General features: G+C 71.6%; 53 protein-coding genes and 1 tRNA gene (2 of these 54 running past the window's edge). 34 read left to right on the top strand and 20 right to left on the bottom strand.

What is annotated here, in order from left to right:
• A protein-coding gene (locus AB3M82_RS03800; RefSeq protein WP_412955650.1) for an ABC transporter substrate-binding protein crosses the window boundary here: on the bottom strand, nt 1–861 show its 5' portion. The gene continues 456 nt to the left of window position 1, outside the view; 861 of the gene's 1317 nt are visible here — the first part of the coding sequence; it begins with the start codon at nt 859–861; its stop codon lies beyond the left edge, outside the window.
• A gap of 263 nt (nt 862–1124) precedes the next feature.
• On the opposite strand from AB3M82_RS03800, the gene AB3M82_RS03795 reads away from it, so the two are divergent.
• Genes AB3M82_RS03795 through AB3M82_RS03785 form a run of 3 tightly spaced genes read left to right on the top strand, consistent with a single transcriptional unit; the run spans nt 1125 to nt 4155 of the window.
• The gene (locus AB3M82_RS03795) at nt 1125–2129 is read left to right on the top strand and encodes an SIS domain-containing protein (protein WP_412955649.1); all 1005 of its coding nucleotides are present in this window, start codon (nt 1125–1127) and stop codon (nt 2127–2129) included.
• 6 nt (nt 2130–2135) lie between these two features.
• On the top strand, nt 2136–3038 hold the full coding sequence (locus AB3M82_RS03790) for a PfkB family carbohydrate kinase (RefSeq protein ID WP_412955648.1): 903 nt from the start codon (nt 2136–2138) through the stop codon (nt 3036–3038).
• 28 nt (nt 3039–3066) lie between these two features.
• Entirely contained in the window at nt 3067–4155 is a 1089-nt protein-coding gene (locus tag AB3M82_RS03785) for a LacI family DNA-binding transcriptional regulator (protein ID WP_412955647.1), read from the top strand.
• Between the two features lie 18 nt (nt 4156–4173).
• On the opposite strand, the gene AB3M82_RS03780 is transcribed toward AB3M82_RS03785, so the two are convergent.
• Together AB3M82_RS03780 and AB3M82_RS03775 are read right to left on the bottom strand one after the other, a co-directional pair.
• Nucleotides 4174–5037 carry an Fpg/Nei family DNA glycosylase gene (locus AB3M82_RS03780; RefSeq protein WP_412955646.1) on the bottom strand — a complete coding sequence of 288 codons (864 nt, stop codon included), beginning with the start codon at nt 5035–5037 and terminating at the stop codon, nt 4174–4176.
• A 60-nt stretch (nt 5038–5097) separates the two neighbouring features.
• On the bottom strand, nt 5098–5661 hold the full coding sequence (locus AB3M82_RS03775; RefSeq protein ID WP_412955645.1) for a GNAT family N-acetyltransferase: 564 nt from the start codon (nt 5659–5661) through the stop codon (nt 5098–5100).
• A 74-nt stretch (nt 5662–5735) separates the two neighbouring features.
• On the opposite strand from AB3M82_RS03775, the gene mfd reads away from it, so the two are divergent.
• A complete protein-coding gene (gene mfd, locus AB3M82_RS03770; protein WP_412955644.1) occupies nt 5736–9311 on the top strand; it encodes a transcription-repair coupling factor in 3576 nt (1191 codons plus the stop codon).
• 13 nt (nt 9312–9324) lie between these two features.
• Here the strand turns inward: mfd and AB3M82_RS03765 are convergent, their stop codons facing one another.
• Nucleotides 9325–9693, bottom strand: a complete 369-nt coding sequence (locus AB3M82_RS03765; protein ID WP_412955643.1) for a VOC family protein — start codon at nt 9691–9693, stop codon at nt 9325–9327.
• A 110-nt stretch (nt 9694–9803) separates the two neighbouring features.
• Here AB3M82_RS03765 and AB3M82_RS03760 point away from each other — a divergent pair, with 110 nt between their 5' ends.
• From AB3M82_RS03760 to AB3M82_RS03745, 4 genes are all read left to right on the top strand, one after another.
• Nucleotides 9804–9965, top strand: a complete 162-nt coding sequence (locus AB3M82_RS03760; RefSeq protein WP_412955642.1) for a hypothetical protein — start codon at nt 9804–9806, stop codon at nt 9963–9965.
• 41 nt (nt 9966–10006) lie between these two features.
• Entirely contained in the window at nt 10007–10624 is a 618-nt protein-coding gene (locus AB3M82_RS03755; RefSeq protein WP_412955641.1) for a gamma carbonic anhydrase family protein, read from the top strand.
• The gene (locus tag AB3M82_RS03750) at nt 10611–13565 is read left to right on the top strand and encodes an aminotransferase (RefSeq protein ID WP_412955640.1); all 2955 of its coding nucleotides are present in this window, start codon (nt 10611–10613) and stop codon (nt 13563–13565) included. The genes AB3M82_RS03755 and AB3M82_RS03750 overlap by 14 nt, the downstream gene beginning before the upstream one ends.
• Before the next feature lie 154 nt (nt 13566–13719).
• Complete coding sequence (locus AB3M82_RS03745) at nt 13720–15147, top strand: APC family permease (RefSeq protein WP_412955639.1); 1428 nt, start codon at nt 13720–13722, stop codon at nt 15145–15147.
• A 64-nt stretch (nt 15148–15211) separates the two neighbouring features.
• On the opposite strand, the gene gdhA is transcribed toward AB3M82_RS03745, so the two are convergent.
• Entirely contained in the window at nt 15212–16582 is a 1371-nt protein-coding gene (gene gdhA / locus AB3M82_RS03740) for an NADP-specific glutamate dehydrogenase (protein ID WP_412955638.1), read from the bottom strand.
• Nucleotides 16583–16730: 148 nt separating this feature from the next.
• A complete protein-coding gene (locus tag AB3M82_RS03735) occupies nt 16731–19334 on the bottom strand; it encodes a phosphoenolpyruvate carboxylase (RefSeq protein WP_412957999.1) in 2604 nt (867 codons plus the stop codon).
• A gap of 194 nt (nt 19335–19528) precedes the next feature.
• Here AB3M82_RS03735 and AB3M82_RS03730 point away from each other — a divergent pair, with 194 nt between their 5' ends.
• The 4 genes from AB3M82_RS03730 to AB3M82_RS03715 all read left to right on the top strand — a co-directional run bounded on the left by AB3M82_RS03730 (nt 19529) and on the right by AB3M82_RS03715 (nt 23627).
• Complete coding sequence (locus AB3M82_RS03730; RefSeq protein ID WP_412955637.1) at nt 19529–20734, top strand: Na+/H+ antiporter NhaA; 1206 nt, start codon at nt 19529–19531, stop codon at nt 20732–20734.
• Nucleotides 20731–21417 (top strand): nucleoside triphosphate pyrophosphohydrolase, encoded by a 687-nt coding sequence (locus AB3M82_RS03725; RefSeq protein ID WP_412955636.1) that lies wholly within the window; start codon nt 20731–20733, stop codon nt 21415–21417. The genes AB3M82_RS03730 and AB3M82_RS03725 overlap by 4 nt, the downstream gene beginning before the upstream one ends.
• A gap of 66 nt (nt 21418–21483) precedes the next feature.
• Nucleotides 21484–22749: a histidine--tRNA ligase gene (locus tag AB3M82_RS03720; RefSeq protein ID WP_412957998.1), complete on the top strand. Its 1266-nt coding sequence runs from the start codon at nt 21484–21486 to the stop codon at nt 22747–22749.
• Nucleotides 22750–22823: 74 nt separating this feature from the next.
• On the top strand, nt 22824–23627 hold the full coding sequence (locus AB3M82_RS03715) for an SGNH/GDSL hydrolase family protein (RefSeq protein WP_412955635.1): 804 nt from the start codon (nt 22824–22826) through the stop codon (nt 23625–23627).
• Here the strand turns inward: AB3M82_RS03715 and AB3M82_RS03710 are convergent.
• Entirely contained in the window at nt 23599–24120 is a 522-nt protein-coding gene (locus AB3M82_RS03710) for a VOC family protein (protein ID WP_412955634.1), read from the bottom strand. The genes AB3M82_RS03715 and AB3M82_RS03710 overlap by 29 nt on opposite strands.
• Nucleotides 24121–24219: 99 nt before the next feature.
• Here AB3M82_RS03710 and AB3M82_RS03705 point away from each other — a divergent pair, with 99 nt between their 5' ends.
• The gene (locus tag AB3M82_RS03705; RefSeq protein WP_412955633.1) at nt 24220–24999 is read left to right on the top strand and encodes an AraC family transcriptional regulator; all 780 of its coding nucleotides are present in this window, start codon (nt 24220–24222) and stop codon (nt 24997–24999) included.
• Here the strand turns inward: AB3M82_RS03705 and AB3M82_RS03700 are convergent.
• The gene (locus AB3M82_RS03700) at nt 24975–26237 is read right to left on the bottom strand and encodes an APC family permease (RefSeq protein WP_412955632.1); all 1263 of its coding nucleotides are present in this window, start codon (nt 26235–26237) and stop codon (nt 24975–24977) included. The two genes, AB3M82_RS03705 and AB3M82_RS03700, sit on opposite strands and share 25 nt — an antisense overlap.
• Before the next feature lie 124 nt (nt 26238–26361).
• On the opposite strand from AB3M82_RS03700, the gene AB3M82_RS03695 reads away from it, so the two are divergent.
• The 9 genes from AB3M82_RS03695 to AB3M82_RS03655 all read left to right on the top strand — a co-directional run bounded on the left by AB3M82_RS03695 (nt 26362) and on the right by AB3M82_RS03655 (nt 34902).
• Nucleotides 26362–26712, top strand: coding sequence for a GntR family transcriptional regulator (locus AB3M82_RS03695; protein WP_412955631.1), 351 nt, complete (start codon nt 26362–26364; stop codon nt 26710–26712).
• Nucleotides 26709–27776: a hypothetical protein gene (locus AB3M82_RS03690; protein ID WP_412955630.1), complete on the top strand. Its 1068-nt coding sequence runs from the start codon at nt 26709–26711 to the stop codon at nt 27774–27776. Before AB3M82_RS03695 ends, AB3M82_RS03690 begins: the two co-directional genes overlap by 4 nt.
• A gap of 32 nt (nt 27777–27808) precedes the next feature.
• Nucleotides 27809–28468 carry an O-methyltransferase gene (locus tag AB3M82_RS03685; protein ID WP_412955629.1) on the top strand — a complete coding sequence of 220 codons (660 nt, stop codon included), beginning with the start codon at nt 27809–27811 and terminating at the stop codon, nt 28466–28468.
• Between the two features lie 106 nt (nt 28469–28574).
• Nucleotides 28575–29855, top strand: a complete 1281-nt coding sequence (gene eno, locus AB3M82_RS03680) for a phosphopyruvate hydratase (RefSeq protein WP_412955628.1) — start codon at nt 28575–28577, stop codon at nt 29853–29855.
• 31 nt (nt 29856–29886) lie between these two features.
• Nucleotides 29887–30429, top strand: coding sequence for an FtsB family cell division protein (locus AB3M82_RS03675; protein ID WP_412955627.1), 543 nt, complete (start codon nt 29887–29889; stop codon nt 30427–30429).
• 36 nt (nt 30430–30465) lie between these two features.
• A complete protein-coding gene (locus AB3M82_RS03670) occupies nt 30466–31008 on the top strand; it encodes a DUF501 domain-containing protein (protein WP_412955626.1) in 543 nt (180 codons plus the stop codon).
• A gap of 273 nt (nt 31009–31281) precedes the next feature.
• The gene (locus tag AB3M82_RS03665; protein ID WP_412955625.1) at nt 31282–32259 is read left to right on the top strand and encodes a S8 family serine peptidase; all 978 of its coding nucleotides are present in this window, start codon (nt 31282–31284) and stop codon (nt 32257–32259) included.
• Nucleotides 32260–32297: 38 nt separating this feature from the next.
• Nucleotides 32298–33830 carry an NAD(P)/FAD-dependent oxidoreductase gene (locus tag AB3M82_RS03660; protein WP_412955624.1) on the top strand — a complete coding sequence of 511 codons (1533 nt, stop codon included), beginning with the start codon at nt 32298–32300 and terminating at the stop codon, nt 33828–33830.
• A 286-nt stretch (nt 33831–34116) separates the two neighbouring features.
• Entirely contained in the window at nt 34117–34902 is a 786-nt protein-coding gene (locus AB3M82_RS03655; protein ID WP_412955623.1) for a cation-transporting ATPase, read from the top strand.
• A 25-nt stretch (nt 34903–34927) separates the two neighbouring features.
• On the opposite strand, the gene AB3M82_RS03650 is transcribed toward AB3M82_RS03655, so the two are convergent.
• Nucleotides 34928–35000 (bottom strand) — tRNA-Leu (locus AB3M82_RS03650).
• A gap of 85 nt (nt 35001–35085) precedes the next feature.
• Between AB3M82_RS03650 and AB3M82_RS03645 the strand changes: the two genes are divergently transcribed.
• The 3 genes from AB3M82_RS03645 (at nt 35086) to AB3M82_RS03635 (ending at nt 38296) form a co-directional block, all read left to right on the top strand.
• Nucleotides 35086–36330: an alanine racemase gene (locus AB3M82_RS03645; protein ID WP_412955622.1), complete on the top strand. Its 1245-nt coding sequence runs from the start codon at nt 35086–35088 to the stop codon at nt 36328–36330.
• A complete protein-coding gene (locus AB3M82_RS03640) occupies nt 36327–37640 on the top strand; it encodes a D-arabinono-1,4-lactone oxidase (protein ID WP_412955621.1) in 1314 nt (437 codons plus the stop codon). Before AB3M82_RS03645 ends, AB3M82_RS03640 begins: the two co-directional genes overlap by 4 nt.
• Nucleotides 37641–37729: 89 nt before the next feature.
• Nucleotides 37730–38296, top strand: a complete 567-nt coding sequence (locus AB3M82_RS03635) for a LemA family protein (protein ID WP_412955620.1) — start codon at nt 37730–37732, stop codon at nt 38294–38296.
• Between the two features lie 48 nt (nt 38297–38344).
• Here the strand turns inward: AB3M82_RS03635 and AB3M82_RS03630 are convergent, their stop codons facing one another.
• Together AB3M82_RS03630 and AB3M82_RS03625 are read right to left on the bottom strand one after the other, a co-directional pair.
• Nucleotides 38345–39247: a hypothetical protein gene (locus tag AB3M82_RS03630; protein WP_412955619.1), complete on the bottom strand. Its 903-nt coding sequence runs from the start codon at nt 39245–39247 to the stop codon at nt 38345–38347.
• Complete coding sequence (locus AB3M82_RS03625) at nt 39244–40518, bottom strand: winged helix-turn-helix domain-containing protein (protein WP_412955618.1); 1275 nt, start codon at nt 40516–40518, stop codon at nt 39244–39246. The genes AB3M82_RS03630 and AB3M82_RS03625 overlap by 4 nt, the downstream gene beginning before the upstream one ends.
• A gap of 70 nt (nt 40519–40588) precedes the next feature.
• Between AB3M82_RS03625 and AB3M82_RS03620 the strand changes: the two genes are divergently transcribed.
• Together AB3M82_RS03620 and ilvA are read left to right on the top strand one after the other, a co-directional pair.
• Nucleotides 40589–41785, top strand: coding sequence for an AI-2E family transporter (locus AB3M82_RS03620; protein ID WP_412955617.1), 1197 nt, complete (start codon nt 40589–40591; stop codon nt 41783–41785).
• On the top strand, nt 41782–43011 hold the full coding sequence (gene ilvA, locus AB3M82_RS03615; protein WP_412955616.1) for a threonine ammonia-lyase: 1230 nt from the start codon (nt 41782–41784) through the stop codon (nt 43009–43011). The genes AB3M82_RS03620 and ilvA overlap by 4 nt, the downstream gene beginning before the upstream one ends.
• A gap of 67 nt (nt 43012–43078) precedes the next feature.
• Here ilvA and greA read toward each other — a convergent pair whose 3' ends face one another.
• Both greA and AB3M82_RS03605 read right to left on the bottom strand, forming a co-directional pair.
• The gene (gene greA, locus AB3M82_RS03610) at nt 43079–43567 is read right to left on the bottom strand and encodes a transcription elongation factor GreA (RefSeq protein WP_412955615.1); all 489 of its coding nucleotides are present in this window, start codon (nt 43565–43567) and stop codon (nt 43079–43081) included.
• A gap of 96 nt (nt 43568–43663) precedes the next feature.
• The gene (locus AB3M82_RS03605; protein ID WP_412955614.1) at nt 43664–44062 is read right to left on the bottom strand and encodes a DUF4307 domain-containing protein; all 399 of its coding nucleotides are present in this window, start codon (nt 44060–44062) and stop codon (nt 43664–43666) included.
• 56 nt (nt 44063–44118) lie between these two features.
• Here AB3M82_RS03605 and AB3M82_RS03600 point away from each other — a divergent pair, with 56 nt between their 5' ends.
• Nucleotides 44119–44403 carry a hypothetical protein gene (locus AB3M82_RS03600; RefSeq protein ID WP_412955613.1) on the top strand — a complete coding sequence of 95 codons (285 nt, stop codon included), beginning with the start codon at nt 44119–44121 and terminating at the stop codon, nt 44401–44403.
• A gap of 19 nt (nt 44404–44422) precedes the next feature.
• Here the strand turns inward: AB3M82_RS03600 and trhA are convergent, their stop codons facing one another.
• Nucleotides 44423–45154 (bottom strand): PAQR family membrane homeostasis protein TrhA, encoded by a 732-nt coding sequence (gene trhA, locus AB3M82_RS03595; protein WP_412955612.1) that lies wholly within the window; start codon nt 45152–45154, stop codon nt 44423–44425.
• Between the two features lie 96 nt (nt 45155–45250).
• Between trhA and AB3M82_RS03590 the strand changes: the two genes are divergently transcribed.
• Together AB3M82_RS03590 and phoH2 are read left to right on the top strand one after the other, a co-directional pair.
• Complete coding sequence (locus AB3M82_RS03590) at nt 45251–46030, top strand: isoprenyl transferase (protein ID WP_412957997.1); 780 nt, start codon at nt 45251–45253, stop codon at nt 46028–46030.
• A gap of 228 nt (nt 46031–46258) precedes the next feature.
• Nucleotides 46259–47623: an RNA 5'-3' helicase PhoH2 gene (phoH2, locus tag AB3M82_RS03585; RefSeq protein ID WP_412955611.1), complete on the top strand. Its 1365-nt coding sequence runs from the start codon at nt 46259–46261 to the stop codon at nt 47621–47623.
• Between the two features lie 280 nt (nt 47624–47903).
• Here the strand turns inward: phoH2 and AB3M82_RS03580 are convergent, their stop codons facing one another.
• The 5 genes from AB3M82_RS03580 to xseA are packed head-to-tail and all read right to left on the bottom strand — an operon-like array spanning nt 47904 to nt 52150.
• Entirely contained in the window at nt 47904–49298 is a 1395-nt protein-coding gene (locus tag AB3M82_RS03580; protein ID WP_412955610.1) for a class II fumarate hydratase, read from the bottom strand.
• On the bottom strand, nt 49295–49954 hold the full coding sequence (locus AB3M82_RS03575; RefSeq protein ID WP_412955609.1) for a carbonic anhydrase: 660 nt from the start codon (nt 49952–49954) through the stop codon (nt 49295–49297). Before AB3M82_RS03575 ends, AB3M82_RS03580 begins: the two co-directional genes overlap by 4 nt.
• Nucleotides 49951–50595 (bottom strand): DUF4245 family protein, encoded by a 645-nt coding sequence (locus AB3M82_RS03570; protein ID WP_412955608.1) that lies wholly within the window; start codon nt 50593–50595, stop codon nt 49951–49953. The genes AB3M82_RS03575 and AB3M82_RS03570 overlap by 4 nt, the downstream gene beginning before the upstream one ends.
• A complete protein-coding gene (locus AB3M82_RS03565; RefSeq protein ID WP_412955607.1) occupies nt 50592–50822 on the bottom strand; it encodes an exodeoxyribonuclease VII small subunit in 231 nt (76 codons plus the stop codon). Before AB3M82_RS03565 ends, AB3M82_RS03570 begins: the two co-directional genes overlap by 4 nt.
• Nucleotides 50823–50872: 50 nt before the next feature.
• Complete coding sequence (gene xseA / locus AB3M82_RS03560; RefSeq protein ID WP_412955606.1) at nt 50873–52150, bottom strand: exodeoxyribonuclease VII large subunit; 1278 nt, start codon at nt 52148–52150, stop codon at nt 50873–50875.
• A 101-nt stretch (nt 52151–52251) separates the two neighbouring features.
• On the opposite strand from xseA, the gene AB3M82_RS03555 reads away from it, so the two are divergent.
• Together AB3M82_RS03555 and AB3M82_RS03550 are read left to right on the top strand one after the other, a co-directional pair.
• Complete coding sequence (locus AB3M82_RS03555) at nt 52252–53304, top strand: 4-hydroxy-3-methylbut-2-enyl diphosphate reductase (protein WP_412957996.1); 1053 nt, start codon at nt 52252–52254, stop codon at nt 53302–53304.
• Nucleotides 53305–53313: 9 nt separating this feature from the next.
• Nucleotides 53314–53847, top strand: a complete 534-nt coding sequence (locus AB3M82_RS03550) for a DUF6264 family protein (protein ID WP_412955605.1) — start codon at nt 53314–53316, stop codon at nt 53845–53847.
• Between the two features lie 85 nt (nt 53848–53932).
• On the opposite strand, the gene fbaA is transcribed toward AB3M82_RS03550, so the two are convergent.
• Nucleotides 53933–54961 carry a class II fructose-bisphosphate aldolase gene (gene fbaA, locus AB3M82_RS03545; RefSeq protein WP_412955604.1) on the bottom strand — a complete coding sequence of 343 codons (1029 nt, stop codon included), beginning with the start codon at nt 54959–54961 and terminating at the stop codon, nt 53933–53935.
• A 184-nt stretch (nt 54962–55145) separates the two neighbouring features.
• On the opposite strand from fbaA, the gene glpX reads away from it, so the two are divergent.
• Together glpX and AB3M82_RS03535 are read left to right on the top strand one after the other, a co-directional pair.
• Nucleotides 55146–56132 (top strand): class II fructose-bisphosphatase, encoded by a 987-nt coding sequence (glpX, locus tag AB3M82_RS03540; RefSeq protein ID WP_412955603.1) that lies wholly within the window; start codon nt 55146–55148, stop codon nt 56130–56132.
• Nucleotides 56133–56312: 180 nt separating this feature from the next.
• Nucleotides 56313–56334: the 5' end (the start) of a hypothetical protein gene (locus AB3M82_RS03535; RefSeq protein ID WP_412955602.1), read on the top strand. The gene runs 269 nt beyond the window's last position; 22 of the gene's 291 nt are visible here — the first part of the coding sequence; it begins with the start codon at nt 56313–56315; the stop codon falls past the right edge of the window.

The following is a 56334-nucleotide window of genomic DNA, read 5'->3' as shown; positions in this document are numbered from 1 at the left end:
CTCGAGGATCTCCTGGTAGTACATCGCCGCGCGTCCGCCCGCCAGGGCCTCCTGCGCCGTGGTGTAGAGCACGCCGTTGGTGCCGTTCCCCGTGTCGGTGCACTCGTCGACGAGCGTCTGCAGCTGCTCGAGCGACTCCACGTAGCCGGGGTCGCTCCACTCGGCGGTGGCCGGGTCGAAGTCCGCCTGGAGCACATCGGCGGGCACGTTGTAGGCGAAGAGCTGCTGCAGGTAGTGCAGGGCGGGCCATCCGTCCTTGTTGCCGAAGGCGATCGGCTCGTAGCCCGCGGTGCGCAGCGGAGCGCACGACTCGATGAGCTCGTCGAAGGAGCTCGGCACCTCGATGCCGGCGGCCGCGAAGGCGCTCTTGCTGTAGCCCATGAACTTGCCGTTGTTGTACAGCGGGATGCCGTAGTACTTGCCGTCGCTCTCGAAGGCCGAGAGCGAGGCCTCGCCGAAGCGGTCGCCCCACTCGGTGCCCGGTGCGATCACCTCGCTGAGGTCGGCGGCGAGGCCTCCGTCGATGAAGTTCTGCGCCCAGTCACCCGTCCAGGTGAAGTAGATGTCGGGCAGGGCTCCCGAGGCGGTGAGGGTCTTCGTCTTGTCCTTCACCGACTGGTCGGTCTCCTGGATGAGCTCGATCTCGACGTCGGGGTGCTCGTCCTCGTACGCCGCGGCCAGCTCCTCGAAGTAGGCCTGGAGGGGCTCGCCTCCGAACTTGGTGAGGATCGACAGCTTCCCCTCGTAGACGGGGTCGGCGGTCACGTCCGCCGCCGGAGCGGGGGCGCCGCCGGCGCAGCCGGCGAGGAGGAGGGCGGATGCCGCGACCGCTGCGGCGATCGGGAGGGGGCGTGTGCGCATGGTCTGCCTCTCTGAAGGGCGGACCCGGTCCGCTTCGCCGCGGGCACCGATCCGCCGTTGGAATGTCGGTGCGTGCCTGTCGTGTGAGTGTAGCGAAAACCTGGTACCGGTACCAGTATGGATTTTCCGAATCGCTCCATGATCGTCCGCGACGCGGAATCTCGCTGGTTGACCGGTGGTCGATCCGTGTGTCAGCATGTGGGCTACCTGATACCGGTACCACATTGCGGTGGGCTGACATGCGGCGCCGCACGAAAGGATCGATGATGCTCAAGTTCGACGAGAACGAGTTCCGCACCCAGATCGCCAGCGCGGTCGCGCTGCGTCCGCAGATCGAGGACCTGGTCGATCGGCTGCTCGCGCAGGGGATCGACAACGTGCTCCTCGTCGGCGCCGGCGGCACCTACAGCCAGATGTGGCCCTACGAGCTCCTGGCGCGCGAGCGCTCCACGCTTCCCGTCCGCGCCGCCATCGCCGCCGAGCTCGTGGTCGCCGGCGACGCGCTGCTCGGCGAGCGCACCGCGGCGGTGTTCACCTCCGTCACCGGCACCACGGAGGACGTGGTGCGCGCCATGGAGTACGTCACGGCCGCCGGTGCGACCACGATCTCGTTCACGGGATACCCCGACTCGCCCATCGCCCAGGGGGCGCACCACTCCCTGACGTCCGAGCCCAAGACCTGGCCCTTCGACATGCAGCTGCTCCTCCTCATCGGGGGGCTGCTCCACAAGCGGGGCGAGTTCGACGGCTACCCCTCCCTCGCCGACGAGCTCGTGCACCTCCCCGACGCGCTCGTCGCGGCGGCCGAGCAGGCAGAGTCCCAGGCGGCCGCCTTCGCCGACGCGCACAAGGACACCGACTACTACTTCCTCATCGGCGGCGGCCCGCTGTGGTCCTTCGCCTACCTCTACTCGATGTGCATCCTCGAGGAGATGCAGTGGCTGCGGACCACCCGCGTGCACAGCGCCGAATTCTTCCACGGGTCGCTCGAGCTCCTCGAGAAGGACACCTCGGTCATGATCTTCCAGGGCGAGGACCGCACGCGTCCGCTCACCGACCGCGCGCAGGCGTTCGCCGAGCGCATCTCCGAGGACGTCACGGTGTTCGACACGCGCGACTACGCCCTCGAGGGCTTCAGCCCCGAGAACCGCGCGCTCATCGCGCCGATCGTGCTCGACACCGTGATGGGCCGGGTCAGCAAGCACCTGGAGCGCGTGCGCGACCACTCGCTCGACCTGCGCCGCTACTACCGCGTCATGGACTACTGAGGCGGGGTGGGCGACCCTGCCATGCGTGTCCTCGGCTTCGGAGACAACATCGTCGACCGGTTCCTCGACCGGGCGGTCGAGTACCCCGGCGGCAATGCGGTCAACGTCGCCGTCTACGCCGCGCGCCTCGGCGCAGACGCCGAGTACCTCGGGGTCTTCGGGGACGACGACCTCGGGCGCTTCCTCCGGACCTCGATCGAAGACGCCGGCGTCCCGACTCCCCGGTGCGTCGTCCGCACGGGGGAGTCGGGGGTGTCCTCCCTGCGCGTCGTCGACGGCGACCGGGTGTTCCTCGGATGGAACGGAGGAGGGGTCACCGTGGAGCATCCGATCGACCTCGCCGACGGCCGTGCCGACTACGCGGCGACCTTCGATCTCGTGCACTCGAGCGTGTACTCCCGCACCGAGGCGCAGCTGCCGGAGCTGCGGTCACGCGAGGTGCTGGTGAGCTTCGACCTGTCCAGCGAGGACGAGTTCCGCGACGGCGCCTATCTCGACAGGGTCGCCCCCTTCGCGGACCTCGTCCTGCTGTCCTGCTCCGGACTGGCGGATGCCGAGGCCTTCGCGCTCCTCGACGAAGCCGTCGGTCGCGGGGCGGGGCTCGCCCTCGGCACGCGAGGGACCGACGGAGCGCTCGTGACCGACGGAGCGGTGCGGCTCTCTGCGCCGGCCGAACGCCTGGAGGACGACGCCATCGTCGACACGATGGGATGCGGCGACGCCTTCGTCGCCGGCTTCCTGGTCGAGCTCCACCGCTCGGGGTGGCGGCGCGATGCTCGCGCCACGGCATCCGCCCTGCAGGACGCCCTGCACGCCGGAGCGCGCGCGGCGCGCGATCAGTGCCTCGTCGAGGGCGCCTTCGGGCGGGGCCGGCCGGCCGGGGAACCGGCCCCGGCTAACATGTGGTGAATCCGTGATGAGAAGGGGGACGAGGGCGATGGCATCCGAGCGCTCCGTCCCACCCACGATCTCGGAGGTCGCCGCGGCCGCCGGTGTCGGGCGGTCGACTGCGGCGCGCACCCTCGGCGGCTACGGCTATGTCAGCCCCGAACTGCGCGAGCGCGTGCTCGCGGCGGCCGAGCACCTCGGCTACCGCACCAACGCCCTCGCGCGCAGCATGTCGACGGGCGTCACGCAGACGCTCGGAGTGATCATCGCCGACATCGCGAACCCCTTCTTCGGCGGGGTGGTGCGCGGCATCTCCGACGCATCGCGGGCGCGGGGCTTCGAGACGCTGGTCCTGAGCACGCACGAGGACCTCGCCGAAGAGGTCGCCGCGACCGACGTGCTGATCGACAAGCGCGTCGACGGCATCATCGTCGCCTCCGCCGCGCTCGACGCCGCCGCGGCCGGGCACATCCAGCAGGCCCGCGACCGAGGGATCCCGGTCGTGCTCGTCGACCGGGCGGTGACGGGACTGGCGCTGGACGCCGTCGTGATCGACAACCGGGACGCCTCCCGTGACGCGGTCGCGCGGCTGATCGCCGCCGGGCATCGGCGCATCGGGTTCGTGTGGGGTCCTCCGGTCGAGGACCGGCCCCGGCGTCGCCGCGACCTCGTCGACGTCGCCTCCCGCAACCTGTGGACCGACGGCGAGCGTCTGCAGGGCTATCTCGACGCGCTCGACGACGCCGGGATGCTGTTCGACCCCGACCTGGTCATGGTGGGGCGGAAGACGGAGGAGAACGCCGAGGCCGAGGTCGCCCGCATGCTCGGCCTCGACGTCCCGCCCACCGCCCTGTTCTGCACCGAGAACGACGCCGTGACGGGCTCGCTGCGCGCGATGCGCGCCGCCGGCCTCCGCGTCGCCGCCGACGTCTCGCTCATCGGCTTCGACGACAGCTCGTGGGCGGCCGTGATGGAGCCGCCGCTGACCATGATCGAACAGCCGACGCTGGCCCTCGGGACCCGGGCCGCCGAGGTGCTGTTCGCGGCGATCGAGGGGGAGGCCGCGGCACCCCGGCTGCACACCCTGCACACCCGGTTCGTCGAGCGCTCCTCGGTGGCCGCGCCGCCCGTCGGCTGAGAGCGCGGTCCCGCCGCCTCACTTGAGCAGACGGGACAGCCTCCGGTCCGCGAGGATCTTGCCGCCGGTCTGACACGTGGGGCAGTACTCCAACGACCGGTCGGCGAAGAACACGCTGCGCACCGTGTCGCCGCAGACGGGGCACGTCTCGCCGCGTCGGGCGTGCACCTGCATCCCGCGGCGCTTGGCGTCCTTCAGATCGGCGGGTGGCTTGCCGGATGCCGCGGCCACGGCCTCTCGGAGCGTGGCGAGCATCGCGTCGTACAGACGGTCGACCTCCTCCGCGTCGAGGGTCGCGGCGATCGCGTAGGGCGACATGCGCGCGGCGTGCAAGATCTCGTCGGAGTAGGCGTTGCCGATGCCGGCGATGACCGCCTGATCGCGCAGCAGGCCTTTGATCTGCATGCGCCGGCCGTCGAGCAGCCCCGCGAACGCCTCGCGCGTGAAGCCCTGGTCGAGCGGATCGGGGCCGAGTCGTTCGATGCCCGGCACCTCCTGGGGATCACGCACGACGTACACCGCGAGCGACTTCTTGGTGCCCGCCTCGGTCAGGTCGAAGCCGCTGTCGTCGTCGAAGGCCACGCGCAGCGCGATGGGCGTCTTCCCCGGCTTGATGAGCGTCGCGGGCAGTGCCTCGTACCAGCGCAGCCACCCGGCCTTGGCGAGGTGGAAGACGAGATGGAGAGCGTCGCCGAAGGACAGCACGACGAACTTGCCCCGTCGTGTCGCACCGGTGACCCGCGCGCCGTGCAACGCGGTGATCGGCGGATCGTAGGTCTTCAGCGCCGCGATCGCGGACACGCTCGCGCGGGTGACGGTCAGGCCGACGGCGCGCTCGCCGAGGAAGTCGACCAGTCCTTGGACCTCCGGCATCTCAGGCATGCGGCCATCCTGCCACCGGCATCCGACTTCGTCACCGGTCTGGACATCGCGGCCGCGATGTCAGAGGATCGGCCAGCCCTGCGGCACGCGATCGTCGGTCGCGAGCAGGCCGCCGACCCATCCGTCGTCCCGACCGCGCGGACTGACCAGCACCTGGCGCTGCAGCCCCTCGTAGCGGAAGCCCAGCGCACGGGCCGCGCGGGCCGAGGGGACGTTCCCCACGACCGCGCGCCAGTCGACGCGCACGAGACCGCGCTCCGCGAACGCCCAGTCGAGCACCGCGCGGCCCGCCTCGACGACGTACCCCCGGCCCCGAGCGGCCCCGGCCACCCAGTAGCCCAGCTCGGCCTGCGCCCCGGAGGGGTGGTCGGTGACATGGTGCAGCCCGATCGATCCGACGACCGCACCGTCGGCGTGCATCGACCAGGTCGCGTGCGAGCCGTCGGCCCACCGCCGCGCCGTCAGCTCGACGAACTCGCGGGCGCTGTCGCGCGTGTAGGGCGAGGGGACGGTCGTCCACCGCGGGATCTCCGGGTCCTGGCACGCTTCCGTGATCTGATCGATGTCCTCGGGGGTCGGCGCAGCGAGCACCAGGCGCTCGGTCTCCAGCCGTACGGGTTCCATTCCGCAACCGTATCCGTCCGAGCGGTCCGGTCGTCCTCGGAGCCGGTGTCGGGGGCGGCGGCTAGGCTTGTCGGGTGACTGTTCCGGGGATCCTGCGCGCCTTGGAAGAGGCGACTCTGTACCGCGACGCCCTCAGCTGGGCACAGACCGACGCCGACCTCGGCATGGTCGACGGGCTCGATGCGCCGACCATCGCCGGGCTGCTCGAGAAGCGCCGGGCGAGCGGCAAGCCCGCTTCGCTGCTCGCCGTCGTCCCCACCGGTCGCCGGGCCGAGAGCCTGGCGCAGGCGCTCGGCGCGTACCTGCCCGAGGCGGAGATCCTCACCTTCCCCGCGTGGGAGACCCTGCCGCACGAGCGCCTGAGCCCGAGCCCCGACACGGTCGGCCAACGACTGCAGACCCTCCGCCGCATCGGGGAGTGGTCCGGGGAGCACCCGCTCGTCGTCGTCTCCTCCGTGCGCGCGGCACTGCAGCCGATCGCCGGGAATCTCGGCGACATCGTGCCCCTCGAGCTCGAGGTCGGCAGCCGCGGCTCCGAGCTCGACGACGTCGCCGCGCAGCTGGTCGAGCGCGCCTACTCGCGCGTCGACATGGTGTCGCGCCGCGGTGAGTTCGCGGTGCGCGGCGGCATCCTCGACGTCTTCCCGCCCACGTCCGAGCACCCGTTCCGCGTCGAGTTCTTCGGCGACGAGATCGACCAGATCCGGGCGTTCTCCGTCGCCGACCAGCGCTCACTGCCGGGCGAGGTCGCCCGGGTCGACCTGCCGCCCAGCCGGGAGCTCCTGCTCACCGCCGACGTGCGCGAACGCGCCCGCGCCCTGGTCGGCGGATTCCCCGCCATTGCCGGGATGCTGGAGAAGATGGCGGAGGGCATCCCGGTGGAGGGCATGGAGTCCCTCCTCCCGGCCGTGTCGGGCCCCCTGAAGTCGCTGGTGGAGTACCTGCCGGAGGCGAGCGCCACCGCGATCATCGATCCGGAGCGCTCGTCGGCCCGCGCGATCACGCTCGGCGAGACCAACCGCGAGTTCCTCGACGCCGCCTGGAGCGCGGCGACGTCGGGAGCCTCCGCGCCGATCGATCTCGGCGCCGGCGACTTCCTCACGATCGCCCGTCTGCGGGAGGTCGTGCGCGATCGCGGCGGCGTGTGGTGGCGGCTCAGCCCGTTCGGCGCGGGGCTCGGCGAAGACGACGGGGAGGCGGCGAACCTCGACGCAGCGGTCATCCCGTCCTTCCACGGCAACGTCGACGGGGCGATCTCGTTCGTGCAGTCCCGGGTCTCCGACGGCTGGCGGGTGGTCGTGATGGCGACCGGCGCCGGCCTCGTCGACCGTGCGCGCGACGTGCTCGCCGACCGGGGCATCGCGGCGCGCGTCGTTCCCTCGCTGACCGACGCGCCCGACGCGGGCGTCGCCACCCTCGTGGTGGGCGCGGTCGAGGCCGGGTTCCAGGTCGCCGAGGCGAAGCTGGCGGTGCTGACCGACAACGAGTTCTACGGCCGCACGATCGGCGGCGACCAGCGCGTGGTCAAGAAGCTCGCCTCGCGGCGCAAGAACGTCGTCGACCCGCTGCAGCTGAAGGCCGGCGACTTCGTGGTCCATGCGACGCACGGCATCGGGCGCTTCGTGGAGATGACCCAGCGCGAGGTCTCGACCGGCGGACGCAACGCCACGAAGTCGGTGCGCGACTACCTCGTGCTGGAGTACGCGCCCTCGAAGCGCGGCTATCCGGGCGACAAGCTCTACGTGCCGACCGATCAGCTCGATCTGCTCTCGAAATACGTCGGCGGCGAGGCGCCCACCCTGTCGAAGATGGGCGGCAGCGACTGGGCCCAGGCCAAGGGCAAGGCCCGCAAGGCGGTGCGCGACATCGCCGTCGAGCTGGTCAAGCTCTACTCGGCGCGCATGAGCGCCAAGGGCCACGCGTTCGGCCCCGACACCCCGTGGCAGCGCGAGCTGGAGGAGGCATTCCCGTTCGCGGAGACGCACGACCAGCTGCAGACGATCGACGAGATCAAGGCCGACATGGAGCGGCCGATCCCGATGGACCGGCTGCTGTCGGGCGACGTCGGCTTCGGTAAGACCGAGGTCGCCGTCCGCGCCGCGTTCAAGGCGATCCAGGACGGCAAGCAGGTCGCGATGCTGGTGCCGACCACACTGCTGGTGAAGCAGCACCTCGAGACCTTCACCGAGCGCTTCGCCGGCTTCCCGGTGAAGGTGCGCCCGCTGTCGCGCTTCCAGACCGACAAGGAGGCGCGGCTCACGCTGCAGGGCCTGCTCGACGGCACCGTCGACATGGTCATCGGCACGCACCGCATCCTCACCGACCAGGTGCTGTTCAAGGACCTGGGCCTGATGATCATCGACGAGGAGCAGCGGTTCGGCGTCGAGCACAAGGACGCGCTCAAGAAGATGAAGACGAACGTCGACATCCTCGCCATGAGCGCCACGCCCATCCCGCGCACGCTCGAGATGGCGGTCACCGGCATCCGCGAGATGTCCACCCTCGCCACTCCGCCGGAGGACCGGCATCCCATCCTGTCGTTCGTCGGCCCGCGCAGCGACAAGCAGATCGCCGCGGCGATCCGGCGCGAGATCCTGCGCGAGGGCCAGGTGTTCTTCGTGCACAACCGCGTGCAGTCGATCCAGCGCGTCGCGGCCCAGCTCGCCGAGCTGGTGCCCGAGGCCCGCATCGCGGTCGCCCACGGGCAGATGGGCGAGCACGCGCTCGAGCAGGTGGTCGACGACTTCTGGGAGCGCAAGTTCGACGTGCTGGTCTCGACCACCATCATCGAGACCGGGCTCGACATCTCCAACGCGAACACGATCATCATCGACCGGGCCGACCGGTACGGGCTCAGCCAGCTGCATCAGCTGCGCGGGCGAGTGGGTCGAGGTCGCGAGCGCGCGTACGCGTACTTCCTGTACGACGAGATGAAGCCGCTGAGCGAGACGGCCGCCGATCGCCTCCAGACCATCGCGGTGAACAACGACCTGGGGTCGGGCATGCAGGTCGCTCTGAAGGACCTCGAGCTGCGCGGCGCCGGCAACCTGCTGGGGGCGGAGCAGGCCGGGCACATCGCCGGGGTCGGCTTCGACCTGTACCTGCGGATGATCGGCGAGGCCGTGGCGACGTTCCGCGGTGAGGAGGTCGAGACGGGCACCGAGCTGCGGCTCGAGCTGCCTCTCGACGCCCGCATCCCCGAGCACTACATCGACAGCGAGCGCCTGCGCCTCGAGGCGTACCAGAAGCTCTCGGCGGCCTCGGCGGCGACGGCGAAGGACGACGCGATCGACCTCGTCATCGACGAGCTCACCGACCGCTACGGCACGCCGCCGGAGGAGGTGGAGGGGCTGTTCGCCATCGCCCGTCTGCGTCGCCGCGCCGCGCGCGCAGGGCTCGCCGACGTCGTGGTGATGGGGTCGAACCTGCGCATCGCCCCGGCCCGGCTGGAGGACTCGATCAAGGTGCGGCTGCAGCGGCTGTACCCGAAGGCGAAGCTCGTCTCGGGCGGCGAGGCGCTCGTCGTGCCCCTGCCGACCGTTCCCGCCGCGGTGGGGGTCGGGCTCGAGCCGCTGCCCGACGCGCAGCTGCTCGAATGGGTGGGTCAGCTGTTCACCGCGATCTTCCCCGAACCGGTCCCGGCCGAGTGAGGGGCGAGGCGGCTCAGCGGTCGTCGGCGGCGGTCGCGAGGTAGAGCAGGTTGCCGTCGGGGTCCCGGACCTGCGCGACGCGCTCGCCCCAGGGCTGGTCCTCGGGTGGATCCACCAGCTCGGCCCCGGAGTCGACCGCGACCGCCGAGACCCGGTCGACGTCGTCGCAGTACAGCCACACGGCGATCGCCTCGCCCCGGGCGACCTCCGGCTCCCAGCCGATGCCGAGAGGGGCGCCGCCGAGGGTGAGCGCGACGTACACGTCCCGCCCCTCGTGCGCGAACCGATACGTCACGGCGGCGTCGAACGCCGTCTCATAGAAGCGGCACAGCCGGGGGAGATCGCTCGTGCGGAGGATCGGGAACACGCTCGTGATCGTCATGCGTGCACGGTAGGTCCGCCCCGGGCGGTCGTCAACGCCATCCGCTACTCCAGAGCGGTCGGGACGTCAACGGGGTGCGGCGTCGGGATGTGCGGGAGGATGCTGTCGGCATGTGGGTACTTCTGATCATCCTCCTCATCGTGTGGGCGGGTCTCGCGGTCTTCGGATTCGTGATCAAGGGTCTGCTGTGGCTCGCCGTCCTCGGCGTCGTGCTCTTCCTGGCGACCCTGGTGATCGGCATGCTGCGACGCGGCGCGGCGACAAAGGAATAGGGCCCCTCCGGTGTGGCGGGCCGCCGCACTACGCTGTCACCATGTTGTACGAGCACGCCGGGGCTCGCCCCCGCATCCATGACACCGCCGTCATCGCTCCCACCGCCGTCATCTCGGGCGACGTGGTGATCGGCCCCGGCTGCCAGGTGCTGCACGGAGCCGTGATCACGGCCGAGGGCGGCCCGATCGTCCTGGGTGAGCACGTCATCGTGATGGAGAATGCGCTTGTGCGGGCCACGGCCGTCGATGCGGTCCACATCGGCGATCACACGCTCGTGGGCACGCTCGCGAGCGTCGCCGGGGCGACGATCGGCCAGGAGGTGTTCCTCGCCTCCGGGGCCCGGGTCTTCAACGGCGCGATCGTCGGTTCGCGCTGCGAGGTGCGGGTCAACGCGATCGTGCACCGCCGCTCCCGTCTGCCCGAGGGCACGGTCGTGCCGATCGGATGGGTCGCCGTCGGCCACCCCGTGCAACTGCTGTCGCCCGATCGCGACGCCGAGATCGCCGCGGCTCAGCCCGACCTCGACTTCCCGGGGCATGTGTTCGGCGTCGACCGCGACACCCCCGACCTGATGGTGCAGCTCACCGAGCGCTACGCGAGCACCCTCGCCCGTCACGCGCACGACGTCCCGATCGGCGGCACGGATGCCGCACGCTGAGCGCCCCGCGGACGGCGTCGGCCTCGTGCGCCCCGACGTGACCGCGGCGGACGCCGCCGAGATCGCGCGCGCGTGCTACGGCCTCGTCGCGACCGCGGAAGAGCTGGGGAGCAACCAGGACCGGAACTTCGTGCTGACCGAGCCCGACGGCAGCCGGAGCGTGCTGCGCATCGACAATCCGGTCTTCGGCGACGACGCGCGGGACGCCCAGCACGCGGCGCTGGAGGCGTACCGGAGTGCAGGCGTGGCGGTGCCCGCGGTCCTGCCGGGACTCGACGGCGCGCTGACGCAGCGGTGGCACGGCTTCGCCGCACGGCGCAGCGAGTTCGCCCCGGGGGAGCCGCTGGTCGACGCCGGCTACCTCGCCCCGGTCGTGCTCCGCGAGTTCGGCGCGCTCGCCGCGGCATCCGTCACGGCACTCGCCGGGCTGCGTCATGCCGGGCTCGATCGCGCGCACATGTGGGACATGAGGGTCGCGTCCGCGGAGGTCGACCGGCTGCTGCCGTCGATCGCCGATGCGGCCCTTCGCGATCGGGTGCGCGCCGCCGCCGCCGAGGCGGAGGAGGCGCTGGCGCCGCTCCGCGCTGCGCTGCCGGTGCAGCCCGTGCACGGCGATCTGACCGACGACAACGTCACCGGCCTCCGCGGGGCGGATTCGCGTCTGCACCCGCACACGCTGCTGGACCTCGGCGACCTCTCGATGGGCTGGCGCGTCGCCGAGCTGGCGGTCTGCGCGTCGTCGATGCTGCATCACGAGCCCAACCGTCCCCTGCGGGTGCTCGAGACGATCGAGGCCTTCCACGAGGCCGCGCCGCTCACCGCCGAGGAGGCCCGCGCCGTGTGGCCCCTCGTCGTGCTCCGCGCGGCGTTGCTGGTGGCGAGCGGATGGCGCCAGCTCGAGATCGACGGTGACAACGCCTATGCCCGCGAGCGCATCGCCGGCGAGCAGGCCATCTTCGACGCCGCGACCGTGCTGCCGCTGCGAGAGGGGATCGAGCACGTCCTGGCCTGCGTGGGCGTGGAGGCCCCCGTCTTCCGTGCCACGACGGAGGGCGCCGCGCTCTCCGCGATCCTGCCCGACCTCGTCGGGGAGGTCACGGTGCTCGACCTCGGGGTGGAATCCGCGGCGCTCGACGAGGGACGCTGGCTGTCCGGTGACGTGGAGCGGTCGCTGGTGGCCGAAGCCCTCGCCGGGGGTGCCGCAGCTGTCCTCCTGCCCTATGGCGTGTACCGCCTCACGCGCACCACCGTGGACGCGGAGGATGCCGCCGCCACCTGGTCCGTCGAGACCGAGGTGCATCTCGCGCCCGGGCCGCGCGTGCGCGTCACCGCGCCTCTCGCGGGCGCGCTCCGCGCCCACGGGGAGTCGCCGCGCATCGTGGGTGACGGCTGGACGCTCGACCTGCGGGGCGCAGAGCTGGATGAGCACCCCGACACGGCCGTGCAGGTCGGCCGGGTCGTGGGCTGGGTCCCGGCATCCGACGAGCCCCGGGTCGTGGTCGTCGGCATCCGTCGGGTCGACGCGCCGCCGCTGCCCGTCCCCGTGTCGGGCGCGGCCCTGGTGCGGCCCGAACGCGCACCCGCATGGCGGCGGTTCACGGCCGATCCGGCCCCGCTGCTCGGTATCCCGTCATCGGCCCAGCACGACGAGTCGCAGCGCGAGCTCGAACGGCGCGAGCGCATCTTCGCGAGGGCGCAGGAGCGCTACTACGAGCGTCCGCCTCAGATCGAACGCGGGTGGCGGCACCACCTCGTCGACACGACGGGGCGGGCGTACGTCGACATGGTGAACAACGTCGCCGGTCTGGGCCACAGTCATCCGAAGGTCGCCGAGGCCGCGAGCCGGCAGCTGCGCACGCTCGGTACGAACTCGCGCTTCCTCTTCCGCGACCTCGCCGAGTACAGCGAACGGCTGCTGGCCCTGATGCCTGCCGAGAGCGGCTTCGACACCGTGCTGCTCGTCAACAGCGGATCCGAGGCCGTCGACCTCGCCCTCCGGCTGGCGCAGGCGGCGACGGGCCGCCGGACCGTGGTGGCCCTGCGCGAGGCCTATCACGGCTGGACGATGGCGAGCGACGCGGTCACGACGAGCGCGTACGACAATCCGTACGCGCTCGAGAGTCGTCCCGACTGGGTGCACGTGGCGGACGTGCCGAACAGGTTCCGGGGGACGTACCGCGGCGACGACACCGCGGGACGCTATCTCGCCGATCTCGACGAAGATTTCGCCCGCCTGGCGGACGAGGGGCGCGACGTCGCGGCGTTCGTGTGCGAGTCGGTGCTCGGCAACGCCGGGGGAGTGCTGCTGCCGGAGGGGTATCTGGCGGGCGCCTACGAGCGGGTCCGCGCGGCCGGCGGGCTGTGCATCGCCGACGAGGTGCAGGTCGGGTTCGGCCGCATGGGCTCCACGTTCTGGGGCTTCGAGCAGGCGGGCGCCACCCCCGACATCGTGACGATCGCGAAGCCGATGGGCAACGGGTTCCCGATCGGCGGCGTGATCACCTCCCAACGGATCGCCGACGCCCTGGCCACGCAGGGGCAGTTCTTCTCGTCCGCGGGCGGCAGCACCCTGAGCTGCCGGGTCGGCATCGCCGTGCTCGACGCCATGGTCGAGGACGACCTGCAGCGCAACGCCGAGCGCATCGGCGCGCGGCTCGCCGCGGGTCTGCGCGGCCTCGCCGACCGGCATCCGCTCGTCGGGGTGGTGCACGGCGCCGGTCTGTACCTCGGCGTGGAGCTGGTGCGCGACCGCACCACGATGGAGCCCGCCGCGGCCGAGGCGGCGGCGATCTGCGAGCGGATGCGCGAGCTCGGCGTCGTGGTGCTCACCACGTCGGAGCGCTCGAACGTGCTGAAGATCAAGCCGCCGCTGTGTCTCACCGCCGACAGCGCCGACCATGTCGTCGCCGTCCTGGATCGGGTGCTCACCGAAGGATGGTGATCGCCTCGCCTTCGGATCCGGTTCCGATCGGCGATGTTACATGCGTATTTCGTACCGATTTTGGGGGTCGCGCAAGGGAATAGCGGTACTCCATACTGATGCACAGCGTCGGACGACCCGAAGTCCGGCCCCTGCTCTTTCTCGAGGAGTACACATGGCCCTGAAGACGAAACCGCTCGCGCAAGGCGGGGGCACCCTCCGACGAAACCTCGGCCTCTGGGCGATCGTCGGACTCGGACTCGGCTACATGACGCCCACCGTCGTGTTCGACACCTTCGGCATGGTGGCGCGCGACACGAACGACGTGGTCCCGGCCGCCTATCTCGTCGCCCTCGTGGTGATGGTGTTCACGGCGATCAGCTACGGCAAGATCGCGAGCGCCATCCCCAGCGCCGGGTCTGCGTACACCTACGTGCGCGAGTCGATCCACCCGAACCTCGGGTTCATGGTCGGCTGGACCTCGCTCATCGACTACGTGCTGCTGCCGATGGTGAACTGCCTCATCATCAAGAGCTACCTCGAGGCGATGTTCCCCGACGTCCCCGCCTGGATCTGGGTCGTGCTCTACTGCCTTCTCGTCACGAGCATCATCTACATGACCATGCGCGGCACCTCGAACATGAACATGATCCTGCTGGTCTTCTCGATCGTCGTCATGGCCGTGTTCGTGGTCCTCGTGGTCGCGCAGCTGCTGCGCGGCGAGGGCGCCGCGACCGTCCTCTCGGTCGGCGCGTTCCTGCACGACGACGTGACCTTCACCGCGGTGCTCACCGGTGCCACGATCGTCTGCTTCTCGTTCATCGGGTTCGATGCGGTGACGATGTACGCGGAAGAGGCGAAGGATCCGAAGATCATGCCGAAGGCGATCCTGCTCACCGTGCTCCTCGGCGGCGGCATCTTCCTCGTCGCGTCCTACGTCTCCCAGCTGCGGTTCCCCGACTGGAACGAGTTCGCGCCGGGCGGCGACATGCAGTTCGTCGAGGACTCGACGCTGCCGATCATCGGCGAGCTCGTCGGCGGCGACGTCCTGATGGCGGTGCTGACGGCGGCGGGCTTCTGCGCCACGCTCGCCTCGGGCCTCGCCTCGCACGCGTCGGTGTCGCGGATGCTGCTCGTGATGGGCCGCAACAACGTGCTGCCGCAGAGGGTGTTCGGCTACATCAACCCGCGCACGCACACGCCGACCTTCAACATCGTGCTCGTGGGGGCGATCTCGCTCCTCGCGATCCCGTTCACGCTGGAGCTGATCGCCGCCTGGATCAACTACGGCGCCCTGATCGCGTTCACGTTCGTGAACGTCTCCGTGATCGCCTGGTTCGCGATCCGCAAGGGCCGCCGCAAGACCCCCACAGACGTCTTCCACTACATCGTGATGCCCGCGATCGGCATGCTGCTGACCGGCCTGCTGTGGGTGAACCTGCACCAGGACGCCCTGGTCGGCGGACTCACGTGGACCGCCCTCGGATTCGTCTACCTGCTCGTGATCACGCGCGGCTTCCGCCGCAAGGTCGCGTCGTTCGACGAGAACCAGGCCGTGACCGGCTTCAACAAGGTCGTGAAGGTGCCGGTCGACGAGACCTGATCCGTGAAACGAAGGGCCGCCACCGGGTGCTCCGGGGCGGCCCTTCGGCGTGCGAAACGGGGGCTCAGATGACGCCCTGCGCGAGCATGGCCGCCGCGACCCGCTCGAAGCCGGCGATGTTGGCGCCCGCGACGTAGTCGCCGGGGACCCCGTAGCGCTCGGCCGCATCGAAGGACGCGCGGTGGATGTCGCCCATGATCTCGCGCAGCTTGCTCTCGCTGTCGCCGAAGGTCCAGCGCTGGCGCGAGGCGTTCTGGCTCATCTCCAGCGCGGAGGTCGCGACGCCGCCGGCGTTCGCGGCCTTGCCCGGCGCGAAGAGCACGCCGGCCTTCTGGAACGCCTCCACCGCCTCGGGGACGCAGGGCATGTTGGCGCCCTCGGAGACGGCGCGCACGCCGTTCCCGATCAGCGTCTCGGCATCGGCGAGGCTCAGCTCGTTCTGCGTGGCCGAGGGCACCGCGATGTCGACGGGCACGTCCCAGACGCTGCCGCCCTCGACGAAGCGGGCGCTCGAGCGACGGTTCGCGTACTCGACGATGCGGGCGCGCTCGACCTCCTTGAGCTGGCGCAGCAGGTCCACGTCGATGCCGGCGTCGTCGACGACGTAGCCGGACGAGTCGGATGCCGTCACCGGTACGGCGCCCAGCTGCGTGGCCTTCTGGATCGCGTAGATCGCGACGTTGCCCGAGCCCGAGACGCCGACGCGCTTGCCGTCGAAGGAGTCGTTCTTCACCGCGAGCATCTCCTGCGCGAAGAACACGGCGCCGTAACCGGTGGCCTCGGTGCGCACCTCGGCGCCGCCCCACCCGGTGCCCTTGCCCGTGAACATGCCCGACTCGTGACGGTTCGTGACCTTGCGGTACTGGCCGAACAGGTAGCCGATCTCGCGTCCGCCGACACCGATGTCGCCGGCCGGGACGTCGGTGTGCTCGCCGAGGTGGCGGTAAAGCTCGTTCATGAACGACTGGCAGAAGCGCATGACCTCGGCATCGGACTTGCCGTGCGGATCGAAGTCGGACCCTCCCTTGCCGCCGCCGATGCCCTGGCCGGTGAGGGCGTTCTTGAAGATCTGCTCGAAGCCGAGGAACTTGATGATCGAGAGGTTCACCGACGGGTGGAAGCGCAGGCCGCCCTTGTACGGACCCAGCACCGAGGAGAACTGGATGCGGTAGCCGCGGTTGACCTGGAGCCTGCCGGAGTCGTCGACCCACGGCACGCGGAACAGGATCTGGCGCTCGGGCTCCACGAGGCGTTCGAGGATGCCGCCGTCGACGTACTCCGGGTGCTCGGCGAGCACAGGGGCGATCGAGTGCAGCACCTCGTGCACGGCCTGGTGGAACTCCGGCTCGTGCGGGCTGCGCGACAGCACGGTGTCGAAGACGGGCTGGACGGAGGCGTCGAGCGGATGGAAGACGGCGGGGGCGGTTGCGGTCACGCGGAAGGCTCTCTCGGTGGGGGATGGGGGTGCGGGGCGATCGTGTCGCGTGAGGGCGGCGCCGGATCGGGCGCGAGTTTTCACTCTAGCCTCCGGTCCGCGGCTCGATTCCCGCACCGGATCCCGGCCCGGGGCGACACGGCTCGACTCACCCGGTGTTCTGCAGGCCCGCGGCCACGCCGCTGACCGAAAGGAGCAGCAGGCGCTGCTGCTCGGCGTCGGCGCCGGAGCCCGTCGCCTCGGCATCCGCCGGCGCGCGCAGCGCCCGCAGGGCGCGGAGCTGCAGCAGCGAGAGGGCGTCGACGTACGGGCTGCGCAGCTGCACGGCCCGCTGCAGCACGGGCTTGTTCTCGAGGAGTCCCTCACCGCCCGTGAGCCGGATGACCCAGTGCCGGGTGAGAGCGAGCTCGTCGAGCACGAGGGCGGCCAGGTCGTCGCGGTCGCCCAGGGCGAGGTACTCGCGGGCGATGCGCTCGTCGGTCTTCGCGAGGCTCATCGCCACGTTGTCGACCATGGTGCGCAGCAGCGGCCACTCGCGGTACGCCTCGACCAGCAGGTCCGCGTCGCCGACCGCCTCGAGCGCGGTGCCGAGTCCGAACCAGCCGGCGAGATTGATGCGGGCCTGGGTCCAGGCGAACACCCACGGGATCGCCCGCAGGTCCTCCAGCGACTCGACCGAGAGGCCGCGGCGCGCGGGGCGGGAGCCGAGGGCCAGCAGCCCGATCTCCTCCATGGGGGTCACGGTCGCGAACCACGGCGCGAAGCCCTCGGCCTTGACCAGCGAGAAGAAACGCTCGCGCGAGGAGCGGTCCATGATCGCGGCGACCTCGGCGTACCGCGCGGCCGCCGCGCTCGTGCGCTGCTCGACCGAGGGCGAGGAGGCCAGCAGCGTCGCCGCGGCAACCTGGTCGATGTGGCGCATGGCGATCGCCGGCTCGCCGTAGCGAGCGAAGATGACCTCGCCCTGCTCGGTGAGCTTGAAGCGGCCGTCGACCGAGTGCGGCGGCTGGGCGAGGATCGCGGAGTTGGCCGGACCGCCGCCGCGCCCGAGCGCGCCGCCGCGACCGTGGAAGAGGGTCAGCTCGATGCCGGCGCCGAGCGCCCACTGGGCGATCTTCTCCTGGGCCTCGTACAGCGCGAGGTTCGCCGCGACGGGCCCGACGTCCTTCGAGGAGTCGGAGTACCCCAGCATCACCTCGAGGCGGTTGCCGGTCGCGGCCATGCGCTCGCGGAACTCCGGGAAGGTCACGGCCTCGGCGAGGATGCCGGGCGCCGCCTGCAGGTCGGCGAACGTCTCGAACAGGGGCACCACGTCGAGCACCGGGGCGGCGTCGCCGAGCGCGTGCCGCGCCAGCCGGTGCACGTTCGCGAGGTCGGACGCGGCCTGCGTGAACGACACCACGTAGCGGCCCGCGGCGCGGAGCCCGCGGTCGCGCTGGATGTCGGCGATCGCGCGGAAGACCTCGAGGACCTCCTCGGTCTGCGCGCTGAGGGGCTGGTCCGATTCGAGCTCGGCCAGCGCCTTCGCGTGCACCTGCGAGTGCTGGCGCACCTCGAGCTCGGTGAGGTGGAAGCCGTACGTCTCGACCTGCCAGATCAGGTGCTGCACCCCGCCGAAGGCGTGGCGCCGTGCTCCGGCGTCGGCCAGCGAAACCTGTACGCGGCGGAGGTCAGCGAGGAGATCCTCGGGGCGGGCGTAGCTCTGCACGGTGTCGCGACGGCGGGTCGCGCCCACACGGTGGGCGAGCAGCAGCAGCACGCGACGGTGCGGCTCGTCGGGGGAGCGGGTCGCGATCTCTTCGGCCGCTTCGGGCTCGGCGGCGGCGAAGTCGTCCCACAGGCGCGAGACCTCCGCGCTCGGGGGAGTGCTCTCGGCATCGAGCGTCAGCGTGCGGCCGATGCGCTCGAGGGCCCGCTCCAGCCCCCGCAGGACGTGGTCGGACGCGATCTGCGACGCCTCCCGCGTGACGGATGCCGTCACGAAAGGGTTCCCGTCGCGGTCCCCGCCCACCCACGAGCCGATCCGCACGAACGCGGGGACGGCCGGGGCGCTCGCGCCGGACTCGTCGCCGCGCAGGGCGTCGTCGATACGGCGGTACACGTGCGGGACCGTCGTGAACAAAGTCTCGTCGAACACGCCCATGACGGTGCGCACCTCATCGGTGGGCGAGGGCTTCTGCGAGCGCAGGGGAGCGGTGCGCCACAAAGTGTCGATCTCCTCCAGCATCCGGCGGCGCGCGCGGTGCTGCTCGGCGCCGCCCGCGCTCGCGGCGTCGTGCTGGGTGAGCAGCTCGGAGAGACGGCGGATGCTCGACGAGACGGCGCGGCGGCGGGCCTCGGTGGGGTGCGCCGTGAAGACGGGGTGGAACCGCAGGCCGGCGAGCCGTCGGCGCGCCTCCTCGTCGCCGACCTCGGAGCGCAGGCGGGCGTACGCGGTGGCGACGGTGTCGGCGGCGTCCTCGCGGCCGGGCTGGCCGGCGCGCTCGCGGAGCACACGGACGCGCTGGTGCTCCTCGGCGAGGTTCACCAGGTGGAAGTAGCAGGTGAACGCGCGGGCGACCTCGTCGGCGCGTGCGATGGTGAAGGACTCGGCGATGGCGGCGGCGCGCTCGAACGCATCGGACGTCTCGTCCTCGTACGCCTGGATAGTGGCGAGCCGGAGGCGCTCGACGTCGTCGAACAGGTCGTCGCCGCCGGCCTCTCGGAGCACCTGGCCGAGCAGGCCGCCCAGCATCCGGACGTCGGCGCGCATGGCCTCCGGAATGCCCTGTCCGGCCTCGAAGCGTCCGATGACGCGAATGGCTTCGGTGTTCGTGGGCTCGGAGAAGCGGGGTTCGGAGGTCACCATCCGAGCGTATCTCGGCCGACGGGGGTGCCCCGAACGCATGACGACGTGCGACGGCATCGGCCCGGCCGGGGCCCGCGGCGCGACCTAGCATGGGAGGGATGCGCATCTCGAAGAACCCCCTCCGCGGTCAGCAGTTCCCGGCCGTCCTGCTGCTGCTGGCGGCGGGCCTCGGGCTGCTGCTGGCGAACCTGCCCTCGCACGACGCGCTCGCCGCGGTGCTCGACCTGCACGTCGCGGTGCCCGGCACCGGGCTCGACCTCTCGCTGGCGCACTGGGTGTCGGACGGTCTGCTGGCGCTGTTCTTCTTCGTGGTCGCGGTCGAGCTGCGGCACGAGCTGACGCACGGCGAGCTGGACTCCGTCCGCAAGGCCGTGCAACCCGCGATCGCGGCGGCGGGCGGCGTCCTGGTGCCGATCGCCGTCTACCTGCTCATCGCCGGCGGCGCGGAGACCTCGGCGGGGTGGCCGATCCCGACGGCGACCGACATCGCTTTCGCGCTCGGCGTGCTGGCCATGTTCGGACGGGGCCTGCCTCCGGCCGTGCGGGTCTTCCTGCTCGCGCTCGCGATCCTCGACGACATCATCGGGATCGTGTTCATCGCGGTCCTCTTCGCGGACGACCTGCAGTGGGGGATGCTCGCCGGGGCGGTCGTGGCCGTCGCCGCGTTCTGGTTCCTGTCCCGCCGGCTCGGCGCGCGCGGGCACGCGGCGATCGCCGTCGCCATGGTCGTCGTCGGTGCGGTGTGCTGGGGCCTGGTCGCCCTTTCCGGCATCCATGCGACGATCGCCGGCGTCGCGCTCGGGCTCGTGATGGCGCCGACGCCGGCCGAGCGGTCGCGGCACGCGCTGGAGCCGCTGGTCAACGGCGGCATCCTCCCGCTCTTCGCGTTCGTCGCCGCGTTCGTCGTGATCCCGGCGACCTCGGCGACCTCGCTGTCGCCCGCGTTCTGGGGGATCGTGGTCGCGCTGCCCGTCGGGAAGATCATCGGCATCTCCCTGTTCGGGTGGGTCGCTCTGCGCATCCGTCCCCGAGGGACGGCCCCGGCACTGCCCTTCGCCGATCTGCTCGCGGCCGGCGCGCTGGGCGGCATCGGGTTCACCGTGTCGCTGCTGCTCGCGAACCTCGCGTTCGCCGACACCCCTGCGCTGCGCGACCAGGCCATCCTGGGCGTGCTCGTCGGATCGCTGCTCTCCCTCGTCGTCGCCGGCGTCGTCGTCTCCCTGCGCGCTCGGGGGTACCGCCGTCGCGGCGGAGGCGGCGTGCCGTCCACCCTGCAGCCCACGACCGCTGAGGAGTCGTCATGACCGCTCGATCCGACCGTGCCGAGCCGGACGGCGGCTCCCGCGCGTCCCGCGACGACGCCCGGACCGACGCGCTGCGCCAGGCCGCCGAGACGATGCGCGCGGTGCGCGAGAGATGCGTGTGGTCGCAGCGCATCACGCACCGCGATCTCGTGCCGTACCTGATCGAGGAGTCGCACGAGGTCATCGAGGCGGTCGAGGACGGGTCGCGCGCCGACCTGCGCGAGGAGCTGGGCGATCTCCTCTGGCAGGTGCTGTTCCACGCCGCGATCGCGGCGCAGGACCCGGAGGACCCGTTCGACATCGACGACGTCGCCCGCACGCTGACCGAGAAGATGGTGCGCCGGCATCCGCACGTGTTCGCCGACGCGGTGGCGACGACGCCCGAGGAGGTGCTCGTGCACTGGAACGCGGCCAAGGCGGCGGAGAAGCGCACCCGGACCAGCGTGCTCGACGGCGTCCCGCGGGGCATGCCCGCGCTGGCGCTCGCGCAGAAGCTCGCCGGACGTGCCGGGGGAGCCGGGGTCGAGGTGCCGGTGGCCGAAGGTCCCCGCACGGAAGCGGAGCTCGGCGAGGCGATCCTGGCCCTGGTCGGACGCGCCCGCGCCGAGGGGTGGGACGCGGAGCGCGCGCTGCGCGAGCGCCTGCGCGCACTGGAGCACGACGTGCGCGCGGTCGAGGGCTGACCGGCACGGGGCGCTCGGCAGACCTGGGAAGATGGACGGGTGGCTACTGTGAACCCGCCGCGCGGCATGCGCGACATCCTCCCCGCCGACAAAGCCCGCCGCGAGCGCGTGCTCTCCGTCATCCGCGAGCGCTACCTGGCGCACGGATTCGACGAGATCGAGACGCCCGTGCTGGAGGAGTACTCGCGTCTGCATGCGGGCATCGGGGGAGACAACGAGAAGCTCGCCTACAACGTGCTGCGCCGCGGACTCGACGCCGAGGCGATCCGCGCGGCGGCTGACGACCCCGCCGCGCTCTCCGACCTGGGACTGCGCTACGACCTCACCGTGCCGCTCGCGCGGTTCTACGCGAGCAACCGCGGGCAGCTCCCCGGGGTGTTCCGCGCGATCCAGATCGGTGCGGTCTGGCGCGCCGAGCGCCCGCAGAAGGGGCGCTACCGCCAGTTCGTCCAGTGCGACATCGACATCATGGGCGACGACTCGGCGCGCGCCGAGGCCGAGCTCCTGGTCGCCTCGCTCGACGCGGTCGACGCGCTGGGGCTGACGGGCGCGACGATCCGCATCAATGACCGGCGGGTGCTGGACTGGATGCTCGACAGCTTCGGCTTCGCGGCCGAGGAGCGGCCGGGCGTGCTCATCACTATCGACAAGCTCGACAAGATCGGCCCCTCGGGGGTCGCGGCCGAGCTCCGGGATCGCGCGGCCACCGCGTCGGCGGTCGACGCGTTCGAGGCGTTCCTCGGGCGTCCGGCGCCGACCGCAGCCGCGTTCGGCGAGGAGCAGATCCGCGCCGCGCTGCCCGAGGGTGCGCCCGCCGACATCGTCGCCCACCTGGTGGGCATCGGCGAAGCGGTGGCCCAGGGTCGCGCGTCCGCCGCGGCATCCGGCGGCGCGGGCATCCCGCTCGTCTTCGACCCCTTCCTCGTGCGTGGCATGGGCTACTACACCGGCACGATCTTCGAGCTGGCGCACCCCTCGGTCGACTACTCGCTCGGCGGCGGCGGCCGCTACGACGGCATGATCGGGCGCTTCCTCGGTCAGCAGGTGCCGGCCGTGGGCTTCTCGCTCGGGTTCGAGCGCCTGGTCGACCTGGTCACCGCCGGAGCGGATGCCGGCGGCGACGCGGTCGTGCTCGTGCATGACGCCGATGTGCCGGTGGCCGAGCTGCTCCGTCACAAGGCGACGATGATCGCGTCCGGGGCGCGGGTGCGTCTCGAACGTCGCCCGAAGAACCTCAAGGCGCTGCTCGAGCGGGCGTCCGCCGACGGTTTCCGCTCGTTCGCGACAGTGTCGGCCGGGGCGACCGAACTGGAGCGCAAGCCGCTGGCCTGACCGGGCGCGGGCGAGCGGCCCACGGGACGGATGCCGTTCACGACCCGTTCACGTGGTCGCGGTCGAATCGCCGCATGGCTCGAACGCGGGTGATCGTCGGCGTCCTGGGGATGGCCGCCCTGACCGTGGCCGGCACGCGGGCGCTGCTGATCCGCCAGGCCGCGGTGGCCCGCCGCCGCATCGGCAAGCCGCTCGGGGAGCAGTCGCTCGACGCCGACCGCATCTGGCGGCGGTCGCTCGACGGAGCGCCGGTCGAGCTCCTGCTGCTCGGCGACTCCCTCGCGGCCGGCCTCGGGGCGGCGCGACGCAAGGACACGCTGGGCGGGCGCCTGGCGAAGGCGCTCGCTGCCGGGCTGCACCGGCCGGTCCGCCTCCACACCGCCGCCGTCGTCGGATCCGAGTCGCCCGACCTCGATGCCCAGCTCGACGGGCTCCCGACCGGGTACCGCCCGGATGTCGCGGTGATCGTCGTGGGCGGCAACGACGTGACCCATCGGCTCCCGGTCGGGGTGTCGATCCGCCATCTGCGCCGGGCCATCGACGTGCTGCGGGCCGAGGGGACGGAGGTCGTCGTGGGCACCTGCCCCGACCTCGGCACCCTGCGGCCGGTGCCGCAGCCCCTGCGTCGCATCGTCTCGGGGCTGTCGCGACGCCTCGCGGCCGCTCAGAGCGAGGCCGCGGCGGAGGGCGGCGCCGTGCCGGTCGACCTCCGGCGCTCGGTCGGTCCGCTCTTCTTCGACGAGCCGGAGCAGATGTTCAGCCTCGACCGCTTCCATCCGAGTGCGCTCGGCTACCGGCGCACGGCCGAGGCGCTGCTGCCCGCCGTCGCCCGGGCCGCGCAGGCAGCGCTCAGCTCGGAGAGTCGCCGTCCCCGGTGAACGACGCCGCCCATTCGGCGACGCGGCGCGCGCTCTCCTCGTCGGAGAGGTCCTCGACCCGGGTCATGACGGACCACCGCACGCCGAAGGGATCGCGGATGCTGGCATAGCGGTCTCCCGAGACGAACAGCGACGGCGCCTCCCGCACGGTGGCTCCGGCCTCGACGGCCCGGTCGACGACCGCGTCGACATCGGCCACGTACAGGCCGATCGAGTAGCAGTCGTCCTCGCCCTCCGGCGCGGGGACCAGGTGGTATTCGGGACTCGGCTCGCCCAGCTGCAGCCGCCCGGCGCCGAAGTCGAGATCGGCGTGCGCCACGACGTCGCCGAACTCCGTGACATCGACGACGCGCGCACCGAACACGTCGCGGTAGAACTCGATCGCCTCGCGCGCCCGGGGGATCGCGAGGAAGGGGGTGAGGGAGGTCGCGCTGTGCGGGCGGCCTGCGGTGGTGTGCGCGCCGGTCGCGCCGGTGGAAGTCGTCTCGTCCATGGCGGCCACGCTACGGCGAGGGGCGTCGATGTCGCTTGAACATCCGCGACAGATGCGCGGGGTGCTGCGGCCGTCCGCCCCCGTCCCTAAGGTGGGCGCATGGTCGATCCCACGCGCGGCGTGCTCTACCCGGCTCGTCTGCCGGAGTTCCACCGTCTCCCCGCGACCGGGTCGGCCGCCGATCTGGTCGCCTGGTTCTGGATCCCGGAGTGGGACCTGGCGCCGGGGCGCTCGTCGCGTCAGCATGTCGCCGGCTACCCGGCGCTGAATCTGGTGGTCGAGGCCGAGGGCGTCGCGATCTCCGGGCCGACGACGCGGGCATCGCACCGCGATCTCCGCGGCCGGGGGTGGGCCGTGGGGGCGCTGCTGCGCCCCGCCGCAGTGCCGGGCCTCGGGGTGGAGCCGCATACGCTGATCGATGCCGAGGCCCCGTTCGCGGCTCCGGATCTGCATGCCGCTGTGTCCGCCGCCATGACGCGCGGCGACGAGCGCCGGGAACGCGCCGTCGAGGCGTTCTCGGCCTGGCTCGAGAGACGCGTGGGCCCGGTCGGTCCTGCCGGGCGTCAGGCGAACGCCCTCTCCGACGTGCTGCTCGGCGCGGGTGCGGCCTCCACCCCGGAGGAGGCGGCGGCCCGGCTCGCCGTGTCGGTGCGCACGCTCCAGCGCCTGGCGCACCGCACGGTGGGCGTGTCCCCGGGGGCCATGATCCGGCGGCGCCGCCTGCAGGACGCTGCCGAGATGCTGCGCCGAGACCCGGGCGTCGACCTCGCCACGGTCGCCGCGGGGGTCGGCTACGCCGATCACGCCCACCTGACCCGTGACTTCCGCGCCGTGCTGGGTACCGCGCCGCGGGTCTACCGTGCCGAGGCCGGCGGCTGAGCGGGGGGACGCGCGCGGCCGAACCTCAGCCGCAGCAGCCGATACACGACGCCGACCAGCAGGGCGGCCGTGCCGACGAGCGACGCGACCAGGGGCAGCGTGGTGACGAGGAGCAGGCACCCGAGCGCGCCGAGCACCTGCAGCGCCCGCGGATAGCGGCGCGCCGGCCCCTCCTGACGGAACGCGGCGGCGTTCGCGATCAGGTAGTACAGGAGCACGCCGAATGAGGAGAACCCGATGGCCTCGCGGAGATCCCCGAGCAGCACGATCGCGATCACGGCGGCGCCGACGACGATCTCGGCGCGTCGCGGCACGTGCCAGCGGGGATCCACCCGGGCGAGCGCGCGCGGCAGATCGCCCTCCCGTGACATCGCCAGCGTGGTCCGGCCGATGCCGGTGAGCAGGGCCAGCAGGGCGCCGAGGGATGCCGCAGCGGCCGCCACGCGGAGCACGGGAGCGGCGGCCTCGAGGTCCGTGAGCGCGAGGACGTCGGCGAGCGGCGCGCTGCTCCCCGCGGCATCCGCTCCCAGCGTCAGCATCACCGTCACCGCGACGATCGTGTAGACCGCCACCGCCCCGCCCAGCGCGCCGACGATCGCGCGCGGGATCGTGCGGGCGGGGGAGACCACTTCCTCGCCCAGCGTGGCGATGCGGGCGTAGCCCGCGAATGCGAAGAACAGGAGGCCGGCCCCCTGCAGCACCCCGTACGCCGTGACCTCGGGAAGGGGCGGCGGGTCCAGGACGGAAGCCGACGAGAGTCCCGCTGAGACGACGACGGCGAGTCCCAGGAGCGCGCAGACGACGAGGATGCGCGTGACCAGGGCCGTGCGCGTCACGCCGAAGCAGTTCACGGCGACGAGCGCGGTCACCGCGGACACGGCCACGGGCGTCTGCCAGCCCTCCGGCGCGGCGTACGCGGCGAAGGTCAGCGCCATGGCGGCGCAGCTCGCCGTCTTGCCGATCACGAAGCTCCAGCCGGCGAGGAATCCCCACCACGGGCCGATCTCGGCCCGGGCGTAGGCGTACGTGCCTCCGGCGACGGGGTGCACGGCGGCCAGCTGGGCCGAGGAGGTCGCGTTGCAGTACGCGACGAGAGCCGCGATGGCGAGGGCGATCAACAGCCCCTGGCCCGCTGCGGAGACGGCCGGTCCCCAGACGGCGAAGACACCGGCGCCGATCATCGAGCCGAGACCCAGGAACACGGCGTCCCGGAGTGTCAGGCGTCGTGCGAGCGGCATCCGGTCATCGTCCCACGCCGCGGTGAACGGCGGGTGTCGTGCGGGCGGCGGCGGACGCCCGGGGCGCGAGGTCCTTGCGACGATTGTTCTATTTTAACTATAATTAACGGCGAAGGAGGTCGGGATGCTGATCACGGTCGACATGGCGAGCCGCGCCCCCCTGTACGAGCAGGTCGCCGGCTCGGTGCGCGCCGACATCGTCGCGGGGCGGCTGGTCCCCGGCGACCGCCTCCCCTCGGCGCGCGAGGTGGCCGAGACCCTCGAGATCAACCTGCACACCGTGCTCCGCGCCTATCAGCAGCTGCGCACCGAGGGTCTGATCGACCTGCGTCGCGGTCGGGGAGCCGTCGTCTCGGCATCCGTCGGTCCGCTCGCCGAGCTCACCCACGATCTGCGCGACCTCGTCGCCCGCGCCGCCCGCCTCGGCGTCACGCCCGCCACCCTCGCCGCCCTCGTGAAGGAGATCACCCCATGACCCCCGACGTCCGTCACGCCCGCACCGCCTTCCTGTGGGTCGGGGTCGTCGTGCCGCTCGCCATCGTCGCGGTATCGGCGATCGTGATCACGCTGTGGCTGCCCGAGATCCCCGATCCCGCGGCCGTCCACTGGAGCGAGTCCGGCCCCGACGGCTTCGGCCCCGGGTGGACGCACCTCGTCCTGCTCGGCGTCATCGCGGTCCTGATCGCCGCCTTCGCCGTGCTCGCCTGGTTCGCGCACCGCCTTCCCGAGAAGGGACGGTCGGCCCGGGCATCGGGGGCCGGCACCCCGCAGTGGTCGGTGACCGCGCGCTTCCTGGGAGCGGTCAACCTCGGGCTGGCGGCGCTGATCTCGCTCGTATCGCTCGCCGGGGTCGGGTCGCAGCGCGGGCTCGCGGATGCTGCGGACGCGCCCGGCATCGGGTATGCGGTGCTGGGCGGCCTGCTGCTCCTCGTGGTCGGCTCGCTCGCCGGGTGGTTCCTGCAGCCGCGGACGCCGGAGCCTCCGGCCCCGCGTACGGAGCCGGCCGCGCCGCTGGACGGCTCCGGTTCGGAGCGCGTCATGTGGGTCGGCACGGCCTCCATCGCCCGCAGCGGACGGGGCGTGTTCGGCGCAACGCTGCTGGTCGTCGCCGCGCTCGCCGCGATCATGGCGGCGACGGGGAGCGGAGGCACCATGGCGGTCGTGATCACCCTCGCCGCGGGCGCCGTCGTGCTGCTCGCCCTGGTCACGACCTTCGCCTTCCGCGTGCGCATCGGCCCGGCGGGGCTGCGGGTGCGCTCGCTCGCGGGGTGGCCGCGGATCGACATCGCCGCCGCCGACATCGCGTCGACGCGCGTGATCGATGTCGACCCGTTCGCCGAGTTCGGCGGTTGGGGAGTGCGATACGCCCTCGACGGGCGCTACGGGGTCGTCCTGCGCCGCGGTGCGGCGGTCGAGGTGACGCGCACGAGCGGGCGGAGGTTCGTCGTCACCGTCGACGACGCCGAGACGGCGGCCGCCGCCCTCGCCACCGCCGCGCAGAGGGCCACGTCGGCGACGAAGACCGCTCCCGGCTCTTGACGCCCCGGTCGACGGGCCGATTGGCTGTGGTCATGGAACCCACACCCGAGTCCTGGTCGAAGGCCGACGACTACCTCGCGGAGACGCTTGTCGGGCACGACCCGGCGCTCGAGGCCGCCCTCGAGGCGCAGCGCGCCGCGGGCATGCCCGACATCGAGGTCGCCCCGGTGGGCGGCAAGCTGCTCCACCTGCTCGCCCGCATCAGCGGCGCCCGGCGCGTGCTCGAGATCGGCACGCTCGGCGGCTACTCCACGATCTGGCTGGCCCGTGCCGTCGGTGAGGGCGGACGCGTCGTCACCATCGAGGCGGAGGCCGACAACGCCGCCATCGCCCGGACGAGCATCGATGCGGCCGGGGTCGGGGAGCGCGTCGACATCCGGATCGGCCGGGGCGAAGACGTGCTGCCGACCCTCGTCGGGGGCTTCGACCTCGTCTTCATCGACGCCGACAAGGAGTCCAACACGCTCTACCTCGACTGGGCGGCGAAACTCGGGCACCCCGGCACCGTCATCGTGCTCGACAACATCGGACGGGACGGCGAGATCGTCGACGACGACACGACCGACTCGAAGGTGATCGGCACCCGCGAGGGGCTGCGGATGCTGGGGGAGGACCCGCGCTTCGACGCCACCGCTCTGCAGACCGTCGGCGCCAAGGGCTGGGACGGCGTCGCGCTCGCCGTGGTCGTCTGAGCCATGCGGCGACCGGTGCGCCCCTGGTCGGAGGGAGCCGGCGGGCTAGACTGGGCGCGGATCGACGACGCTCCACACATCTTCCCCCTGAGCAAGGAGCACATCAGTGGCACTGATCGAGGCTGTAGGCGCACGCGAGATTCTCGACTCGCGCGGTAACCCGACCGTCGAGGTGGAGGTGCTCCTCGACGACGGCATCGTCCAGCGCGCGGCCGTCCCCTCCGGGGCATCCACAGGTGCGTTCGAGGCGTACGAGCTCCGCGACGGCGACAAGGGCCGCTACGGCGGCAAGGGCGTCTTGAAGGCCGTCGAGGCCGTCATCGACGAGCTCGGCCCGGCGATCGAGGGCGTCGAGGCGAGCGAGCAGCGCATCGTCGACGAGATCCTCATCGAGGTCGACGGCACCGACAACAAGAAGCGCGTGGGCGCGAACGCCATCCTCGGCGTCAGCCTCGCGGTCGCCAAGGCCGCCGCCGATTCGGCCGACCTGCCGCTGTTCCGCTACCTGGGCGGCCCGAACGCGCACCTCCTGCCCGTGCCGCTGTTCAACGTCATCAACGGCGGCGAGCACGCCGACAACGGCATCGACATGCAGGAGTTCTTCCTCGCCCCGATCGGTGCCGAGACCTACTCCGAGTCGCTCCGCTGGGGCGTGGAGACCTACCACGTGCTGCGCAGCGAGCTGAAGGCCGCCGGCTACGCCACCGGCCTGGGCGACGAGGGCGGCTTCGCCCCCGACCTCCCCAGCAACCGCGAAGGCCTCGACTTCCTCGTCAAGGCGATCGAGAAGGCGGGCTTCACGCCGGGTCGCGACATCGCGCTCGGCCTCGACGTCGCCGCGACCGAGTTCTTCTCCGACGGCGTCTACCGCCTCGACAACAAGGACTGGGACGCGGAGGCGCTCACCGAGTACTACGTCGGTCTCGTCAACGACTTCCCGATCGTCACGATCGAGGATGCCCTCGCCGAGGACGACTGGGACAACTGGAAGCACCTCACCGAGGCGCTCGGCTCGAAGGTGCAGCTGGTCGGCGACGACCTGTTCGTCACGAACCCGGCCCGCCTGGCCGACGGCATCTCGCGCGGCGTGGCGAACTCGCTCCTGGTGAAGGTCAACCAGATCGGCACGCTCACCGAGACGTTCGACGCGGTCAGCCTGGCGCAGCGCTCGGGCTACACGGCCATGCTGTCGCACCGCTCGGGCGAGACCGAGGACACCACGATCGCCGACCTGGTCGTCGCGACCAACGCGGGCCAGATCAAGGCGGGCGCCCCCGCTCGCAGCGAGCGCGTCGCGAAGTACAATCAGCTTCTGCGCATCGAGGAGGAGCTGGGCGACGCCGCGGTCTTCGCCGGCCGCTCGGCGTTCCCGCGCTACCAGGGCTGACCGCAACCGAGACACCGACGAAGGAGGGGCCGTGGCACGACGACCGGCTCCTCCTTCGGCGTATCCGCGTCCGGCCGCGGACGCGCGACCTCCCGCGGGCGGGGATCGGCGCGCGGCCTCCCGCGCCCGGCGCGCCGAGCAGCGGGTCGACGTGCGGGAGTGGGCCTCCGGCATCCGTCTCTCCGCCTTCTCCGTGATCATGCTGTCGCTGGTCGTGCTGGGCGCATGGGTGCTGGTTCCCACGCTCGGCACGTTCATCGACCAGCGTCAGAAGATCGCGGCGCTGGAGGCCTCGGTGAAGGTGAGCGAGGAGCAGATCCAGGCGCTCGAGAAGGAGCGCGAGCGCTGGCAGGATCCGGCCTACATCACCACGCAGGCGCGGGAACGGCTCTACTACGTCAAGCCCGGCGAGGTCGTGTACCTGATCGACAACGACCTCGACCCCGCGACGCTCCTGCGCGAGCAGGAGCCGGTGAGCGACACGCTCGAGGAGACCTCCTCGGATTGGATGCCGCAGCTCCTGCGCACCCTGACCGGGAGCGGCCTCAGCGACACCGCCGCCGTCGCTCCCTGAGCGTCGGGTCGGAGCCGCCTCCCGTACTCTGGTGGGGTGAGCACGCCGCCCTTCCCCGCCCCCACGCCCGCCGAGCTCGCCGTCGTCTCGACGCAGCTCGGCCGCCCGGTCCGCGGTGTCGTCGGCATCGCGGCGCGCTGCGCCTGCGGCAACCCGACCGTCGTCTCGACCTCTCCGCGCCTGCCCGACGGCACGCCGTTCCCCACCTTCTACTACCTGACCCACCCGGCGGCCACCGCGGCGATGTCGACCCTCGAGGCCACCCAGGTGATGCCGGAGCTCGCGGCGCTCCTCGCCGACGACGAGGACGTCGCCGCGGCCTACCGGGCGGCGCATGAGGCGTACCTCGCCGACCGCGCGCAGTTCGGCGAGGTGCCCGAGATCGACGGCATCTCGGCCGGCGGCATGCCCACGCGGGTCAAGTGCCTGCACGCGCTCGCCGGTCATGCCCTCGCGGCGGGTCCCGGCGTGAACCCCATCGGCGACGCCGCTCTGGCGCGCTCCGCGTGGTCCCCCGAAGTGTGCCGGTGCGAGGACCCCGGTGCCGCCCTGCGCGCAGAGACGGATCCCTCCGCGTGAGCCGCGGACGGATGCTGCGCGGCGCCGTCGCTCTCGCGATGGTCGCGGCATCCGTCCTGCTCCTCGGCGCGACGGCCACCCCCGGACCCGGCACCGCCCCCGTGCCGGACGATCCCACCGATCCCGTGCGGGCGTCGGAGTACTGGCTCGACGGCGCGCGCATCCGCGAGGCCTGGCAGACCACCCGGGGCGACGGCGTCACGATCGCCGTGATCGACACCGGCATCGGCAAGGTCCCCGAGACGTTCGGCGGCGCGGTGGTCGGCGGGACCGATGTCTCGGGCGCCGGGTCGCCGGACGGCCGGACGCGGCGCCGCCGACGGGACGGGCATGATCGGCGTGGCCCCCGAGGCGGATCTCCTCTCGATCTCTGTCGGGTTCGGCGCCGCGGCGGCCGTGCCCTTCAGCGAGCAGGTCGCGAAGGGGATGCGCTGGGCCGTGGACCACGGCGCCGACGTCATCAACCTGTCCTTCACCACGAACACCCTGGACTGGGACCAGAGCTGGGACGAGGCCTTCCTCTACGCCTTCGAGCACGACGTGGTCGTCGTGGTCGCGGCGGGCAACCGGGGGAGCGGCACGAGCATCATCGGCGCCCCCGCGACGATCCCCGGGGTGCTGACCGTGGGCGGCGTCGACCAGACGGGCACCGCGAGCGTCGAGGCGTCGACCCAGGGCATCACGATCGGCATCTCCGCGCCGAGCGAGGGGCTCCTGGGAGTCTCGGCCGACGGGAAGCTCGCCTCGTGGAGCGGCACGAGCGGAGCGGCGCCGATCGTGGCGGGCATCGCGGCGCTGATTCGCTCGGCGCATCCCGATCTGCCGGCCATCGACGTCATCAACCGCATCATCAAGACGGCTATCCCCGTGCCCGGCGTGACCGCGGTACCCGATCCGCTCTACGGCTACGGCCTCGTCGACGCCGCGGCCGCGATCTCGGCGGACCTGCCGGCGGTGGACGAGAACCCCATGGGCGACCTCGCCGAGTGGATCCGCCTGTACCGCCGCGCCGACTCGCAGCCGGAGCCGGAGCCCCAGCCGAGCGTCGCCCCCGTGCGCATCCCGCCGCTGCCCGACGCCGATGCGCCCAGCGAACCCGGTTCACCGCTGCTTCCCAGTGCCGAGTCACTGCGTTACGGTACCCTCCCGCTCATCGCTCTCACAGTCCCTGGTATCCTGGTAGCGCTTGGCGTCACCGCTGCTGCCCGGCGCATCCGCTCGGCGCGCGCTCCACGCCCGCCACATCCCTGACTCCGAGGAGTTGTCCCCCTGTGCCTCAGAACAGCACTGTGCCCAAGATTCTGATCGTCGGTGGAGGCTACGCGGGCTTCTACACCGCGTGGAAGCTCGAGAAGCACCTGCGCAAGGGCGAGGCGGAGGTCACGATGGTCGACCCGCTTCCCTACATGACCTACCAGCCGTTCCTGCCGGAGGTCGCCGCGGGCGGCATCGAGGCCCGCCACTCGGTCGTCTCGCACCGTCGCCACCTCGAGCGCACGAACATCGTCACCGCGAAGGTGACCGGCATCGACCACGCCCACAAGGTCGCCACCATCACGCCGCCGTCGGGCGACGCGTACGAGTACGCGTACGACCAGATCGTCGTCACCGCGGGCGCCGTGTCGCGCACGTTCCCGATCCCGGGCATCGCCGACAACGCGATCGGCCTCAAGACCATCGAGGAGGCCGTCGCGATCCGCGACCGCCTGATGTCGAACTTCGACAAGGCCGCCACGCTGCCGGCCGGTCCCGAGCGCGACCGCCTGCTGACGGTCGTCGTCGTCGGCGGCGGGTTCGCCGGTATCGAGGTGTTCGCCGAGCTGCGCTCCCTCGCGTCCGCGCTGGTCGGCAAGTACCCGGAGATCCGCTTCGAGGACACGCACTTCCACCTCATCGAGGCCATGGGCCGCATCATGCCCGAGGTCTCGCTGCCGACCAGCGAGTGGGTGCTGAAGGACCTCGCCAAGCGCGGGGCCAATGTGCACCTCGACACCCAGCTGACCGGGGCCATCGACGGCAACGTCGAGCTCTCCACCGGCGAGGTCATCCCCACCGACCTGATCATCTGGACCGCCGGTGTCATGGCGAACCCGACCGTCGTGCGCGGCGGCGACCTGCCCGTCGAGGAGCGCGGTCGCATCCAGACCCGCGCCGACCTCCGCGTCGGAACCCCCGAGGCCTTCGTCGAGGGCGCCTGGGCCGCCGGTGACGTCTCGGCCGTCCCCGACCTGTCCGGTGGCGGCGTCGGCGGGTACTGCGTCCCGAACGCCCAGCACGCCGTCCGTCAGGCGAAGCTGCTCGCCAAGAACCTCGTGGCCGTGCTGCGAGGCGAGGAGCCGCGCGAGTACTTCCACAAGAACCTCGGTGCCGTCGCCGGCCTCGGCCTCTACAACGGCGTCTTCCAGTCGGGCAAGATCGCGCTCAAGGGCGTCATCGCCTGGATCGCGCACCGCGGCTACCACGGCCTCGCGATGCCGACGTGGGAGCGCAAGTGGCGCGTGCTGTGGGGCTGGTGGAACAACCTGTGGCTGGGCCGCGACCTCGTGAACCTGCAGACGGTGCAGAACCCGCGGTACGTGTTCGAGGAGTTCGCCGCGCGTCCGCGCCCGGCCGTCGACGCCTCGCCCGCCGCGGCCCCCGCCGCCGCCGACCCGCAGAAGGTCCCGCAGAAGGACGCCGCGGCCGCGCCCGCCGCGACCGCGAAGGCGGAGGCCGAGAAGGCCCCGGCCGCGAAGAAGCCCGCGGCCAAGAAGCCGGCTGCGAAGAAGCCCGTCGACGACGCGGCCGCCGAGCCGGCCACGGCAGACGCCGCCGCGAAGTAACCGCTTCGTGCGAACGCCCCGATCCCGCCGAGGGTCGGGGCGTTCGTCGTCTCGGGCTGCGGCGGTCGTCTTCGCACCCGGTTCATAGGTCGGCCGGATAGCGTCGGTCGGGCAAGGGGAGTACTCCCGTCTGCGGTGGTGTCGTCATTACGGACATGTCGTCGTGTCCCGGCCCATCGGCCCCTCGGGGTGGAGGAGACCTGGCGTCCGGATGCCGGACCGCCGCGACCCCTGCGCCTCGACGTGTCGGGACCGGTGGTGCGGCCGACACGAAGGAATTCTCACCATGGGACGGTTCTCCCGACTGCTCGGCCTCGCGGCCGAGGCCCTCGACAAGACCACGCATTCCGGGACGCCGCTGCCGGACCGCCGCCCGGCCCGGCAGGACCCGGCGCCGCCCACCGCGGCCTCTGCCGCGAGACCCACCACGCCCGGTGGATACGCACCGCCGCCCGCGCCCGCCTCCGCGCGTCCGTCTTCGCGCGCGTCGACCGCGGACCGGGCGGCGATCGCCCGCTACGACTACCTCCTCCAGACGGCGGACCCGCACCGCGTCGAGGAGATCCACCGCGAGGCGTTCGCCCGGCTGACCCCGGATCAGCGCGCTCAGGTGCAGCAGCGGATGAGCGCCGAGTTCCCCGCGCACGATCGCCCCGCATCCGCCTCGCCCGAGCACCTCGCCCGCGCCGCGGGACGCGCGGAAGCCGCCCGTCCCGGGCGCATGAAGGGCATCCTCGCGCGCGTCGGGGGAGCCGGCGTGGCGGGCGTCGCGGGCGGCGCGGCCGTCGGAGTGCTGGGAGCGGTGGCGGGTGGAGCCGTGCTCAGCGCCGCTGCCGGTCCGCTCCTCGAACAGGCGGCCGGGCTCGGCGTCGACTTCGACGCCTGGGCGCAGGGGATCGATGCCGAGGCGCTGGTCGGCGGCGTCGACGTCGAGGGCCTCACGGGGGCGGCGGATGGCCTCCTCGGCTCGGCCGGCGAGGCCGTCGCGGGGGCGGGCGAGGCGGCGTCCGGCTGGGGGGAGCGGCTGGGCGACCTCGGGCTGCCCGACATCCGCGATCTCTTCGGCCGGTAGGGTCGGCGGATGCCGCGGCGCGGCGTGCCCCCGCTGGGACTCGAACCCAGACTGAAGCGATTTTAAGTCGCCTGCCTCTGCCATTGGGCTACGGGGGCCCGTGCGCCAGCCTAGCCGCGCCGGGTCCGTGCGATTCGGTCCCAGACTCTGTGAACCGGAGTCCGGGAGCCGTAGGGTGGGGGAGTGCTCGACCTCGCAGACGGAGTGAGCTCCGACCCCCGCCCCGCGGCAGCCCCCGAGTGGCACGACCCGGCGCGGTACTGGCCGCGACTGAGCGCCGCGACCGCGCACCTTCCCGCACCGGTCGGCGTCATCGACCGCGATGCGCTCCGCCACAACGCGATGGACCTGCTCGTCCGGGCGGGAGGGCTGCCGATCCGTGTGGCCTCGAAGTCTGTGCGCGTGCGGGCGGTGCTCGAGGCCGTCCTGGCGCTGCCGGGGTTCCGCGGCATCCTCGCCTTCACCCTGCGTGAGGCGCTCTGGCTCGCACGGGACCACGACGACATCGTGCTCGGCTACCCGACGGTCGACCGCGGCGCGCTCGAAGAGCTCTTCGCCGACGACGAGGCCGCACGGCGGATCACGCTGATGATCGACGACCCGGTGCACCTCGACCTGATCGACAGCGTCGCGCCCGCCGACCGGCGCCCCGAGATCCGCGTCGCGATCGACGTCGACGCGTCGTGGAAGTCTGCGCTGCTCGGGCACATCGGCGTGCGGCGATCGGCCCTCTTCACGGCGGGAGAGGTCGCCGCATTCGCGCGGACGGTCGTCGCACGACGCGGCTTCCGCCTGGTGGGGCTGCAGATGTACGACGCCCAGATCGCCGGTCAGGGCGACGCCGCCGGCGCGGATGCCCCGCTCATCCGGGCCGTGCAGGCACGCTCGCGCCAGGAGCTCCGCGAACGCCGTGCCGCCATCGTCGCCGCGGTGACGGCGGTCGCGCCCCTGGAGTTCCTCAACGGCGGCGGCACCGGCTCGCTGGAGTTCACGGGGAGCGATGAGTCGCTCACCGAGGCGAGCGCCGGGAGCGGACTGCTCGGCGGGCATCTGTTCGACGGCTATCGGTCGTTCCGGCCGGCGCCCGCCTCCGCCTTCGCCTTCGACGTGGTGCGCCGCCCCGCCCCCGACATCGCGACGGTCCTGGGCGGCGGTTGGATCGCCTCCGGGCCGGCCGTCGCCTCGCGGCAGCCCCGTCCGGTCTGGCCCGAGGGCCTGCGCACCCTGCCGCGCGAGGCCGCGGGGGAGGTCCAGACGCCGCTCCAGGGCCCGGCGGCGACCCGGCTCGGCGTGGGCGACCGCGTGTGGTTCCGGCACGCGAAGAGCGGAGAGCCGGCCGAGCGCATCGACACCTATCACCTCGTCGCCGGCGACGAGGTCGTGGACGAGCTGCCGACGTATCGCGGCGAGGGGAAGGCGTTCCTGTGACGAGAATGGGCGGCACCTGGCAGAACTGGGGGCGGTCGGCATCGGTCCGGCCCGCGCGGGTCGAACGGCCGCGCACCCCCGAGGGCGTGCAGCGGGCGGTGAAGGCCGCGAGAGCCCAGGGACTGCCGATCAAGGCGGTGGGGTCCGGGCACAGCTTCACGGGAATCGCGATCGCCCCCGGCGTGCTGCTGGAGCTCGACGACATGCAGGGACTCGTGTCGGCCGATCCGGAGACCGGCCTCGTCACCCTCCTCGCGGGCACGCGGCTGCATCGGATCCCGGGTCTCCTCGCGCGGTACGGCCTCGCGATGGAGAACCTCGGGGACATCGACCGGCAGTCGATCTCCGGTGCGCTGTCGACGGGCACGCATGGAACGGGCGCGGGCTTCGGCGGCCTGGCCGCGCAGGTGGTCGGCATGACCCTCGTCACCGCCGCCGGCGAGTTCCTGCGGGTGGACGGGGAGCAGAACAGCGACCTGCTGCCCGCGGTGGCCCTCGGCCTCGGCGCGCTCGGCATCATCGTGGAGGTCACGCTGCAGTGCGTGCCGGCGTTCCTCCTCGAGGCCGTCGACCAGCCGGCCCCGCTCAGCGACGTGCTCGCCTCCCTGCACGACCGGGTGCGGGCAGCGGATCACTTCGAGTTCTACTGGTTCCCGCATACCGAGGTCGCCCTCACGAAACGCCAGAAGCGCCTGCCGGAGTCCGGCGTGCGCAAGCCCCTGCCGCTCGTCGGTCGATGGGTGGATGAGACCCTTCTCTCCAACGGCGTGTACCGGGCGACGTGCGCGGTGGGACAGCTGGTCCCCGCCCTCACGCCCCCCGTGAATCGACTCGCCGTCCGGCTCACGGGGGACCGCGCCTACACCGACCACTCGCACCGCGTGCTCACCCAGTCGCGCACCGTGCGATTCCGTGAGATGGAGTACGCCGTGCCGGCGGAGAACGTCGTCTCGGCGTTCCGGGAGGTGACGTCGGTGATCGAGCAGCGCGGGTGGCGGATCGAGTTCCCCCTCGAGGTCCGGTTCGCCGCCGCGGACGACCGCTGGCTCTCGACCGCGTACGGCCGTGACAGCGCCTACATCGCGGTGCACCGCTACTGGCGCGCCGACCCGACCGCGTACTTCGAGACGGTCGAGGAGATCATGCTGGCGCACGGCGGACGCCCGCACTGGGGAAAGTTGCACACCCTCGACGCGGAGCAGCTGCGCGAACGGTACCCCCGCTTCGACGACTTCCTGGCCGTCCGCGACCGTCTGGATCCGGAACGGGCGTTCCGCAACCGCTATCTGGACCGGGTCCTCGGCCCGTGATCCGCCCGCTCCGGCCAGGAATCGGCGCCCAGTCGACGTGCAGGAGCCGTGGATAGGATGAGACAAACACGAGGAAGGGTGGGCCTCTGATGGAATGGCTCGTGCCGGTATTGATCATCGTCGGTGTGATCCTGCTAGTCGGGATCTACCTGTGGGCCACGTACAACTCGCTCGTGCAGCTGAACGTCCGCGTCGACGAGGCATGGAGCGGCATCACCGTCCAGCTCAAGCGTCGTGCCGACCTGATCCCGAATCTGATCGAGACCGTCAAGGGCTACGCCTCGCACGAGAAGGCGGTCTTCGAGAACGTCACCCGTGCGCGCGCCGAGACCCTCTCCGCCAGCAGCCCGGGCGCGGCCGGTATCGCCGAGGGGCACCTGCAGCAGGCCCTGCGCAGCCTCTTCGCCGTCGCCGAGGCCTATCCGCAGCTGCAGGCCAGTCAGAACTTCCTGCAGGTGCAGCAGGCGCTCGTCGACACCGAGGACAAGATCCAGGCCGCGCGCCGCTTCTACAACGGCGGGGTGCGCGAGCTGAACACCAAGATCAAGGTCTTCCCGAACAACATCTTCGCGCGCGGCCTCGGCTTCACCGAGCGCGAGTTCTTCGAGGTGGCCGACAGCGGCGCGATCTCCGAGCCGCCGCGCGTCCAGTTCTGAGGGCGAGCCGCGCCCCTGCCCTCGGCGGCGGCGCGCGCTCGCAGCGGGTCACCAGGGGTCGAGAACGATCCCGGTCCCGGTGAACGTCGCATCGCCGCGCACCGACCAGTCCTCGGTCCGATAAGTGGCCGTCCGCTCGGCCCCGTCGAGACCCGTCCCCGTGACCGTCGCCACCAGCACGCCGCCGTCCGAGGTGAATCCGTCCGGCTCGAGCCGGATGACCGGTTCGGCGTCGATGCGGTAGCTCACCTCGGCGACGGTGCGGAACTCGGCGCCCCACGGCAGGCGGATCCCGCATCCCTCGGGCGCGGGATCGCTCGACGACGCGCAGGTCTCGAGCAGCGCGTCGAGCTGCTCCTGGGCGGCCTCGGTCGCAGCGGGGCGGAGTGCCGCATCGATCGCGATCTCGGTGGCCGCGCCCGGGAGCACGACGGCGTCGTTCGCTCCCGACAGCAGGGCCGGAGGCGCCGCCGTCACCGCGTACGCAGCCGGGACCAGAGCCAGGCGCTCGGATGCCGGGAGCACGGCGTCGCCGATGCGCACGGAGTCCCCGATCGCGGTCGACGGCGTCAGAGCGCCCAGCGCGCTCTCCCCGAGACGCCAGCGATCCGACTCCCGCGCGAGCGAGAGCGTCGCCTCGTGCGGCGTGCCGTCGAGCGTGAAGGTCACCTGGGCCGTCGCCGTCCGGCCCTCCTGATCGACGGACACGACCTCGGCATCCTCGATCAGCGCTTCCGCGTCACGGAACGCCGTCAGCGCGGCATCCGAGACGTCGATCCCGGTCGACTCGACGGCCGCCGGGTCACCCGACTCGAGAGCCCGGAGATAGGTCGTCGCCGCCTCCTCGGCGGAGATCGGCCGATCCGACGATCCCCGCAGCCAGATGACCGCAGCGGCGATGACCAGCAGCGCCGCGCCGCCCGCCAGGAGCACTCCTCGGCGCCGCCTCATGCCGGCTCCGTGGTGAGGACGGGCGCTTCCCGGGCGTGGACATGGCGGCGCACCGCCCCGCCGAGAGGCACGAGGGCGTGATGCACCGCGTCCGCGGCATCGCCCCACCCCGACACCGACAGGTTCTCCAGCCCCTGCCAGGCGCCGGCCAGCATCAGCTCCCGGGCCAGCGGCTCGGCATCCGCAGCAGTCGCCTGCGGCTCCCACCAGGCCGACTGCACCTGCAAGGTGGACGTGGCACGGTCGGCCTTCAGATCGACGCGGGCGACGATCCGATCGCCCACGAGCACCGGGAGCGAGTAGTACCCGTACCGGCGCTTCTCGGCCGGGACGTAGATCTCGATGCGGTAGTCCAGCTCGAACGCCCGGAGCGCACGGTCGCGGAACCACACCACCGGATCGAACGGCGTCAGCAGGGCTGCGCGGTCCAGCTGACGCGGCAGGACGGCGTCGCGGTGACGCCAGGCGGCGAGGGGCCGCCCGCCGCGCTCCCACCCGCGAACGCGGACGGGAGCGAGCTCCCCCTCGTCGACGAGTGCCTCGAGCGCGGACGACACGGTCGCACGGTCGCGGATGCGGTAGTAGTCGGCCAGGTCCGCTTGCGTGGCGACGCCCGAGGAGCGCGCCGCACGCCGGATGAGCTCCCGGATCGCATCGGCGCGGTCGACCTGTCGTGCGAGCACGGGGGCGGGGATCACGTGCTCCGCGAGCGCGTAGGTGCGCTCGAACCCCTTGCGTCCGCTGATCGCGACGTCGCCCGTGCGCCAGAGGTGCTCGAGCGCCAGCTTCACGTCGTCCCAGTCCCACCACGTCCCGCGTTCGCGGGGGGCGTCCTCGCGGAGGTCGACGGGACGGAGCGGCCCGCGGTCGCGCAGCTCGTCCTGCACCCATGCCAGCGTGCGCGGGTTCTGGCTCGGCCAGGAATCCGGCTTCGCCCACCGACGGCGGTAGTCCTCCATGCGGAAGCGCCAGAGCGGCCAGTCCTCGATCGGGATGAAGGTCGCCTCGTGCGCCAGGTACTCGACGTAGTGCGTGGTCCGCGAGAGGAAGACGCGGTCGAGCAGAGCGGGATCATACGCGCCGAGGCGCGAGAACAGCGGCAGGTAGTGCGACCGGGCGAACACGTTCACCGAGTCGATCTGCAGCACGCCCAGCCGCTCCATCGCGCGGTGGACGTGGCGGGCGGAGACCGCCGCCGGACGGGCTCGGCTGAACCCCTGGGCGGCCAGTGCCATGCGCCTCGCCTGTGCGCTGCTGAGCGTCTCTGTCACGGGGGCCAGCGTATCGTCGGCCGCCGACATGATGATCGGGCGCGTCCCGGTGCCGCCGTAGACTTGGGCGATGAGCGAAGAGCAGCGACCGCGGTTGAGGGACATCCTCCGCCCGCGTCCGGTCCCGACCGACCGGACGGTGACCACCGAAGCCGACGAGGCGGTCCCGCTGCCGCTGCGCATCACGGCCGGCTACGCCTGGCGGCTGCTGCTCATCGCCGCCGTCGTCGCGGGGTTCATCTGGATCGTCATCCAGCTCAAGCTGCTCGTGATCCCGCTCATGGTCGGCATCCTCGTCACGGCCCTGCTGTGGCCGGCGTTCGACTGGATGATCCGCCACCGGGTGCCCCGCTGGGCGGCCGTCGCCGTCTCCATCCTCGGCACGATCGCGATCGTGACCGTCCTGCTCTGGCTCGTCGTCTGGCAGATCCGAGCGCAGCTGCCGGACGTGCAGGAGCGCACCGGCGCGGCGATCGAGGACTTCCGGCAGTTCCTCCTCAACGGTCCGCTCCACCTCACCGAGACGCAGATCCAGAACTACATCGACCAGGGGTTCGCACTGGTCGACGAGCAGGCGCAGTTCCTGCTCAACGGAGCGCTCGCGGTGGGTACGACCGCCGCGCACGTGGTGACCGGCGCCGTCCTGTCGCTGTTCATCCTGATCTGCCTCCTCGCCGACGGCGCCGGGATCTGGCGCTGGACCCTGCGCATCTTCCCGCGGGCGGCGCGCCCCGCCGCCGACGGGGCCGGTCGCAACGGCTGGACCACCATCGTGAACTACGCGCGCACGCAGCTGCTCGTGGCCGCGATCGACGCCGTCGGGATCGGCACCGGCGCCGCTCTGCTCGGCGTGCCTCTGGCCCTGCCCGTCGCCGTCCTGGTGTTCCTGGGATCGTTCGTGCCGATCGTCGGCGCGGTGGTGACCGGAGCCATCGCAGTGCTGCTCGCCCTCGTCTACAACGGCGTCTGGATCGCGCTCGCGATGCTCCTCGTCGTCCTCGGCGTGCAGCAGCTCGAGGGCCACGTGCTGCAGCCGATCCTCATGGGATCCGCCGTGAAGGTGCACCCGCTGGCCGTCGTGCTCGTGGTCGCCGGAGGGTCGATGATCGGCGGCATCCCCGGAGCCCTGTTCGCGGTGCCGCTGGCGGCCTTCGTCAACGTCGCCGCCGTGACCATCAGCACCGGGTCGTGGCGCACGGGCGCGACCCCGCAGGCGGATCTGATCTGGAGCACAGTCCCGCGTCAGCGGAGAAGGAGTATTCGATGAGCGAAGTCCCCAGCCTGACAGAGTTCGAGCACGCCGCTCAGAGTCTGGCCGAGGTGATCTCGCACACACCGACGCTGCCGTCCCGCGCCCTCTCCGACATCCTCGGCGTGCCAGTGGTGCTCAAGATGGAGAACCTCCAGCGCACGGGTTCGTTCAAGATCCGCGGCGCGGCCTACCGGCTCTCCCGCCTGAGCGCCGAGGAGCGCTCGCGCGGAGTGGTCGCGGCCTCCGCCGGGAACCACGCGCAGGGCGTCGCGCTGGCGGCTCAGGCCCTCGGCATCCCCGCGACGATCTTCATGCCCCTCGGGGTCCCGGTGCCGAAGCTGCTCGCCACCCGAGGTTACGGCGCCGAGGTGGTGCTCGAGGGCGAGACGGTCGCGACCTCGCTGCGGCTCGCCGCCGATTTCGCGGAGCGCACCGGCGCCGTCCTGATCCCGCCGTTCGACCACCGCGACGTCGTGGTCGGGCAGGGCACCCTGGGTCTGGAGCTGCTCGAGGACGCCCCGGACGTCGAGACCATCGTGCTGGGCATCGGCGGCGGAGGGCTCATCGCGGGCGTCGCCGCGGCCGTGAAAGCGCGAGCGGCCGAACTCGGACGCGAGGTCCGCATCATCGGCGTGCAGGCCGAGAACGCCGCCGCGATCCCGCCCTCGCTCCGGGCCGGGCGGCCGGTCGACATCGAGACCCGCCCCACGATCGCCGACGGCATCCTCGTGGCCCGCCCGGGCGCCATCCCCTTCGACATCATCAAGGATCTCGTCGACGAGGTCGTCACCGTGTCGGACGACGACCTCGCACGCGCCATCCTTATCCTGCTGGAGCAGGCGAAGGTCGTCGTGGAGCCGGCGGGAGCGGCCGGGGTCGCCGCGATCCTCGGGGGCAAGGTCCAGAGCGCGGGCACCACCATGGCGGTGCTCTCGGGCGGCAACATCGACCCGCTGCTCCTGCAGCGCGTCGTCTCGCACGGGCTCGCCGCATCCGGCCGGTACCTCACGATCCGCATCCCCCTGCCCGACCGTCCCGGGCAGCTCGCCCGCGTGTCCGAACTCATCGCGGAGGCCGGGGCGAACGTCACCGAGGCCTCGCACACGCGTCACGGGCACGGGCTGCAGATCAGCGACGTCATCCTCGAGCTCAGTGTCGAGACGCGCGGTCCGGAGCACTCCGAGCTCACCCTCGACACGCTCCGTCGAGCGGGCTTCGAGCCGATGGTCGTCCCGGACTGACCCGGGCCGTACGCAGGACGCCCCTCCGGCCGTGCGGCGGGAGGGGCGTCTTCGCGTGCGGGGGCGGTCAACCCGTGTAGGTCTCGACGTTCACGATCTCGACCGAGATGGAGCGGCCGTTGGGCGCCTCGTACGACGACTTCTCGCCGACCTTCAGACCCAGGATGGCCTGCCCGAGGGGGCTCGCCTCGCTGTAGACGTCGAGGTCGCTTCCGACCGCGATCTCGCGGCTGCCGAGCAGGAAGACCTCTTCGCCGCCGGCCACGAGGGCGGTGACGACGGTGCCGGGCTCGACGACGCCGCGGCTCGCCGGAGCCTCGCCGACCTTGGCGGTCTTCAGCAGGTTCTCGAGCGTGCGGATGCGCGCCTCCTGCTTGCCCTGCTCGTCCTTCGCGGCGTGGTAGCCGCCGTTCTCCTTGAGGTCGCCCTCCTCGCGGGCGGCCTCGATGCGCTTCGCGATCTCGTCGCGCCCCGTCGTGGAGAGGTGTTCCAGCTCGGCGACGAGCCGGTCGTACGCTTCCTGCGTGAGGAAGGGAACCTGAGCGTCCGTGGACATGACGAAGCTCCTTCTTTCGGATCGCGCCCGCGCACCGCGGGGGATATGCCAAGACGCCCCGGCACGGTGCCAGGGCGTCGTCTGTCTGCGTCGAGTCTAGGCGACCCAGCAGGTGTTCACCAAACCTGTGGTGGCGGCGGAGACGGTCGGCACCCGGGCGGACTGGGCTTGGGAATGGCTGGCGACGTCGGGGATCTCCACGACCTTCCACCCCACCACACCGAACTCCTCGTCGAGGGCCTCGACGATGCACACCACGTCCTTGCCCTGCACGCCGCTCACCTGGAAGCGCACGTCGACGCTGTGCTCGTCGACGAGCACGAAGCCCAGATCATCCGCGTCGACCGAGTTCATGGACTGCGTCACCGTCATCCAGCCGTACGCGCCGACGGCCAGCACCGCGATCGCGCCGGCGACGATCCACGGCGTCCGTCGGGTGCGCCCGCGTCCGTAGCGGTCGTCGAGCTGCTCTGGCGTCGTCACGGGGCGGGTCATCCGATCGTTAGGCTGGAGATACCAGGTTATGCGACCTGCGTACGAAAGGCCGATTCATGCTCGCTCTGACCGAGACCCCGATGCCGACGCCCACGATGACCGTCGACCCGGAGGCCGTCACCCCCGGGTTCGTCGGATTCGCGGCCATCGTCATCGTGCTGATCGCGGTGATCCTCCTGATCTGGGACATGAACCGCCGCATCCGCCGCGTCCGCTACCGCGAGGAGGTGCGCGAGGAGCTCGATGCCGAGCAGGCCGCGCAGGCCGCCGACGAGGCGACCGAGACGGATGCCGACCTGCCGATCGCCCGCGAGGGCGATGACGACCCGCGCACCCCCTGATCCGTCCGGCGCCGGCCGCTCAGGCGGCGCCGAGAGACGGAGAGAGCGGCGCGAGCGCGATGAGCAGGCACGCCGCCCAGTGGCAGAGGAACGCCAGCACGGTGCACACGTGGAAGATCTCGTGGAAGCCGAAGCGTCCGGGCCACGGGTTCGGCTTCTTGAGCGCGTACACGATCGCCCCGCCCGTGTAGAGCAGCCCGCCCACGATCACGAGCACCATCATCGCCGGATTGGCCTGGAACAGGTCGACGATGTACATCACCGCCGCCCAGCCGAGCAGCAGGTACAGGGCGACGTAGAGCCATCGCGGCGCGTTGATCCAGAACACCCGGAAGAGGATGCCGAGGATCGCGCCGCCCCAGACCAGCGCGAGCAGGAGCGCGCCCTTCTCGGGCGGAAGCGCCAGGGTGGCGATCGGCGTGTACGTGCCGGCGATGAGCAGCAGGATGTTGGCGTGGTCGATGCGCTTGAGCACGGCCTTGACCCTGGGGCCCCAGTCGAAGCGGTGGTACACGGCCGAGTTGCCGAAGAGCAGCAGGGACGTGGCCATGAAGACCGCGGCCGCCCACTTCGCCGGTGCGCCCTGCGCGAGGACGATGAGCACCACTCCGGCGGCGATCGCGACCGGGAAGGTGCCTGCATGGATCCACCCGCGCCAGGTCGGCCGGATCTCCACGGCGGCATCGACCGCGGCCGCCTCCTGCAGGGGGAGCTGAGGGAGGTCGGGGCCGGCGTCTTCGGGGGTGCTCACCGTCTCACTCTAGGCGCGGGGTCATGCCGCCAGCCGTACATATCCCGGGTGCTCGCGCCTGGCGTTCCGCCGCCGAGGCGGTAGCGTAGGACGGTGATGTCACGGGACAACCAGGGGCGCGGGCCGCTGTATCGGCTCTACAGCAATCGGCTGCGGCGTCACCTCGACCCGACCGTCGTGCCGCATCACGTCGCGATGATGATCGATGGCAACCGGCGCTGGGCGCGCCAGCTGGGGTACGCCTCGGCGGCGGAGGGGCACCGCGCCGGAGCGGCGAAGATGCGCGAGTTCCTCGGCTGGTGCGACGAGCTCGGCGTCGCGGTGGTCTCGCTGTACCTGCTGTCGAGCGACAACCTGCGCAAGCGCGACACGGCAGAGCTGGAGGATCTCATCGAGATCATCGCCGAGCTCGCCGAAGCGCTCTCCCGCGAGGGGAACTGGCGCGTCAAGCACGTCGGCCGGTCCGACATCCTCCCTCCCGAGCTGGCGCGCGTGCTGGCGGAGGCCGAGGAGCGCACGAAGGACCACACCGGGCTCCACGTGAACCTCGCCGTCGGGTACGGCGGTCGGAATGAGATCGTCGACGCCGTCCGCAGCATCCTGGTGAAGCACGAGGCCTCCGGGGGCACGATGGAAGACCTCGCGGCGCAGCTCACGCCCGAGATGATCGGGGAGCACCTGTACACCGGCGGGCAGCCCGACCCCGATCTCGTCATCCGCACGAGCGGCGAGCAGCGGCTGAGCGACTTCCTGCTGTGGCAGAGCGCGCACAGCGAGTTCTACTTCGTCGAGGCGCTCGGTCCGGACCTTCGCGAGGTCGACTTCCTCCGCGCGATGCGCGACTTCGCCGACCGCGACCGCCGCTTCGGACGCTGACTCCCGCTTCCTCTCCGCCGCCCGCAGAGGGAGCGCGTCCCGGCGCGTCGCCGGCCGTTCATCCAGCCGTAACGAATCGCGGCGTGTCGAGCCGTCGAAATGTCGACGGCAGGTCGTACCTTCAAGGCATCGGGCACGGCGCCCGGTCGAGTCGGCCACAGGCAAGCGACTCGTGGCCCCAGGTCGACTCGTTGGCATAGCCGGGATTCCCCGGGTCGGGAGTGGGTCGTGACCACACGTACAGCGCAGCAGCAGGCAACCCGTCAGTCGACGAGGCAGGCCGGCTCCACACAGCCGGATCAGGATCTCCGCACCTACGTGCTCGACACGTCGGTGCTGCTGAGCGATCCGCAGGCGTTCTTCCGCTTCGCGGAGCACTCCGTCGTGCTCCCCGTGGTCGTGATCACGGAGCTCGAGGGCAAGCGGCACGATCCGGAGATCGGCTACTTCGCGCGCCAGGCCCTCCGCCACCTCGACGACCTCCGGGTCGAGCACGGACGCCTGGACTTCCCGGTCGAGGTCGGCGACGGAGGGACCCTCCGCGTCGAGCTCGCGAACGCCGACACCTCCGTGCTTCCCGCCGGCATCCGCCTCAGCGACAACGACAGCCGCATTCTGTCGGTGGCGATGAACCTCGCCCAGGACGGCCAGGACGTGACGATCGTCTCCAAGGACCTTCCGATGCGGGTCAAGGCCGCCTCTCTCGGACTGCGCGCCGAGGAGTACCTCGCCGAGCAGGCCGTGGACTCCGGGTGGACGGGCATCTCGACCCTCGACCTCTCCGGCGACGACATCAGCGACCTGTACGAGAGCGAGGTCGGGATCAGCGAAGAGGCCCGCGGGCTTCCCGTCAACACCGGGCTCATCATCCACTCGGAGCGCGGGTCCGCCCTCGGCCGGGTCACGGGCGACGGCGAGTACCGGCTCGTGCGCGGCGACCGCGACATCTTCGGGATGCACGGCCGCTCCGCCGAGCAGCGGATCGCGATCGACCTGCTGCTCGACCCCGAGGTGGGCATCGTCTCGCTCGGCGGCCGGGCGGGCACCGGGAAGTCCGCCCTCGCCCTGTGCGCCGGGCTGGAGGCAGTGCTCGAGCGGCAGCAGCAGAAGAAGATCATCGTGTTCCGGCCGCTGTTCGCGGTCGGCGGGCAGGAGCTCGGATACCTCCCCGGAGACCAGGGGGAGAAGATGGGTCCCTGGGGCCAGGCCGTGTTCGACACCCTCGGCTCGGTCGTGTCGGGGAACGTGATGGAGGAGGTCGTCGAGCGCGGCATCCTCGAAGTCCTGCCGCTGACGCACATCCGCGGACGCTCGCTGCACGACGCCTTCGTGATCGTCGACGAGGCCCAGTCGCTGGAGCGCAACGTGCTCCTGACCGTCCTCAGCCGCATGGGGCAGAATTCGCGGGTGATCCTCACCCACGACGTCGGTCAGCGCGACAACCTCCGCGTCGGCCGGCACGACGGCATCGCGAGCGTCATCGAGACGCTGAAGGGCCACGACCTGTTCGGGCACGTGACCCTCACGCGCTCCGAGCGGTCGGCCATCGCGGCCCTCGTGACCGAACTCCTCGAGGGCGGAGAGCTCAGCTAGCCCACCCCGCCGCGCCCCCGCACGCCGGGCGCGGGAACGACGGATGTCGGATCGAACAGCGGTATCGGTCCGGCATCCGTCGTTTCGTCCCCCGGACCGTCGGGAAGGTGACGTCCGAACGGCGGGCTCACGCATGAGCGCTGCGACGGATCGCCGCCTGGATGGCGCCAGCGGCAGTGGCGGCCCCCGGAACCTGCGGCACCTGGCGTTGCGGCCGAGGCGTCCGGGAACACGGAACGCCGGCCCCGAGAGGGAGCCGGCGTTCCGAAGAGCGCGGGGGTCAGCCCGGGTGCGTCATCGAGAGCAGGTCGAGCTTCTCGTCGAGCTGCTCCAGGGTGAGCTCGCCTCGCTCCACGTAGCCGAGGTCGATCACCGCGTCGCGCACCGTGATGCCCTGGGCGACGGAGTGCTTCGCGATCTTCGCCGCCGCCTCGTAGCCGATGAGCTTGTTCAGCGGCGTCACGATCGATGGGCTCATGCCCGCGAAGGCGGCGGCGCGGTCGAGGTTCGCCTGCAGGCCGTCGATCGTCTTGTCGGCGAGCACGCGCGCGGCGTTCCCGAGCAGGCGGATCGACTCGAGCAGAGCCGTGCCCATGACGGGGATCGCGACGTTCAGCTCGAAGGCGCCGGACGCTCCGGCCCAGGCCACGGTTGCATCGTTGCCGATCACCCGGGCGCACACCATCAGCACGGCCTCCGGCACGACGGGGTTGACCTTGCCCGGCATGATCGAGGAGCCGGGCTGCAGGTCGGGGATGTGCAGCTCGCCGAGACCGGTGTTGGGGCCCGAGCCCATCCAGCGGAGGTCGTTGTTGATCTTCGTCAGCGACACCGCGATGGTGCGGAGTGCGCCGGACGCCTCGACCAGGCCGTCGCGGTTGGCCTGGGCCTCGAAGTGGTCCTTCGCCTCGGTGATGGGCAGCTCGGTCTCCGCCGCGAGCAGCGCGATGACCTTCTGCGGGAAGCCGAGGGGCGTGTTGATGCCGGTGCCCACGGCGGTGCCGCCGAGCGGGACCTCGGCGACGCGGGGGAGGGCGGACTGCACGCGCTCGATGCCGAGCCGGATCTGGCGGGCGTAGCCGCCGAACTCCTGGCCCAGCGTGACGGGCGTGGCGTCCATGAGGTGGGTGCGCCCGGACTTGACGGCGTCCTTCCACAGCTCGGCCTTCGCCTCGAGAGCGACCGCGAGGTGGTCGAGCGAGGGGATGAGGCTGTCGATGAGCGCCTGGGTGACGGCGATGTGCACCGAGGTCGGGAAGACGTCGTTGGACGACTGGGAGGCGTTCACGTGGTCGTTGGGATGCACGTTCGCGCCGAGGATGCGGGTCGCCAGCGTCGCGAGCACCTCGTTCATGTTCATGTTCGACGACGTGCCGGAACCGGTCTGGTACGTGTCGACGGGGAAGTCGCCGTCATGGCGGCCGGCGGCGACCTCGTCGGCGGCCTGGGCGATCGCGTCGGCGATGGCGCCGTCGAGGGTGCCCAGCTCCTTGTTCGCAAGGGCCGCGGCCTTCTTGATGCGGGCGAGGGCGGCGATCTGCGTCGACTCCAGTCCCTTGCCCGAGATCGGGAAGTTCTCCACGGCGCGCTGCGTCTGCGCCCCGTAGAGCGCGTTCACGGGCACGCGCACCTCGCCCATGGTGTCGTGCTCGATGCGGTACTCGGTGTCGGTCATTCCGATCCCTCCTGCGGTTCGGGGTCGATCCCCACGGTGATGACGGGCACGGCCGTGCCCTCGGCCAGACGGTAGTTGGCGCCGACGATGCCCAGGCGGCCCTCGGCGACGGCGGTGCTGATGATCTCGGACGACTGCAGCAGGTCCGCGACGGTGTTGCGCAGGTGCTCGCGTCCGACGAGCTCGGCGTCGATCTCGGCGACCGTGGTGCCGCCGCTCTCCGCCAGCACCTTCCGGGCGGCCGGGACGATCGGCGCGATCAGCTTCCAGATGTGCGGGGGCACGGGAGCGGCGTCGATGGCGGTGCCGTCGATCGCCGCGCGCACGGCGCCGCACGAGTCGTGGGCGAGGACCACGATGAGCGGCACGTCCAGCACCGCGACCGCGTACTCGAGGCTGGCGACGATCGACTCCCCGATCACCTGTCCGGCGTTGCGCACCACGAACAGGTCGCCGAGGCCGAGGTCGAAGATGATCTCGGCGGCGAGACGCGAGTCCGAGCATCCGAAGAGGGTGGCCACCGGGTTCTGGGCCGCGGCGAGATCCTTTCGCCGGGCGACGTCCTGATTCGGATGCCGGGGCTCGTCGGCCACGAAACGGCGATTGCCGTCCTGCATCTGCTTCCAGGCGGCGGCGGGCGTCAGGTCGTGGCTCATGGGGCCTCCGTGAGTGAGCGGATCTGGGGGACCAGCGATGCGGCGAGGTCGGCGGTGGAATCGGCGGAGCGCGATCCGTACAGCAGCACGTAGTCGTCGCCCGCCTGGGTGCCCAGGCCGTAGGAGACGTTCTGGTCGGCCGTGGAGCCGCCGGGGGTGTAGACGTCCCACTCGATCCCGTCGATCCGGATCGTGTCGGTCGGAGCCGTGCCGCCGAGCTGCTGAGGCGCCCAGGAGGCGTCGGCGTCGAACGCCTGCGCGATCTTGACGAAGCCGCGCTCGTCGTCGGCCGCCGGCGCCAGGGTGATGTTCCACACGACCGGGGAGCCGCCCACGAGCTCTGCGGCGTTGACACGCCAGAAGTCCCCGGTCTCGGGCACCACCACGGGGCTGTCCACGGTCGATTCCACATCGGCCGCGATGCCGGGGAGATCCACGGAGGGCGCAGCCGCGGGCTCGCCGCGCGGCACCGCGAAGATGATCACGACGAGGACGGCGAGGGTCGCGAGCAGTGCGGCGATGAGGTTGCGCACGCTCTGGCTCGAGCGGTAGGCCTTGCTGGACGCGGCCTTGCGGGCGGCGGTCTCCTCCGGCGTCTCAGGACGCCCGAGCTCGGCGACGATCGGGGCGGGCTTGTTCACGATCCGCTCTCGTCGCTCGCGGCGGCGCGCGCGGCCTCGAGGCGCCGCTTGGCGCCCAGGAGCCATTCCTCGCAGCGTGCCGCGAGGGCTTCTCCGCGCTCCCACAGGGCGAGCGACTGCTCGAGGGTCGGCGCACCCTGCTCGAGCTCCGCGACCACGGTGACGAGCTCGTCGCGGGCGGCCTCGAACGTCAGCGTCTCGACAGGGGTATCGTTCAGCGCGCTCACCCCTCCATCCTACGTCGTGCGGTCCCGCCGGTCGGTTCGGCGGGAGAGCGTCAGGGAGCCTCGGCGATCTCGCCCTCCGACCGGGCGGCGACGGAACCGCGGTCGACGGTGATCGTGAGCGCGGCGCCGGCGGGGGCATCCGCTGCATCCCGCAGGATCACGCCGCCGTCGAGGTGGGCGATCGCGTAGCCGCGCGCCAGCGTGGCGGCGGGGGAGAGCGCCCGCAGGGAGGCCCGCAGCTCGCTCGTGCGCCGACCGGCGGCGTCGAGGTGGCGCGTGAGCGTGTCGCGTCCGCGCGAGAGCAGCAGCCAGATCTCCTGCGCCCGACCGTCGATCAGCGGGTCGGGGGAGCGCAGCACGGGCCGCGACCGCAGCTGCTCGAGCTGCGCGATGTCGTGTGACACCCGCTGCATGACCCGGCTGGTGGCGCGCGACCGCAGCTGCGCGATCAGGGCGCGCTGCTCGCCGACGTCGGGCACGACGCGCTTGGCCGCGTCGGTCGGGGTGGAGGCGCGCAGGTCGGCGACGTCGTCGAGCAGGGGATGGTCGTTCTCGTGGCCGATGGCGCTGACGACGGGGGTGGATGCCGCGGCGACGGCGCGCACGAGGCGCTCGTCGCTGAACCCGAGCAGGGTCTGCGGGTCGCCGCCGCCGCGGGCGACGATGATGACGTCGACATCGGGGTCGGCGTCGAGGCGGGCCAGGGCGGCGAGGGTGTCGGGCACGCAGCGGTCGCCCTGCACCGCGGCGTACTCGGTGCGGAAGCGCACCTGCGGCCACCGGAGCTCGGCGTTCCGGTGCACGTCCTTCTCAGCATCCGAGCGCTCGCCGGTGATGAGGCCGATCACGTGCGGCAGGAACGGCAGGCGCTTCTTGCGCGAGGGATCGAACAGCCCCTCGCGGCGCAGCTGCATCCGCAGCTTCTCCAGTCGCTCGAGCTGGTCGCCCAGACCGACGTGCTTCATGGCCGAGACGGCGAAGCTGAAGTCGCCGGCCTTCACGAAGTAGTCGGCCTTGACGGCCGCGACGACGTGGTCCCCGACGCCGAGGTCGGTCGGGATGCGGCCGCGGACGCTGGACCAGATGCGGATCGAGATCTGGGCGTCGGACTGCACGTCCTTGAGGCGGGCGAAGACGTTGCCGGCGCGCACGTTCCACGAGGTGATCTCGCCCTCGACCCAGACGGTGTTCCACCGGGCGACGAAGTCGCGGATGGTGGCGTTCAGACGGGCGACCGAGGTCGGAGCATCCGCGGTGGAATCCCGGGGCGCGACGGCATCCGCCGGAGGTGCCTCGCCGGGGCCGGTGACGGCTTCGAAGACTGTCATGCGCTCTCGCTCTGGGTTGCGGTGCCCGCCTGTTTCCCGGCCTTTGCCAGGGTGGGCACCGGTAGAATCGAGGAGTGACTTCGACTGCCGTTCATCTCCCCATCCCCCGCCTCCCACGAGTGCGTGCGGCGGCCGGGCGGCTTCAGGATAACCCGGTGGCCGGACACAAGCGGGTGCTGCTCGCCGCTCCGCGCGGGTACTGCGCCGGCGTGGACCGTGCCGTCGTGGCCGTCGAGAAGGCGCTCGAGCGCTACGGAGCCCCGGTGTACGTGCGCAAGCAGATCGTGCACAACATCCACGTCGTGACCGAGCTCGAGGCGAAGGGCGCGATCTTCGTCGAGGAGGTCGACGAGGTTCCCGAGGGCGCGCACATCGTCTTCAGCGCCCACGGCGTCTCGCCGGCCGTCGTCGACGCGGCATCCGACCGCGGCCTGCACGCGATCGACGCGACCTGCCCGCTGGTCACCAAGGTGCATCGCGAGGCCGTCCGCTTCGCGAGGGACGACTTCGAGATCCTGCTGATCGGTCACGAAGGGCACGAAGAGGTCGAGGGCACCGCCGGCGAGGCGCCCGATCACGTCACCGTCGTCAACTCGCCCGACGAGGCCGACACGGTCGTCGTCAAGGACCCGAACAAGGTCGTGTGGCTGTCGCAGACCACGCTCTCGGTCGACGAGACGATGGAGACCGTCAACCGTCTGCGCACCCGCTTCCCGGAGCTGCACAATCCGCCGTCCGACGACATCTGCTACGCGACGCAGAACCGCCAGGTCGCGATCAAGAAGGTGGCCGTGGGTGCCGATCTCGTGATCGTCGTCGGCTCGGCGAACTCGTCGAACAGCGTCCGCCTGGTCGAGGTCGCGCTGGAGTACGGGGCGAAGGCCGCGTACCGCGTGGACTACGCGGAGGAGATCCGTCAGGAGTGGCTCGACGGCGTGGAGACCATCGGCGTCACCAGCGGCGCCTCGGTGCCCGAGGTGCTCGTGCGCGAGGTGCTCGACGCGATCGGCGATGCGGGATACCGCGACGTCGAAGAGGTCCGTACGGCCGAGGAGGACCTGATGTTCTCGCTCCCGAAGGAGCTGCGTCAGGACTCCACCGGCCAGCGCGACGCCCGTGCGCTCGGCGGACGCGCCGCGGTCGGACGCGGCTGAGGATCGCGCGTGACCGAGCAGCGTCCGCAGTACGGCGAACTCGCGACGCCCGAGGAACAGCGTCGCGCGGCCGGACTGCCGCCCCTCGCCGAGACCGTGCCCGCGGCCTCGCCCGCGCCGACGGATGCCCCCGCCGGCGACGCAGGTCGCGCCGAGTCGCCGAAGCGACCGCATCCGATCGACCGGCTGGTCACCATCGCGCTGCTCGCCTACGGGCTGGTGAACGTGATCGTGACCGGGCTGTCGTATCTCGACCCCTCGAGTGTGATGAATCAGACGATGGCCATGCTCGGCATCGAGGGCGAGTTCACGAACTTCGCCCAGGGCCGGGTCTGGGGAACGATCGCCGCCGTCGTGCTCGCGGTCGGCTGGGCGGCGACCGCGGGGCTGTCGATCCGCCGGCTGCGGCGTGGTCGGATCACGTGGTGGGTGCCGATCGTCGGCGCCGTCATCACGGTCGGCGTGGCCTCGGCCTGCATCGCGGTCCCGATGATGGGCGACCCGGCCTTCGTCGCCTATATGGATCAGCTCGCCCGCGGCTGACCTGCTGACACGCTCCGGCGACCCGAGCCGGACAGACGAGAAGGGCGCCCCCGACCGGGGACGCCCTTCGTCGTGACGGGATTCGTCAGCTCTTCGACTGGCCGTAGGAGCCGAGCTGGCGGGTCGACTCCACGACGCGAGCCGCCATGGCGGTCTCGGCGATCTTGCCCCAGGCGCGCGGGTCGTACTGCTTCTTGTTGCCGACCTCGCCGTCGACCTTCAGGACGCCGTCGTAGTTCTTGAACATGTAGTCGGCGATCGCACGCGTGTACGCGTACTGCGTGTCGGTGTCGATGTTCATCTTGATCACGCCGTTGGCGACGGCCGTGGCGATCTCCTCGTCGGTCGAGCCGGAGCCGCCGTGGAAGACCAGGTCGAGCGGCTTCGCGCCGGTGTTGTACTTCGCCTGCACCTCGGCCTGGATCTCGCCCAGGAGCTCGGGGCGCAGCTTCACGCCGCCCGGCTTGTAGACACCGTGGACGTTGCCGAAGGTGAGAGCGGCGATGTAGCGGCCCTGCTCGCCGAGACCGAGAGCCTGCACGGCCTGGTCGACGTCGGCGAAGGTCGTGTAGAGCGCCTCGTTGGAGCCCTCGTGCTGGACGCCGTCCTCCTCGCCGCCGACCACGCCGATCTCGACCTCGAGGATGGCGTTGATCGCCTTCATCCGCGGCAGCAGGTCCTTCGCGATCTCGATGTTCTCGGCGAGCGGCACGGCCGAGCCGTCCCACATGTGCGACTGGAAGATCGGGTTGCGTCCCGCCTTGACCTCGTCTTCGGAGGCGGCGATGAGAGGCTCCACGAAGCCGCCCAGAGCGTCCTTCGGGCAGTGGTCGGTGTGCAGCGCGACCGTGACGGGGTAGTTCTTGGCGACCTCGGTCGCGAAGCGGGCGAAGGCGAGGGCGCCGGTCGCGCGGCCCTTGACCGTGTGGCCGGCGAAGTAGTCGGCGCCGCCGGTGGTGACCTGGATGATGCCGTCGGAGCCGGCCTCGGTCAGACCCTGGAGGACGGAGTTGATGGTCTGCGAGCTGGAGACGTTGAACGCGGGGTACGCGAAGCCGCCGGCCTTCGCGCGGTCGAGCATTTCTGCGTACTGATCCGGGGTGGCGACGGGCATGAGAACTCCTGCGATAGATGAGCCGGGACAGCAGTCACTCTAGCGGGGGAGGACTGCGGATGCCGGAGGGCGGGGTGCCGGGACGGCGACTCCGTCCTGCTGTGGTGTTAAGAAACGCTGATCCTTCGCACCGGATCGGCCGAAAGCCCGCGGGAACAGGATGCTGCGTCGTTAGGCTGGCCGCATGGTGAGTCTGACTGCTGATCTGAGCCCCCTCCGTCCCGACCGCAACCTCGCGATGGAGCTGGTGCGCGCCACGGAGGCCGCGGCGATCCGTGCGGTGCCGTTCATCGGCCGCGGCGCGAAGGAGGCCGCGGACGGTGCGGCCGTCGACGCGATGCGCGCCTTCCTCGGCACGGTCGACTTCCAAGGGCGCGTCGTGATCGGCGAAGGGGAGAAGGACAACGCCCCGATGCTCTTCAACGGCGAGGTCGTGGGCACGGGCGAGGGGCCGATGTGCGACATCGCGGTCGACCCGATCGACGGGACCTCGCTGACCGCCGCCGGTCGGCAGAACGCCCTCTCCGTCATCGCGGTGTCGGACCGCGACACCATGCTCGACGCGTCCAGCGTGTTCTACATGGACAAGCTCGTCACCGGTCCGGCCGGCGTGGGCGTGGTCGACATCCGCCTGCCCATCGGCGAGAACATCCGCCGTCTGGCGGGGGCTCTCGAGAAGCCCGTCGACGAGATCGTGGTGTCGGTGCTCAACCGTCCGCGTCACGAGCAGCTGATCCAGGACATCCGGGATGCCGGGGCGGGGACGAGGCTCATGAGCGACGGCGACGTCGCGGGCGGCATCAACGCGGCACGTCACGATGCGCGCACCGACATGTGCGTGGGCATCGGCGGAAGCCCCGAGGGGATCGTCACGGCGTGCGCGATCAAGGCCCTCGGCGGTCACATCCAGGGTCGGATGTGGCCGCGCGACGACGAGGAGCGCCAGCGGGGGATCGACGCGGGACTGGAGATGGATCGCATCTACGAGGCGGACGACCTCGTCCAGGGCAACAACACGATCTTCGTCGCGACCGGCGTCACCGACGGTCAGCTCGTCGCGGGTGTGCGCCGTGAGCGCGGGTACGTCTACACCGAGAGCGTCGTCCTGCGCGGGGCCTCCGGCACGCTACGTCGTATCGCCTCGGAGCACCTCGTCTCCAAGTGGCTGTAGGCGGCGTCCGGGCTCTGGCGGCCCGCTGAACCCCGCGGGAGCGCTCGGTCATCGTTACCGAGCCGGTACGCGGTCGTCGGCATCGATCCGCCGAATCCTCGTGCATCGTGTCAGAATTGGCAGTGGGTTTGTCGCCGTCGACGGAGCCGTCTGACACGACAGGCACAGGAGGGCGAACACATGACAACGCCGCAGACACGCA

Source organism: Microbacterium californiense, from assembly GCF_047246625.1.
GTDB lineage: Bacteria > Actinomycetota > Actinomycetes > Actinomycetales > Microbacteriaceae > Microbacterium.
This window is presented reverse-complemented; position numbering and strand designations above follow the sequence as displayed.

Bases quoted from the DNA above. Each gene is read 5' to 3' on its own strand.
- AB3M82_RS03785 (WP_412955647.1), top strand. From the start codon at position 3,067: ATGGCATCCGAGCGCTCCGTCCCACCCACGATCTCGGAGGTCGCCGCG.
- AB3M82_RS03695 (WP_412955631.1), top strand. From the start codon at position 26,362: ATGCTGATCACGGTCGACATGGCGAGCCGCGCCCCCCTGTACGAGCAG.
- AB3M82_RS03760 (WP_412955642.1), top strand. From the start codon at position 9,804: ATGTGGGTACTTCTGATCATCCTCCTCATCGTGTGGGCGGGTCTCGCG.
- AB3M82_RS03765 (WP_412955643.1), bottom strand. From the start codon at position 9,693: ATGACGATCACGAGCGTGTTCCCGATCCTCCGCACGAGCGATCTCCCC.
- AB3M82_RS03655 (WP_412955623.1), top strand. From the start codon at position 34,117: ATGGGACGGTTCTCCCGACTGCTCGGCCTCGCGGCCGAGGCCCTCGAC.
- AB3M82_RS03775 (WP_412955645.1), bottom strand. From the start codon at position 5,661: ATGGAACCCGTACGGCTGGAGACCGAGCGCCTGGTGCTCGCTGCGCCG.
- AB3M82_RS03700 (WP_412955632.1), bottom strand. From the start codon at position 26,237: ATGCCGCTCGCACGACGCCTGACACTCCGGGACGCCGTGTTCCTGGGT.
- AB3M82_RS03715 (WP_412955635.1), top strand. From the start codon at position 22,824: ATGGCTCGAACGCGGGTGATCGTCGGCGTCCTGGGGATGGCCGCCCTG.
- AB3M82_RS03795 (WP_412955649.1), top strand. From the start codon at position 1,125: ATGATGCTCAAGTTCGACGAGAACGAGTTCCGCACCCAGATCGCCAGC.
- AB3M82_RS03605 (WP_412955614.1), bottom strand. From the start codon at position 44,062: ATGACCCGCCCCGTGACGACGCCAGAGCAGCTCGACGACCGCTACGGA.
- AB3M82_RS03755 (WP_412955641.1), top strand. From the start codon at position 10,007: ATGTTGTACGAGCACGCCGGGGCTCGCCCCCGCATCCATGACACCGCC.
- AB3M82_RS03575 (WP_412955609.1), bottom strand. From the start codon at position 49,954: ATGAGCCACGACCTGACGCCCGCCGCCGCCTGGAAGCAGATGCAGGAC.
- xseA (WP_412955606.1), bottom strand. From the start codon at position 52,150: ATGACAGTCTTCGAAGCCGTCACCGGCCCCGGCGAGGCACCTCCGGCG.
- AB3M82_RS03725 (WP_412955636.1), top strand. From the start codon at position 20,731: ATGACCGCTCGATCCGACCGTGCCGAGCCGGACGGCGGCTCCCGCGCG.
- AB3M82_RS03580 (WP_412955610.1), bottom strand. From the start codon at position 49,298: ATGACCGACACCGAGTACCGCATCGAGCACGACACCATGGGCGAGGTG.
- AB3M82_RS03730 (WP_412955637.1), top strand. From the start codon at position 19,529: ATGCGCATCTCGAAGAACCCCCTCCGCGGTCAGCAGTTCCCGGCCGTC.
- AB3M82_RS03600 (WP_412955613.1), top strand. From the start codon at position 44,119: ATGCTCGCTCTGACCGAGACCCCGATGCCGACGCCCACGATGACCGTC.
- AB3M82_RS03705 (WP_412955633.1), top strand. From the start codon at position 24,220: ATGGTCGATCCCACGCGCGGCGTGCTCTACCCGGCTCGTCTGCCGGAG.
- AB3M82_RS03735 (WP_412957999.1), bottom strand. From the start codon at position 19,334: ATGCGCGCCGACGTCCGGATGCTGGGCGGCCTGCTCGGCCAGGTGCTC.
- AB3M82_RS03630 (WP_412955619.1), bottom strand. From the start codon at position 39,247: ATGAGGCGGCGCCGAGGAGTGCTCCTGGCGGGCGGCGCGGCGCTGCTG.
- fbaA (WP_412955604.1), bottom strand. From the start codon at position 54,961: ATGCCCGTCGCCACCCCGGATCAGTACGCAGAAATGCTCGACCGCGCG.
- AB3M82_RS03780 (WP_412955646.1), bottom strand. From the start codon at position 5,037: ATGCCTGAGATGCCGGAGGTCCAAGGACTGGTCGACTTCCTCGGCGAG.
- AB3M82_RS03620 (WP_412955617.1), top strand. From the start codon at position 40,589: ATGAGCGAAGAGCAGCGACCGCGGTTGAGGGACATCCTCCGCCCGCGT.
- AB3M82_RS03690 (WP_412955630.1), top strand. From the start codon at position 26,709: ATGACCCCCGACGTCCGTCACGCCCGCACCGCCTTCCTGTGGGTCGGG.
- AB3M82_RS03590 (WP_412957997.1), top strand. From the start codon at position 45,251: ATGTCACGGGACAACCAGGGGCGCGGGCCGCTGTATCGGCTCTACAGC.
- AB3M82_RS03745 (WP_412955639.1), top strand. From the start codon at position 13,720: ATGGCCCTGAAGACGAAACCGCTCGCGCAAGGCGGGGGCACCCTCCGA.
- AB3M82_RS03710 (WP_412955634.1), bottom strand. From the start codon at position 24,120: ATGGACGAGACGACTTCCACCGGCGCGACCGGCGCGCACACCACCGCA.
- AB3M82_RS03685 (WP_412955629.1), top strand. From the start codon at position 27,809: ATGGAACCCACACCCGAGTCCTGGTCGAAGGCCGACGACTACCTCGCG.
- AB3M82_RS03720 (WP_412957998.1), top strand. From the start codon at position 21,484: ATGCGCGACATCCTCCCCGCCGACAAAGCCCGCCGCGAGCGCGTGCTC.
- AB3M82_RS03665 (WP_412955625.1), top strand. From the start codon at position 31,282: ATGTCTCGGGCGCCGGGTCGCCGGACGGCCGGACGCGGCGCCGCCGAC.
- glpX (WP_412955603.1), top strand. From the start codon at position 55,146: ATGGTGAGTCTGACTGCTGATCTGAGCCCCCTCCGTCCCGACCGCAAC.
- AB3M82_RS03750 (WP_412955640.1), top strand. From the start codon at position 10,611: ATGCCGCACGCTGAGCGCCCCGCGGACGGCGTCGGCCTCGTGCGCCCC.
- greA (WP_412955615.1), bottom strand. From the start codon at position 43,567: ATGTCCACGGACGCTCAGGTTCCCTTCCTCACGCAGGAAGCGTACGAC.
- ilvA (WP_412955616.1), top strand. From the start codon at position 41,782: ATGAGCGAAGTCCCCAGCCTGACAGAGTTCGAGCACGCCGCTCAGAGT.
- AB3M82_RS03635 (WP_412955620.1), top strand. From the start codon at position 37,730: ATGGAATGGCTCGTGCCGGTATTGATCATCGTCGGTGTGATCCTGCTA.